At 44.2% G+C, this 57,671-nt stretch carries 50 protein-coding genes and 2 tRNA genes (2 of these 52 only partly in view); 19 read left to right on the top strand and 33 right to left on the bottom strand.

Going from position 1 to position 57,671, the window contains the following annotated elements:
* Positions 1-471: the start of a peptide chain release factor 1 gene (gene prfA / locus CW740_RS02850; RefSeq protein ID WP_106646110.1), read on the bottom strand. Its footprint begins 624 nt before the window's first position; only the first 471 of its 1,095 coding nucleotides appear in the window; its start codon is at positions 469-471; its stop codon lies beyond the left edge, outside the window.
* A gap of 70 nt (positions 472-541) precedes the next feature.
* Positions 542-1,798, bottom strand: a complete 1,257-nt coding sequence (gene hemA, locus CW740_RS02845; RefSeq protein ID WP_106646109.1) for a glutamyl-tRNA reductase — start codon at positions 1,796-1,798, stop codon at positions 542-544.
* A gap of 192 nt (positions 1,799-1,990) precedes the next feature.
* Here hemA and CW740_RS02840 point away from each other — a divergent pair, with 192 nt between their 5' ends.
* The 5 genes from CW740_RS02840 to CW740_RS02820 all read left to right on the top strand — a co-directional run bounded on the left by CW740_RS02840 (position 1,991) and on the right by CW740_RS02820 (position 6,896).
* Positions 1,991-3,961: a tetratricopeptide repeat protein gene (locus CW740_RS02840; protein WP_106646108.1), complete on the top strand. Its 1,971-nt coding sequence runs from the start codon at positions 1,991-1,993 to the stop codon at positions 3,959-3,961.
* Positions 3,962-4,297: 336 nt separating this feature from the next.
* Positions 4,298-4,924, top strand: a complete 627-nt coding sequence (gene lolB, locus CW740_RS02835) for a lipoprotein insertase outer membrane protein LolB (RefSeq protein WP_106646107.1) — start codon at positions 4,298-4,300, stop codon at positions 4,922-4,924.
* Positions 4,921-5,796: a 4-(cytidine 5'-diphospho)-2-C-methyl-D-erythritol kinase gene (ispE, locus tag CW740_RS02830; RefSeq protein ID WP_106646106.1), complete on the top strand. Its 876-nt coding sequence runs from the start codon at positions 4,921-4,923 to the stop codon at positions 5,794-5,796. Before lolB ends, ispE begins: the two co-directional genes overlap by 4 nt.
* Positions 5,797-5,803: 7 nt before the next feature.
* Positions 5,804-5,878, top strand: a tRNA-Gln gene (locus CW740_RS02825).
* A gap of 67 nt (positions 5,879-5,945) precedes the next feature.
* Entirely contained in the window at positions 5,946-6,896 is a 951-nt protein-coding gene (locus CW740_RS02820; RefSeq protein ID WP_106646105.1) for a ribose-phosphate pyrophosphokinase, read from the top strand.
* Between the two features lie 78 nt (positions 6,897-6,974).
* Here the strand turns inward: CW740_RS02820 and CW740_RS02815 are convergent, their stop codons facing one another.
* The gene (locus CW740_RS02815) at positions 6,975-8,453 is read right to left on the bottom strand and encodes a S41 family peptidase (RefSeq protein WP_106646104.1); all 1,479 of its coding nucleotides are present in this window, start codon (positions 8,451-8,453) and stop codon (positions 6,975-6,977) included.
* A gap of 153 nt (positions 8,454-8,606) precedes the next feature.
* Here CW740_RS02815 and CW740_RS02810 point away from each other — a divergent pair, with 153 nt between their 5' ends.
* From CW740_RS02810 to CW740_RS02790, 5 genes are all read left to right on the top strand, one after another.
* The gene (locus CW740_RS02810) at positions 8,607-9,866 is read left to right on the top strand and encodes a winged helix-turn-helix domain-containing protein (protein WP_106646103.1); all 1,260 of its coding nucleotides are present in this window, start codon (positions 8,607-8,609) and stop codon (positions 9,864-9,866) included.
* 553 nt (positions 9,867-10,419) lie between these two features.
* On the top strand, positions 10,420-11,103 hold the full coding sequence (locus tag CW740_RS02805; protein WP_106646102.1) for a 50S ribosomal protein L25/general stress protein Ctc: 684 nt from the start codon (positions 10,420-10,422) through the stop codon (positions 11,101-11,103).
* A 142-nt stretch (positions 11,104-11,245) separates the two neighbouring features.
* Complete coding sequence (gene pth, locus CW740_RS02800; RefSeq protein WP_106646101.1) at positions 11,246-11,839, top strand: aminoacyl-tRNA hydrolase; 594 nt, start codon at positions 11,246-11,248, stop codon at positions 11,837-11,839.
* A 29-nt stretch (positions 11,840-11,868) separates the two neighbouring features.
* A complete protein-coding gene (gene ychF / locus CW740_RS02795) occupies positions 11,869-12,960 on the top strand; it encodes a redox-regulated ATPase YchF (RefSeq protein ID WP_106646100.1) in 1,092 nt (363 codons plus the stop codon).
* 98 nt (positions 12,961-13,058) lie between these two features.
* Positions 13,059-13,135, top strand: a tRNA-Met gene (locus tag CW740_RS02790).
* 125 nt (positions 13,136-13,260) lie between these two features.
* Here CW740_RS02790 and CW740_RS02785 read toward each other — a convergent pair.
* The 5 genes from CW740_RS02785 to CW740_RS02765 form a co-directional block, all read right to left on the bottom strand.
* The gene (locus CW740_RS02785) at positions 13,261-16,398 is read right to left on the bottom strand and encodes an SIR2 family NAD-dependent protein deacylase (RefSeq protein WP_106646099.1); all 3,138 of its coding nucleotides are present in this window, start codon (positions 16,396-16,398) and stop codon (positions 13,261-13,263) included.
* A gap of 211 nt (positions 16,399-16,609) precedes the next feature.
* Positions 16,610-17,293 carry an SOS response-associated peptidase family protein gene (locus CW740_RS02780; RefSeq protein WP_157826392.1) on the bottom strand — a complete coding sequence of 228 codons (684 nt, stop codon included), beginning with the start codon at positions 17,291-17,293 and terminating at the stop codon, positions 16,610-16,612.
* 195 nt (positions 17,294-17,488) lie between these two features.
* Entirely contained in the window at positions 17,489-18,871 is a 1,383-nt protein-coding gene (gene dbpA, locus CW740_RS02775; protein WP_106646097.1) for an ATP-dependent RNA helicase DbpA, read from the bottom strand.
* A gap of 461 nt (positions 18,872-19,332) precedes the next feature.
* Entirely contained in the window at positions 19,333-20,379 is a 1,047-nt protein-coding gene (locus CW740_RS02770; protein WP_106646096.1) for an NAD(P)-dependent alcohol dehydrogenase, read from the bottom strand.
* Between the two features lie 160 nt (positions 20,380-20,539).
* Complete coding sequence (locus CW740_RS02765; RefSeq protein WP_106646095.1) at positions 20,540-21,040, bottom strand: helix-turn-helix domain-containing protein; 501 nt, start codon at positions 21,038-21,040, stop codon at positions 20,540-20,542.
* A gap of 163 nt (positions 21,041-21,203) precedes the next feature.
* On the opposite strand from CW740_RS02765, the gene CW740_RS02760 reads away from it, so the two are divergent.
* The gene (locus CW740_RS02760) at positions 21,204-23,123 is read left to right on the top strand and encodes an LTA synthase family protein (protein ID WP_106646094.1); all 1,920 of its coding nucleotides are present in this window, start codon (positions 21,204-21,206) and stop codon (positions 23,121-23,123) included.
* Positions 23,124-23,185: 62 nt separating this feature from the next.
* Here the strand turns inward: CW740_RS02760 and CW740_RS02755 are convergent, their stop codons facing one another.
* Positions 23,186-24,985 carry a DUF3592 domain-containing protein gene (locus tag CW740_RS02755; protein WP_106646093.1) on the bottom strand — a complete coding sequence of 600 codons (1,800 nt, stop codon included), beginning with the start codon at positions 24,983-24,985 and terminating at the stop codon, positions 23,186-23,188.
* Between the two features lie 179 nt (positions 24,986-25,164).
* Here CW740_RS02755 and fabV point away from each other — a divergent pair, with 179 nt between their 5' ends.
* A complete protein-coding gene (gene fabV, locus CW740_RS02750; RefSeq protein WP_106646092.1) occupies positions 25,165-26,346 on the top strand; it encodes an enoyl-ACP reductase FabV in 1,182 nt (393 codons plus the stop codon).
* Positions 26,347-26,589: 243 nt separating this feature from the next.
* A complete protein-coding gene (locus CW740_RS02745) occupies positions 26,590-27,105 on the top strand; it encodes a hypothetical protein (RefSeq protein ID WP_106646091.1) in 516 nt (171 codons plus the stop codon).
* A 337-nt stretch (positions 27,106-27,442) separates the two neighbouring features.
* Here the strand turns inward: CW740_RS02745 and CW740_RS02740 are convergent, their stop codons facing one another.
* The 6 genes from CW740_RS02740 to mpl all read right to left on the bottom strand — a co-directional run bounded on the left by CW740_RS02740 (position 27,443) and on the right by mpl (position 32,437).
* Positions 27,443-27,991 carry a hypothetical protein gene (locus tag CW740_RS02740; RefSeq protein WP_106646090.1) on the bottom strand — a complete coding sequence of 183 codons (549 nt, stop codon included), beginning with the start codon at positions 27,989-27,991 and terminating at the stop codon, positions 27,443-27,445.
* Between the two features lie 80 nt (positions 27,992-28,071).
* The gene (locus CW740_RS02735; RefSeq protein WP_106646089.1) at positions 28,072-28,665 is read right to left on the bottom strand and encodes an LON peptidase substrate-binding domain-containing protein; all 594 of its coding nucleotides are present in this window, start codon (positions 28,663-28,665) and stop codon (positions 28,072-28,074) included.
* On the bottom strand, positions 28,658-29,419 hold the full coding sequence (locus CW740_RS02730) for an ABC transporter permease (protein WP_106646088.1): 762 nt from the start codon (positions 29,417-29,419) through the stop codon (positions 28,658-28,660). The genes CW740_RS02735 and CW740_RS02730 overlap by 8 nt, the downstream gene beginning before the upstream one ends.
* The gene (locus CW740_RS02725) at positions 29,416-30,348 is read right to left on the bottom strand and encodes an ABC transporter ATP-binding protein (protein WP_106648000.1); all 933 of its coding nucleotides are present in this window, start codon (positions 30,346-30,348) and stop codon (positions 29,416-29,418) included. Before CW740_RS02725 ends, CW740_RS02730 begins: the two co-directional genes overlap by 4 nt.
* A 101-nt stretch (positions 30,349-30,449) precedes the next feature.
* A complete protein-coding gene (locus CW740_RS02720; protein ID WP_106646087.1) occupies positions 30,450-31,085 on the bottom strand; it encodes a flavin prenyltransferase UbiX in 636 nt (211 codons plus the stop codon).
* Entirely contained in the window at positions 31,085-32,437 is a 1,353-nt protein-coding gene (mpl, locus tag CW740_RS02715; RefSeq protein ID WP_106646086.1) for a UDP-N-acetylmuramate:L-alanyl-gamma-D-glutamyl-meso-diaminopimelate ligase, read from the bottom strand. The genes CW740_RS02720 and mpl overlap by 1 nt, the downstream gene beginning before the upstream one ends.
* A 347-nt stretch (positions 32,438-32,784) precedes the next feature.
* On the opposite strand from mpl, the gene CW740_RS02710 reads away from it, so the two are divergent.
* The gene (locus CW740_RS02710; RefSeq protein ID WP_106646085.1) at positions 32,785-34,050 is read left to right on the top strand and encodes a 6-phosphofructokinase; all 1,266 of its coding nucleotides are present in this window, start codon (positions 32,785-32,787) and stop codon (positions 34,048-34,050) included.
* A gap of 71 nt (positions 34,051-34,121) precedes the next feature.
* Here the strand turns inward: CW740_RS02710 and CW740_RS02705 are convergent, their stop codons facing one another.
* Positions 34,122-34,733 carry an energy transducer TonB gene (locus CW740_RS02705; protein WP_106646084.1) on the bottom strand — a complete coding sequence of 204 codons (612 nt, stop codon included), beginning with the start codon at positions 34,731-34,733 and terminating at the stop codon, positions 34,122-34,124.
* 192 nt (positions 34,734-34,925) lie between these two features.
* Here CW740_RS02705 and CW740_RS02700 point away from each other — a divergent pair, with 192 nt between their 5' ends.
* On the top strand, positions 34,926-36,347 hold the full coding sequence (locus tag CW740_RS02700) for a rhomboid family intramembrane serine protease (protein WP_227523884.1): 1,422 nt from the start codon (positions 34,926-34,928) through the stop codon (positions 36,345-36,347).
* 35 nt (positions 36,348-36,382) lie between these two features.
* Here the strand turns inward: CW740_RS02700 and CW740_RS02695 are convergent, their stop codons facing one another.
* Both CW740_RS02695 and CW740_RS02690 read right to left on the bottom strand, forming a co-directional pair.
* Positions 36,383-37,696, bottom strand: a complete 1,314-nt coding sequence (locus tag CW740_RS02695; RefSeq protein WP_106647998.1) for a tetratricopeptide repeat protein — start codon at positions 37,694-37,696, stop codon at positions 36,383-36,385.
* 562 nt (positions 37,697-38,258) lie between these two features.
* On the bottom strand, positions 38,259-40,262 hold the full coding sequence (locus CW740_RS02690; RefSeq protein ID WP_106646082.1) for a sodium-translocating pyrophosphatase: 2,004 nt from the start codon (positions 40,260-40,262) through the stop codon (positions 38,259-38,261).
* Between the two features lie 268 nt (positions 40,263-40,530).
* Here CW740_RS02690 and ppa point away from each other — a divergent pair, with 268 nt between their 5' ends.
* Complete coding sequence (gene ppa, locus CW740_RS02685; protein WP_018625263.1) at positions 40,531-41,061, top strand: inorganic diphosphatase; 531 nt, start codon at positions 40,531-40,533, stop codon at positions 41,059-41,061.
* Positions 41,062-41,121: 60 nt separating this feature from the next.
* On the opposite strand, the gene CW740_RS02680 is transcribed toward ppa, so the two are convergent.
* The 4 genes from CW740_RS02680 to CW740_RS02665 form a co-directional block, all read right to left on the bottom strand.
* Positions 41,122-41,694, bottom strand: a complete 573-nt coding sequence (locus CW740_RS02680) for a hypothetical protein (protein ID WP_106646081.1) — start codon at positions 41,692-41,694, stop codon at positions 41,122-41,124.
* Between the two features lie 39 nt (positions 41,695-41,733).
* A complete protein-coding gene (locus tag CW740_RS02675) occupies positions 41,734-42,258 on the bottom strand; it encodes an RNA polymerase sigma factor (RefSeq protein WP_106646080.1) in 525 nt (174 codons plus the stop codon).
* A gap of 394 nt (positions 42,259-42,652) precedes the next feature.
* The gene (locus tag CW740_RS02670) at positions 42,653-43,675 is read right to left on the bottom strand and encodes a DUF2333 family protein (RefSeq protein ID WP_106646079.1); all 1,023 of its coding nucleotides are present in this window, start codon (positions 43,673-43,675) and stop codon (positions 42,653-42,655) included.
* Positions 43,676-43,717: 42 nt separating this feature from the next.
* Complete coding sequence (locus CW740_RS02665) at positions 43,718-44,152, bottom strand: copper chaperone PCu(A)C (RefSeq protein WP_106646078.1); 435 nt, start codon at positions 44,150-44,152, stop codon at positions 43,718-43,720.
* Between the two features lie 77 nt (positions 44,153-44,229).
* On the opposite strand from CW740_RS02665, the gene CW740_RS02660 reads away from it, so the two are divergent.
* Positions 44,230-44,964 carry a fumarylacetoacetate hydrolase family protein gene (locus CW740_RS02660; RefSeq protein WP_106646077.1) on the top strand — a complete coding sequence of 245 codons (735 nt, stop codon included), beginning with the start codon at positions 44,230-44,232 and terminating at the stop codon, positions 44,962-44,964.
* Between the two features lie 436 nt (positions 44,965-45,400).
* Here the strand turns inward: CW740_RS02660 and CW740_RS02655 are convergent, their stop codons facing one another.
* Positions 45,401-46,324, bottom strand: coding sequence for an MBL fold metallo-hydrolase (locus CW740_RS02655; RefSeq protein WP_106646076.1), 924 nt, complete (start codon positions 46,322-46,324; stop codon positions 45,401-45,403).
* Positions 46,325-46,422: 98 nt separating this feature from the next.
* Between CW740_RS02655 and CW740_RS02650 the strand changes: the two genes are divergently transcribed.
* Positions 46,423-47,850 (top strand): M20 family metallopeptidase, encoded by a 1,428-nt coding sequence (locus CW740_RS02650; RefSeq protein WP_106646075.1) that lies wholly within the window; start codon positions 46,423-46,425, stop codon positions 47,848-47,850.
* Between the two features lie 48 nt (positions 47,851-47,898).
* Here the strand turns inward: CW740_RS02650 and CW740_RS02645 are convergent, their stop codons facing one another.
* The 5 genes from CW740_RS02645 to dusA form a co-directional block, all read right to left on the bottom strand.
* The gene (locus tag CW740_RS02645; protein ID WP_106646074.1) at positions 47,899-49,062 is read right to left on the bottom strand and encodes a phospholipase A; all 1,164 of its coding nucleotides are present in this window, start codon (positions 49,060-49,062) and stop codon (positions 47,899-47,901) included.
* A 144-nt stretch (positions 49,063-49,206) separates the two neighbouring features.
* Entirely contained in the window at positions 49,207-49,746 is a 540-nt protein-coding gene (locus CW740_RS02640; RefSeq protein ID WP_106646073.1) for an SRPBCC family protein, read from the bottom strand.
* Positions 49,747-49,855: 109 nt separating this feature from the next.
* Positions 49,856-50,836: a hypothetical protein gene (locus CW740_RS02635; protein ID WP_106646072.1), complete on the bottom strand. Its 981-nt coding sequence runs from the start codon at positions 50,834-50,836 to the stop codon at positions 49,856-49,858.
* 35 nt (positions 50,837-50,871) lie between these two features.
* Positions 50,872-51,858: a hypothetical protein gene (locus tag CW740_RS02630; RefSeq protein WP_106646071.1), complete on the bottom strand. Its 987-nt coding sequence runs from the start codon at positions 51,856-51,858 to the stop codon at positions 50,872-50,874.
* Positions 51,830-52,783, bottom strand: a complete 954-nt coding sequence (dusA, locus tag CW740_RS02625; protein WP_373286464.1) for a tRNA dihydrouridine(20/20a) synthase DusA — start codon at positions 52,781-52,783, stop codon at positions 51,830-51,832. Before dusA ends, CW740_RS02630 begins: the two co-directional genes overlap by 29 nt.
* Positions 52,784-52,976: 193 nt before the next feature.
* Between dusA and CW740_RS02620 the strand changes: the two genes are divergently transcribed.
* Positions 52,977-53,519 (top strand): DUF2799 domain-containing protein, encoded by a 543-nt coding sequence (locus CW740_RS02620; protein WP_106646069.1) that lies wholly within the window; start codon positions 52,977-52,979, stop codon positions 53,517-53,519.
* 373 nt (positions 53,520-53,892) lie between these two features.
* Here the strand turns inward: CW740_RS02620 and htpX are convergent, their stop codons facing one another.
* The 5 genes from htpX to dnaB all read right to left on the bottom strand — a co-directional run.
* The gene (htpX, locus tag CW740_RS02615; protein WP_106646068.1) at positions 53,893-54,792 is read right to left on the bottom strand and encodes a protease HtpX; all 900 of its coding nucleotides are present in this window, start codon (positions 54,790-54,792) and stop codon (positions 53,893-53,895) included.
* A gap of 236 nt (positions 54,793-55,028) precedes the next feature.
* Positions 55,029-55,742: a PepSY domain-containing protein gene (locus tag CW740_RS02610; protein ID WP_106646067.1), complete on the bottom strand. Its 714-nt coding sequence runs from the start codon at positions 55,740-55,742 to the stop codon at positions 55,029-55,031.
* A gap of 28 nt (positions 55,743-55,770) precedes the next feature.
* Positions 55,771-56,184, bottom strand: coding sequence for a secondary thiamine-phosphate synthase enzyme YjbQ (locus tag CW740_RS02605; RefSeq protein WP_106646066.1), 414 nt, complete (start codon positions 56,182-56,184; stop codon positions 55,771-55,773).
* A 1-nt stretch (position 56,185) separates the two neighbouring features.
* Complete coding sequence (gene alr, locus CW740_RS02600) at positions 56,186-57,280, bottom strand: alanine racemase (protein WP_106646065.1); 1,095 nt, start codon at positions 57,278-57,280, stop codon at positions 56,186-56,188.
* 14 nt (positions 57,281-57,294) lie between these two features.
* On the bottom strand, positions 57,295-57,671 hold the end of the coding sequence (gene dnaB, locus CW740_RS02595; protein WP_106646064.1) for a replicative DNA helicase. It continues 1,009 nt past the right edge of the window; only the last 377 of its 1,386 coding nucleotides appear in the window; its start codon lies off the right edge, out of view; its stop codon occupies positions 57,295-57,297.

Here is a 57,671-nt window from a genome sequence, read left to right as displayed (position 1 = left end):
ACCTTCGCTTTGACTGATGACTTCAACCTGCCAGCGTTTTTTCTCTGCATATTTGCTGTACATGCGGAACAAATCGCCAGCGAAAATGGCAGCTTCATCACCACCGGTTCCAGCACGGATTTCTAGGAAAGTATTTTTGTCATCATTGGGATCGCGAGGCAGCAGCAACTTTTGCATCTCGACTTCAAGTGTCTCAATCTGCGCCTTGGCATCTTTCAACTCTTCCTGCGCCATTTCTCGCATATCCGGATCTTCGTCCTTCAGCATTTCTTCAGCAGTTTGCAAGCTTTCTTCTGCTTCCTGATAACGCTGAAAGGTATTTACAACCTGTTCCAGCTGAGAATATTCTTTAGACAGATCACGAAACTTATTCTGGTCACTGATAACATCAGGATCGCCCAACAAAGCACTAATCTCTTCGTGGCGATCTACCAGACCTTGTAATTTTTCGATAATTGAATCTTGTAACATAGTAACCTTGTTATCGTATGCTGCTGCTTAATACACCAGGGTATGAGGCTGACAGACTATCGGAAATAAACTATTCATCCAGGTCGAATAACTTGCGGATTACCTCATGGGCATCCACTTTGTCATCGTCCTTGCGTAACCAGACCAGAGGCTGATGCAAAAACTTTTTCGTCAGGCGATGAGTCAATTGCTCCAACACCTGTTCAGGGTCGCCTTCATTGGCTAACTGAGCTTTAGCGCGTTGCAGTTCGTTATTGGCAATATCCGAATACTTTTGCTGCAACTCACGAACCGTATCATGCTTTTGGCGGCCCTGTTGCCATTGACGGAATTCTTCACTGAAGTCACGAAGAATATGCTCGGCTTCTTCAGCAGCTTGCTGGCGCGCCTGCATATTTTCCTGAATCACGCCTTCCAGATCATCAACGGTATACAGGTAAACGTCATCCAGCTTACCTACCGAGCTTTCAATATCGCGGGGCACCGCAAGATCAACCATAAACATGCTTCTTCGGCGACGTTCTTTAACTGCCTGCTCAACCATACCTTTACCGATAATCGGCAACATACTACCCGTTGAGGAAATCACAATATCGGCCTGCGATAGATAGTGAGGAATAGCCTCCAGACCAATCGCTTTGCCCTCAAATTCTTTAGCCAGTTTCTGCGCATTAGCTAAAGTCCGGTTGGCCATAATCATTTTACCGACGCCTTGCTGCTGCAAATGGCGCGCTGCAAGCTCAATGGTCTCACCCGCTCCCACGTACATCACCGTCAGCTTTGAAAAGTCAGCAAACACGTGCTTAGCTAAGCTTACCGCGGCATAAGCTACCGAAACCGGATTGGTGCCGATATCGGTTTCATGTCGAACTCTTTTAGCTGCCGAGAATGTTTTCTGGAACAAGCGCTCCATCACCTGCTGGATGGTACCTGCTCTTCGTGCTTTCTGATAACTGGCTTTAAGCTGCCCCAAAATCTGCGGCTCGCCCAACACCATCGAATCCAGGCCACTGGCCACTCGCATCAGATGCAATACAGCCTTGTCTTCATCATGGCAATAAATAGCCGAGTGCAAATCTTCCTGTAGCTGCTTTTTGACTTGCAGCCAATGCAGCAACTGTTCTCTGAGCTGCTCTGGAGTCTGCTGGTCACTGGATACATAAAACTCAACGCGATTGCAGGTGGATAAAACCGCAACTTCACTCTGATGCAGAGCTTCTGCCAGTTCAGCCATAATTTCGCCAAGCTCATGATCAGCGAACGCAACTTTTTCGCGCACGGCTAAGGAGGCAGTTTTGTGGTTAATTCCTAATGCAATCAATGACATAGATAAGAAAATGTTGAGTTGTTGCAGCCCAGCTTAAAAATAACGAGAAATCAAAGGCTTATAATTGGCGCGAATTATAACACTGAGCAGTCATGTCCGCTAATCGAAAAAGTCAGTTATGTTGATAAGAATTTACTTAATATGACAAATTATTCCTACCTCTTGTCATAAAGAGATTGTAGGATTGCAGGGATGAACAAGCGTTTTTATATCCTCCTTACACAATGGCTCGCCGCCCTGCTTCTGTTAGCCGCCTGCTCCACCAAGCAGCCAATGACAGCCCAGATAGAGCAGCAACCGGCCCCTGATCCCGCGGTCTATCCTGACATTTCGCATATGTCAGCCGATCAGCGCAGCCAATTGTATTTCAGTATTCTGCTGGCCAATATAGCCAGTCAGCAGAACCTGGAGGAAATTGCCCAAAGTAATTTTTTAGATTCGGCAGAGCGCACTGGTAGCATCGCGCTTGCTCGTCGAGCTGCAGTAGCAGCCTTAGAAAAACATGACTATGACCAGGTCAGACAGGCTCTGTCCATCTGGTTAAAACAGGCTCCCGAAGATCCCAATGCCCACAAAGTAAAACTACTGACCTCGGTAGCGACTCAGGATTATGTGGCTGCCAATGACGAACTGTTCCAACTGTTGAAGCTATTACCGCCTTCAATGGATGAACAGCTATATCAGCTGGTTCAGGTCACCAGTTATCAGGACAACGCTGACTTTGTACATTATTTTAACCAGGAATCTACTCGACTGAACCATCCAGTATTAAAGGCATTGGAAGCTCATTTACTACTTAACAGCCATAATCCACAGTTTTATCAAAGCAGAATTCATCGCCTGCTGGATAAGGTGTTATCAGAACACAAAACCTTCCTCTCAGCGATCGAGCTCAAGGGTGAAGCCCTGGCCCTCGAATCGAGCGATAAACGCGCAAACTACCTTAATCAGATTGTCGATAGTCGAATTCTAGATGCTGAACAAACATTTGAGCTGGGCGAGCTTCTCTATACCCATAAAAATTATAGCGGTGCAGTTAAAGCCTTTGAGCAGGTTTTGCGCAAACAACCTAAGAACTATCAGGCTCAATTCCTGATGGCGGGCAGCTTGTACGCGATGGAAGAATATGCCGAAAGTTCAGATAATTTCTGGCAACTTGCGCGCAAAAACTTCAAAAAAGACATAACCAGCTATTATTGTGCTGACTCCGCACTACGCAATAATGATCCGGTTCGCGCTATCAGCTGTTATGAAATGGTGCCTCCAGGTAACTACTTTTACACTGCCCGAACTCGTCTTGCCCATCTACTCCATGAACAAGGCAACTGGCGTTATGCCATGCAAAGTCTGGAGCAGGCGCAACAGATGGTCAGCCTGCAGGAAAAACAGCGCTTATTACAATTTGAGATCAGTTTTCTGACCCAGATTCAACAATACGATCTGGCTGCCGAGCGCATAGAAAGTGCACTGCTGATCGAGCCCAATAAAACCTCACTCTATTACCAGAAACTGCAACTTCTCAACCAGACACAATCTGTCGAAGATCTGCTGGAATCGATCAGGCAGTTACAGGCCAGTGTTGAAGATGAACAACTACACAAAGAAATAACCATTATTGGCGCTCGGATGTTACAAAGTCGCCACAGCTATCTGTCTGCTTACATGTTGCTGGAAAAAGAAGTTAAGCAAATGCCTGATGATATGGACCTGCTGTATGTTAAAGCCCTAGCTGCCGAACCACTGGGTTACTTCCAGCAGATGGAGCAGGATTTGCGGACAGTCCTGAAAATTAAGCCCGATCACCACGATGCCATGAATGCACTAGGCTACACGCTAGCTGATATGAACCGATCGTTGGACGAAGCTCAGCGTCTTATCGAAGCTGCTTATCAGCACGATCCTGAAAACAGTGCCGTACTCGACTCCATGGGCTGGGTCCAATACCGTTTGGGAAATCTCCAAAAAGCGCTCGAGTACTTACAGTTGGCTTATCAAAAGCAACCTTTGCCGGAAGTGGCAGCCCATCTTGGCGAAGTACTCTGGGTCATGAGCGAGAAAGAAAAAGCCACTGAAATCTGGCAGAGAGCTTTACGCCAAAATCCTAATAACCGCTACTTGATGGAAGTTCTTCAACGTTTCCCAGAAGCCCGGGATGCTGGATAACTCCCTTTAAAGATAGCTCAAATCCCTCCATGCATGTCATCCTGAATTTAATTCAGGCGACCGAAGGAAGTGCCCTCGGGTAATCTGCTTTTTCTATAAGCATAAGGCCTATAATATGCAATTGGCGCTACCCCACCCTATAAGAGCAATAAGAGCAGATTCCAAATCTAGTTTGGAATGACAAAACTTTCGGATAGTGCAAATCTCCAACAACCTGCCCTATGCCCACCCAAAGATGCATACTGCCCCAAAAACAGGCATAATCCAGCCCATTGGGGCTGAACAGTATTACCCCAGTCCTAACTAATTCATGAATACAACAATGAGAACCTTTGGATGAGTTTATTATCGCGCGCCTTATTAATCAGTGTTGCACTATTCCTGACCGCTTGCGAAACCTTGCCGGAAAAACAGGACACCACTGTGTGGGATGACCCTAAGTGGCAACAACAATATAAAAGCCTGAAAACCATCAAAGGATTTACCGCCCAGGGCCGTATCGGTATAACTCAGCCGGAGGATAGCTTCTCGAGCAGTATCATGTGGAAGCAGGCAGCCCGCGACACTCTAAATGTCCGTATGTATGGCACATTTGGAACTACTTACGTGTTGCTCGATATCACTCCACAACTGACAACACTTAAAACTGGCGATGATCAGCACTTCGAAGGTTACAACGCCGAACAGCTTTTATACGACGTTCTGGGTTGGGATTTACCGGTACACTATTTGCAAGACTGGGTACTTGGTTTGCCAACCGGCATCAATCGTGATGATCTAAAAATTAATGCAGATGGTACCTTGCAGGAGCTCAACTATCAGGATTACCAGGTTCTCTATCAAAGATACGACAGCCACCCCTGGCATCATGATAAAACCCTGGCCCTGCCCCAGAAGATCAAAATTACTCAAGGCGACAACAAAATTATTTTGTCATTGCGTAGCTGGGATCTGACCTTATGAGTTTTACCAGAACGACCGGTAGCTTTGATGAAGAGGGTTACAGCTTTTGGCCCTCGCCGGCCAAGCTCAACCTTGAGTTAAGAGTGCTTGGACAGCGACCAGACGGTTATCATGAATTGCAAACCCTGTTTCAGCTATTAGACATCGGCGATGACATCTGGATCAAACCCAATGACTCTGGCGAACTGACACTGGACAGTGAATACAACGAAGTCCCCAGCGACCAGAACCTGATTATCAAAGCCGCCAGAATCCTACAGCCATTCTGCAAAAGTTCATCTGGCGCTGATATCAAACTAACCAAGCGGCTACCTTCCGGTGCAGGACTTGGTGGCGGTAGTTCCAATGCCGCAACCACATTAGTTGCCCTCAACCAGCTATGGAGTTTGCACCTCGATCAGCAACAATTGATTGATCTGGGAAGACAGTTAGGTGCCGACGTACCCGTTTTCGTAAATGGACATAGTGCTTGGGCAGAAGGCATTGGCGAACTTTTAACCAACACAGAAATCCCTGAAAAGTGGTATCTTGTTGTCTATCCAAACGTTCATGTGAATACCGGCAAAATTTTTTCACATTCAGCGTTGACAAGAAACGACAAACCCATTAAATTACGCGCCACTCGCGAAGGGAGTTTGCCTGAAGTTGGTTACAACGCCATGCAAACACTGGTTCTCGAACTTTATCCGGAGATAAAAGAAGCCTTTGAGCATCTGTCTCAATACGGAAAAGTGATGTTAACCGGAACCGGAAGTTGTCTCTTCTTAACCTTTGACAACGAGCGAGAAGTCCGTAAAATAGCGGCTCTGTGCAAGCAGCGCTGGCTAACTTTAGAAGCTAGAGGTATCAACACCTCCCCGCTAATAAAGTAAACAATGCAGGGGTATCGCCAAGCGGTAAGGCAGCGGCTTTTGATGCCGCCATTCGTTGGTTCAAATCCAGCTACCCCTGCCATCTTCTCTTCTTCCAGCTTTTATTCTGCTTGCTGTAACTTTTGGGGCTAATGTTACAGGGCTTTTCGATGTCTGATTTAATGCTTTTCAGTGGTAATGCCACACCTGATCTCGCCAAACGAATTTCTGATTACTTAAACGTACCACTGGGTAAAGCGCATACCGAACGCTTTAGTGATGGTGAGTGCAGCGTCGAAATTCTTGAAAATGTTCGCGGTAAAGACGTTTTCATCATTCAATCTACTTGCGCACCAACCAACGATAACCTGATGGAATTGATCATCATGGCCGACGCACTCAAGCGTGCATCAGCCAAGCGTATCACCGCAGTTATTCCTTACTATGGTTACGCTCGCCAGGATCGTCGTGTACGTTCAGCGCGTGTACCAATCAGTGCTAAAGTCGTTGCTGATATGATTAGCGGCGTAGGTTTCGACCGAGTTCTTACTGTTGACCTGCACGCCGACCAGATTCAGGGTTTCTTCAATATTCCAGTAGATAACGTCTACGCAACTCCAGTACTGCTAGAGCACATCCAATCCAATATCGCCGGTAAAAACCTGATGGTTGTATCGCCTGACGTTGGCGGTGTTGTTCGTGCTCGTGCAATTGCAAAACGCCTAAACGATGCAGACTTATCGATTATCGATAAGCGTCGTCCTCGCGCAAACGAAGTCAGCGTTATGAACATCATCGGTGATGTTTCAGGTCGCGACTGTGTGATCGTTGACGATATGGTCGATACAGCTGGTACATTGTGTCAGGCTGCTCAGGCGCTTAAAGATCACGGCGCAAATAGCGTTTATGCTTATGCAACTCACGCTGTTCTATCAGGCAAAGCCATCAGCAACATTACTGGCTCAAGCCTTGATAAACTGGTTGTGACAAATACCATACCGCTTTCAGATGAAGCGCAAGCGTGTGAACGTATTGAGATTCTTGATCTGGCACCACTATTGGGTGAGTCAATTCGTCGTGTAAATACCGAAGAGTCGATCTCAACCATGTTTCTAGATTAAGATTTAGAACCAGTGATACAAAAAAAGCAGGCCTCGGCCTGCTTTTTTTTGTTTGTGTAAAAGTACTCATGCCTGGGTTTAATTCAACCGACTTCTAACGATTGCAAACGCCTCCTGCAAAACAGGATCTGAATCAGTCTCAACCAGTGGGGTTTTAATCACGATATCCGGCGTCACACCATCACTCTTCCTATCGCCACTGGGTCTAATTATATGTGCCTTTGGAAAACCAACATTAATATCAGTATGGGTTAGCTTGAAGTTCTCCATGGCTCCATAGGTTGTTGCCAGATCAGACGTTTTCTCTCCAATAATCGTGGCAAATCCGTAATCCTGTACCTGAGCAGCCACCGTCACCGCATTAGAATAAGAGTGGCGATTAATCAGAACATACACCGGTTTGTCGAAAGGATTGCTAACCGGTTTCACTAACGGAAACTCAAGCTCAAAAATATCGCCTGGCTCCAAGCCCTGATATGCATCCTGATACTGCTGAGAAACAGAGGTTCCCGAATCATTCTCTTGCCGATGGTCCATTCGCTCTTCGTTGGCCGCAATAAATTCCTCGCTGAGTTTGACGTTAAACTCTGAAGCAAATTTAAACGGCTTATCAGCAAATTGCTTTACCATCAGATCGCTAAATGAATTATCGCCACCAGGATTGTTGCGAATATCAATCAACAGAGCCTCAATATCTTTTTCTCTAAAGTGGTTAAATGCCTCTTCAATAAACTTGGCAAACTCACTATTATCCCAAACGTTATCTGCATCCGCTGAAAAGTTAAAAAACGGCCCAGGTCTTAAATAGCCAATTCCCTCAATCACCTCAAAGTTTCTCTCCCAGCTGAGTTGCAACAACCCTTCCTGTGCTTCAATTCTGGTCAGCAACTCTTGGTGCGTTACTGCCTTAATTTCTGCTTCAACAACTTTCTGCCCTTGTCTTAATGTGACATTAAAAGTAGCTTGTGGGCCAAACTCGAACCAGAGATATAGAGGCAACTCTAGCTCCAAAAAACCATTAAAAATGTAATCGTTATCTGCGGACTTGAATCGTCTTAAGCGCTTAAAGAGCTGGTCTACAGGTTCTCCGTTAATAGCCAGCAACTCCATGCCCACAGAAACATCTGGATGATCGCTGTAGTTCTCAGCAACAAACACCTTGCCATCAATCACTTTGATATACAGTGGAAATGACCTACCACCCTGCTTTCGATACTCACGATAATCGTCAGATGGTAAATCAATTCTGGCGTGAGCGATTTCGCCAAAAGCTACGAACTCCTGAAATAACAATCGAATCTCAGACTCGGTCATCGAATCTTTGATACGACTCTTTAGCTTTTTGAACAATTGATCGTACTCAGCCTGAGTTTTATTCACATACAAATCATAGTGCGCGACTTTCAGTCGTTGGTACAACTCGTCAAAGTCCTCTTTTACCTGCGCTGCGCTATAGGCTTTATCAGCCTTTATGTCGCTCGCACCCGCTGACAGAGGAATAGCAAAGGCCAGTGATACTGCCACTAAAAAAGACTTTATTGTTCTTACTACTAACATGTTAACTTGCTCCTAATATAGGTCATCGGTCAAAACAAGCTACTATCCTGATACCGAGTGGCTATAATATCCTGAACTTTGTCTCTCATTTCTCTGACTTTTTTATCCCTAATGGATAATGGCATTTAAAATCAATGGGTTAACAATACTAAAATGGAAAACCAAGAAACATTACAAATATTGGACTGGCACTGCAACCTTTCTACTGGAGAGATCAGCAGTGGCCATGAAACACAAACTTTAGAGCCCAAAGCCATCGAGTTATTATTTTTTCTCGCCCACAATCACTCTACTGTATTACACAAAGATCGCATTATGGAAGCGGTCTGGAATAATGCCGTTGTGAGCGATGATGTGTTAGCAAAAACCATATCAAAGCTTCGCAAAGCCTTGGGGGACGATCCAAAGGACCCGACATATATAGAAACCCTGCCCAAACGCGGCTACCGCTTTAAAGTTGTACCGACCACAGCAGAAACGACAGTCCCACTCGAGGAGTCGAAGCCAAACCGCCGTAAATTCTTTCTACCGATATGGCTCTTCATTATGGTTGTCTCCCTGATAACCGTCTTCAGCCAACGCAAAGACGAAGAACAGAATAGCGCTGTTCAAGAGCAGGAGCTCAGCCCAGAATTGCAGAGTTTAAAGGAACAGGCCGATACCTATTATTTTCAGTACACTCGAACTGATAACGAAAACGCCATCAAGCTCTATGAGCGGATCATTGCTGCAGAGCCTGAGTTTGGTCCTGCTCAATCAGGCCTGGCCAATGCACTGGTGCAAAAAGTCCTGCGCTGGCCGAATGAACTTGGCACTCCGGATATTGATCACTCATCGCTGACTCAGGCGCATCAGGAACAGCGCCTATCCAACCCCGAAGCCAAACTCTATTTATCAAGAGCCGAAGCATTGGCCGAAAGAGCCGTTCGACTCAGTCCCAACGATTATTCGGTTCATCGTTCACTGGGATTAGTCTACGCTGCCCAGGAGAAATATGCAGAAGCTGAGAAGCATTACGACAAAGCCATCGAGCTCAACCCTAATGCATGGGGTGCCATGATTAACAAGGCAGAGATTGCCCAGTTAAATGGTGATGATGAGTTGTATTTGCAATTAATGGAGCAGTCCTATCGCGCCATGACCGAAGTGTATGACGAACAGATTGCCAAGGTTCGCCCCTGGTATCCGCGAATCGGCGTTGCCATCGGCGACAAATATGCAGAACTCAATGAGCTGCAAGAAGCAGAAGTCTGGTATCGAACCGTACTCAACTACTCGCCACTCGACAAAGAGGCTAATCTGGGACTCATGAACCTGATGCACGCCAATGGTCAGCGCGATTCATACCAGGAAATCTGCCAACGCATCAGGTTATCCATAGATCCTGAGAATACCTGCGATGAGGGGCTTTAATCTTAAAAGTCACTGGATCCCGCGGTCAAGCCGCGGGATGACAGAAGTATTTAAAGCTCTGCTGTAGGGAAAAGATTAGCTCTATAAGATATTCAGGATCGTCCCTGTAATCAAACAACCTTGACTAATAACCTCTAGCTCGTCATCCCGCGGCTTGAGGGTCTGCCCCATAGGGTACCGCGGGATCCAGTGCCTTTAAACAAAACAAGACAAGTACCCCTTAATGGGCAAGCACACAGGCATTGCCCCTACCACCTCAATTGCCTAAAAAACCACACAGGCTTGTCATTCCGTGCTACGACACGGAATCTGCTCTTACTCACAAAGCATACTCGATTCCGGATAAAATCCGGAATGACAGATCTAAATAAGCCCCTACCCCCAATTGGCTAATAAATCCACATTTTCCCTAGCTTCTGCGACCCTTGCTGTTGTATAATTTCGCACCATTTTTGGGCCAATCCGGTTAAATCGACCTAAAACCCAAGAATTCATGCCTGTCTTTGGTCGCGAAGCCAGGTTTATACTAACCCTCAACTTGTGGAGTAACACAATGAGCGAATATATTTTTAACGCTGAATTGCGTAGCGATATGGGGAAAGGTGCGAGCCGCCGCCTACGTCGCGAAGCAGACATGATTCCTGCTATCGTTTACGGTGGTAAGGAAGAACCTAAATCTATTTCTTTAAATCACAACCAGATCATCAATATGTTGGATGAAGAAGCTGTTTATTCTTCAATCATCAAATTGGACATCGCTGGTGAAGTTGAAGAAGTAGTGATTAAAGACATTCAGCGTCACCCTTTCAAACCTAAAGTATTGCACATGGACCTTAAGCGCATCGTTCGTGGTGAAATCATGAACGCGACTGTTCCATTGCACTTCCTTAACGAGAAATCAGCTCCTGGCGTTAAAGCTGGCGGCGTAATGTCTCACCAAATCACTAGCGTAGAAGTAGCGTGTCGTCCACGTAACCTACCTGAGTACATCGAAGTTGACCTAGGTGGCTTGGATCTTGGTGAAACTATCCACTTGTCAGATCTAGTATTGCCAGAAGGTGTTGAACTAACAGCACTTCAAGGCGAAGAGCACGACTTGTCTGTAGCGAACGTTGTTCGTCCAAGTGGCCCATCTGAAGATGAAGAAGCTGAAGCAGAAGCGGCTGATGAAGCAGCAGCAGAAGTTCCAGCATCTGAACAGAAAGGCGACGAAGAAGCAGGCGAAGACAAAGAGTAATCTTTGGCTCCTTAGCTAAGTCGGCCATTTCTGGCTATGATAAGACCTCGAAATCCTTTTTAAGGGCAACCATTTCGGGGTCTTTTCTTTAAAGCCCTTTTTTTTAAATTTTAACGTTTCTTAACTTTGGGGAAATTGCGCAGTGTCCAGCATCAAGTTAATTGTCGGTCTGGCTAACCCAGGCACACAATACGAAGGCACCCGCCACAATGCCGGAGCCTGGTATGTGGAAGAGCTCGCGCGCGCCTATTCGATTCCCCTAAAAGTTGAAAGCAAGTTTCATGGACTCTATGGCAAAGGGTTTATCGACGGTCACGAAGTGATGCTGTTGATCCCAACCACCTTCATGAATCTTAGCGGCAAAGCCATACAGGCGGTTGCCAACTTTTATAAAGTCGAGCCAGAACAGATCCTGGTCGCACACGACGAACTGGATATTCCTCCCGGTACCTTGAAGCTCAAGCGAGGCGGTGGTCACGGCGGTCATAATGGCCTGCGCGATACCATCGGCAAACTGGGAAACAATAAAGAATTCGTACGCTTACGAGTCGGCATCGGCCACCCCGGCCATAAAAGCCAGGTCACAGGCTATGTCCTCGGTAAGCCAAGTCCGGATGACCGTAACGCCATCAACATTGCGATTGATGAAGCGGTACGCGAAACCGGCACCGTATTGAGCGGAGATTGGGACAAGGCAGTACAGCGTTTACACAGCCTGACCCCACCCGCCAGTTAACCAGCAACACAACCTAAAGAGATGACGTCATGCCATTAAATTGCGGTATTGTAGGACTTCCGAACGTTGGTAAATCAACACTTTTCAACGCACTGACCGATGCGGGCATTGATGCGGCAAACTACCCGTTCTGCACCATCGAGCCGAATACCGGTGTCGTGCCGATCCCTGATCCACGTCTTGATGCGTTGGCCAATATCGTTAATCCACAGCGCGTATTACCCGCGACCATGGAATTCGTCGATATCGCCGGTCTGGTTGCTGGTGCGTCAAAAGGTGAAGGTCTGGGCAACAAGTTCCTGGCCAACATCCGCGAAACGCATGCGATTGCCCACGTAGTACGCTGCTTTGCTAACGACGACGTGGTCCACGTTGCCGGTAAGGTTGACCCTATCGCCGACATCGAAACCATCAACACTGAGTTAGCGCTGGCTGACCTTGAAGCGGTTGAAAAACGCATCCTGAAAACCGCTAAAATCGCCAAAAGCGGCGATAAAGAAGCCAAAGCTGAACTAGCGGTATTGGAAAAAGCCAAAGCCTGCCTTGATGAAGGTAATGCGCTGCGTACGCTGGATCTGGACAAAGATGAGCAGAAAATCATGCGCAAATTCCAGCTCATCACCAACAAGCCAACCATGTATATCGCCAACGTCAGCGAAGATGGTTTCGAAGACAACCCATTGCTCGATAAAGTTCGTGAATTCGCTGCCGCCGAGCATTCCGAAGTGGTTCCAATCTGCGCCGCTATCGAAGCTGAAATTGCTGCACTGGACGACGAAGACAAAGTCGAATTCCTTGCTGATTTAGGCCAGGACGAGCCAGGCCTTAACCGCGTAATTCGCGCGGGTTACAACCTACTCAACCTGCAGACCTACTTTACGGCAGGCGTTAAAGAAGTTCGCGCATGGCAGGTCAAAGTGGGCGCAACTGCACCACAGGCTGCTGGCGTAATCCACACCGACTTCGAAAAAGGCTTTATCCGCGCCGAAGTCATCGCCTACGACGACTACATCGCAGGCAACGGCGAAGCGGGCGCTAAAGAAGCCGGTAAATGGCGCTTGGAAGGTAAGGAATACATCGTCCAGGACGGCGATGTCATGCACTTCCGTTTCAACGTCTAGAGCGGGATCAATTCAAGCCAGAATTTTCGCGATACTTTTTATAGACAGGGGCTTGACAAGAAGCCCCCAAATCACGAAAATACGCGCCACTGAATTATGGCTATGTAGCTCAGCTGGTTAGAGCACAGCATTCATAATGCTGGGGTCGGTGGTTCAAGTCCACCCATAGCTACCATATAAAAAGAAAGGCTTACAGAGAAATCTGTAAGCCTTTTTTGTTGGCTGGGATTTTGTAAGTCCACCGTAAGTCCAAGATGTGAGTTTGATTTGCCCTGACCCCATTAATTTCCAATTAATTAATCAAATAAAATCAATAAACTTAGCCTTAGGACCTTTCATGGTGAAAACTAACTGAAACGAAACATTCTTATTCATAAGGTTATCATCATCAATGCAGTCATTAAAGTCGTCTTGGTGAGCAAACACTGTATCACGCAGCTCATTTGAATAAATGAAGTAAAAGTTCCCATGGTCTTGTTTTATATACCCGCTATATATTTTTGGGGCTCCGCTGGAATCAAGAACCATCCCCTTTTCATTATTCTTCACACTTGAGGATACCCTGGCAACTTTTAAATGTGAGAATATTTCATATGCTTTTGAATGATCTCCATAAAGATATTGATGCCTTGCATACCATAACTGAGCTAAGTAATTTCCGTCAAATTTAGCAAAGCTACGCTTTAAATACGTTTCGATTTGAGGCAACAATCCATCATCATTTTTTTGGATCAATATCTTTGCTATTTCGAAATTAATAGCCATATTATTAGGCTGCTTTGATAAAGTATTACTTAGAATCTTTAAGGCACTTTCAGTGTCACCTGATTTGACAAGGTTTCTTGCATGCCGAATTGCAACATACGAATTTTCAGAGTTGATGGAATACGCTTTTTCTATTAGATCTTTTGCTTTATCGAAATTCTGCAAAAACCCCTCTAATTCAGCCTCTACCTGTAAAACATGAGGATCTGACGGGAACAATTGTAAAGCCTTGCTAATGGTAGACTGAGCTTGTTTGACTGTGTCAATAATTACTTCGTCTTCAACAACACTTTCTACAATATCTTTCATGTCATCTAGTTCATTTAACAATGCTCGCAAATAACCAACATGACTCCTTGAGTCCTTAGGCTTCCCAGACATCAACTCCCTAAATATGACTTTCGCATTCTCTCTATATTTATTTTTTAAAAGAGTATTTTTCTCAATCTTTGCGATACGCCTTAAAATTGTTCCCTCAGTATGTTTTATAGCTTTATTAGTGTCTCCATACTCAGAATGGCTCTTCGCCTCAGCAATAAATTGCAATGCGCTATTTAGATTTCCATTCATATGGTGAAGTTCGAACATGGCTTTCTGATGGTTAATATGCGAAAGGTCAGCACCAATATCTTCAAAAATTTGATAGATACCCATAGCATATGATTTATCAGTGAACATGTTAGCAAGTTTCTTGCCGGCAATAATTTGCCTAAATGCTTCATTGTCTGATGTATAGTCAAGATTCATTTTACTAGCCAACCTCATTATCTGCTCGTATTTCTCTTCTTGACTTTCAATAGTGTAATTAAAAACAATTTCTGCAATATACGGATGTCTTGATGAGTAAGCATAATCCCTAGAATAATAATCCATAAACACTGTTACCACATGCTCAAGAGGAGCCAGAAAGTTTCTATTGAAATCTTCAATTTTCACTCCTGAAACTCGAGATATCAATCCAGCACGAACAGGGACATCAAGCCTATTTAAAGTACAAATATCTTTATAAATTATTTTGGCCTGAGCAGGCACGATACGTTTAAATTCGTCAACTATTATTTCTTCAAAGGTTTTTCCCGAAGTAACTTCATGCAATGCAACCAATAATAATTTATCAAGCTTTTCCTCAAAATGAGTAACTAACTCCGATTCTGTATAACTATTTAAAACACTATCTTCAAAACACTTATATTTAGTAAGTTTTTGTACTAATGTAGGGATAACTTTTACTGATAACTTTCCAAGTTCAAATGTATTATCAATTAACTCATCACACTCATTTACGTCTTGATTCCATTCGTTATTTCTGGCCGATACTATTATCAGAACATTCAAGTTTGTGGATTTAATGGCATTCATCAACTCAACAAACTCAGATGAAGAGTGCAAAACATCATCAATTACAAGTATTACTCTCCTATTAAACGCCCCCAAAATTTCCATAATTAAATCAACTCGAAGAACCCCCCCTTTGTTTAAATAAAAAACAGGCTCATCAAAATCAAAAGCCATACTCCAAGAATAACGTTTAAGAACTATTGTTTTCCCACTTCCGGCAAAACCCTTAAGCAATATTACTGTTGGCTTTTTTTCATCTATCAAATCTATAGATGCTGATATAATTCTATTACAAACCTTTCTTTCTACATCTAAGCCTTGATGTATCCCCCCCCAGCCTTTGTCTAACCCCCTGTAAAAGTCCTTTGGAGAGACACCAGTAACTTTCATTTCACTATGTATAAATTTAAATTCTGTATTTATATATTCAATTGCATCATTGGTTATTTTTATATCCTGAGGTATGTATTTGTAAACAGCATGTTCTCGTTCATCATATGCCGTTAGTAAGTCATACTTCCTAGTATCTATTTCACTTTCTAAAAACTCAACAAACTCTTCAAGTGTAGCTTTAATAGGATGTATCCTATGCGAAGACCACATTCTCATATCATAGATATTAAGACCTGGGTCAACTGTCACATACATCTGTCGTTCAATATTGCTATCAGTTAAATCAAACAAGATAGAATTTATATTGGGGTCGCTTATTGAATAGCCTATGAATATTATCGGTCTGTCTCGAGCACTTTCACGTAAATGCCTAAATAACTTTATTCGATTTTTTTCATATTTGGCATATTCTTCAGTGGTTAATATTAATGGATTCTGTGAGTTAATATCTGTAATACATCCGTGCAATTTAAAGTATGGAACATTCTCTTTATCTTTTATTATTTCACTAAAGCTTTGTTCGTCGGATAAGATTGGAGATAACTGCTGCTGTCTTTGTTGATTTCCAGAGTATGCATTTTCTAAAACTAAATCATAATTTGTAGTGAATATAGAGTGCCATTTGAAGTTTGAAATTGCACAATGATAAGATTGTGGAACTAGATGTATTAGCCGGTCTTTGATGAACTGCTCTACAACCCTTCGACTACTTTCATTCTTTGCATAATTTGCAACTGTTGTTAACGGCTTATCCTTCATCTCCCCATCTAGATATTCATCACATAACTCATCCCTTAGCTGTTCTCCTGATGGGGGCGTATTTCCATTCGGACACATAGCTCCAAAACTAAAGCCAGAGCCGAGAAATAAAATCGCATTACCTTTTTCAATTTGTTGCTTTATATAGGCAGGAAACTCTTCTTTATTTATACTCTTTGTCATGATTGTCCTATTAGTTTATATCTATTCCATATAATCACATTAAATGCATTGGTTTATTCTCTCTTCAATTTAGCTAAATGAACTCACCTAAATTCGCACAAAACAATGTATACCACGTCACATTTTTTTACAACTGTACATTTAATGCACAAATGCATTGCAACATATTGAATACAGAAGGGAATTAATGCGGTTTGAGTAGATTTTCTTTCTAATCGGCCTTAATTTCAAAGCCATCATCGATTGGTTCTACCTGACTCCAGCCTTTTATTTTCACCACCTCAAAGTCTGTCTTTAGTTGCGGCTGCATTAAGTCAGTAAAAGCATCGGTATTGTGAAACTCTGGATCAAGCCACATGTCGAGATCGTTTTCAGGGATCATGAGCGGCATGGCTTTGTTATGGATGCCTTCGAGTTTGGGGTGTGGAGGAATGGTGATCATGGACGCGGAGTTGACAGGATTGTCTTCGTCGCCCCAGTTTTTGAAGAGTCCACCGAAATAGATGGGGCTGCCGTCGGCGGGTTTTAACAAGTGGTAGACTTTATTCATGCCTTCGACAAAGGCGCTTGCTGGGATAATGCAACGACTTTCGCGATATGCGCTGGTGAAGGATTTTTTAAAGCCCTGCCCTTCGTACCAGCGGCTGTTAAAGGAGGTGTATTTACTCGCTTTCCATTGACCGTCTTTTTGTTCGAGCAGGAATTGCCAGAGGGCTTTATTGACCTGATTGTCTTGTCCATTGTTATGAATAATCTGAACCGGGTGGTAACAGCGAAAGGTTCCCAGCTCGAGAGGAACCTGCAAGTCGAGGGTCTTTTCGATTTTTTTCGCTGGCTTTTTATAAAGCTCTACCAGTCCGCACATGATTAACACTCCCTGATTTTTTTCCATCATAGCGAAAACTGGTTTAAAACTCATTATGGGAGAAAAGATGTGTTAAGTGCCCTTGCATAGGATGACATAGCTTTTGGATTTGGAGTTATTAATTAAAGAACCAAAGGCACTGGATCCCGCTATTACCTAAAGGTATTTCCTACGGTCACAGTAGCGGGATAACAGGAATATTTTGCAGATTACGCGTTTAGAGCTCTAGATCTTTCTTGCTCTGAACTTCTTGCCTTTCATTTTACCGTTGTTGAGCAATTGCACTGCGGTTTCCAGCAATGGCGTTTTAACGGCAACATAGGCCCAACTGTTGGCGACCTGGATCTTGCCGACATCGCTACCTTCGATTCGGTAGTCAGCGGTTAGCGCACCGAGGATATCGCCGGGACGAAGTTTCTGTTTTTTTCCGCCATCGATCTGGATGGTCGACATCGGCGGTCTGAAAGTGGGTTCTTTCAACAGCTGTCGATCAGGCAATGGTTGTGTGGTGATTTCCTGTCCAAGATAGTCAGCCAGTCGAGCGAGCTTGTGACTTTCTTTATTGATGACAATAGAGCAGGCATGGCCTTTATTTCCGGCACGGCCAGTTCTTCCGATGCGATGCACATGTACTTCGGGATCGCTGGCGATGTGGTAGTTGATGACCAGATCTAGTGAGTCGATATCCAGTCCGCGCGCGGCAACGTCGGTCGCGACCATGATCGACACGCTGTTGTTAGAGAATCGGACTAACGCCTGATCCCGTTCTTTCTGTTCCAGATCACCATGCAGAGCGAGCACACTGAAACCGTAGTTTTTCAGTTCCTGCGTCAGCTCTTTAACATGATTTTTGGTATTACAGAAAATCACGGTAGAGTCTGGGCGATGTTTCAATAATAACAATCGGACGGCAACCCCGCGTTCGCCTTCGTCACTGATTTTATAGAAATCCTGCGCGATGCTGGCGTGGGTATGTTTGTCTATCGACTGCACCAGCACCGGCTGTTTCATCACGCGCTCGGCGATGGATTGAATTTGCGGTGGGTAGGTCGCACTGAATAATAAGTTCTGACGCTGAATCGGCAGTTCTTCGATGATGGTGTCGAGCGCTGGCTGGAATCCCATATCGAGCATACGATCGGCTTCGTCCAGCACCAAGGTTGTGATGCCTTCTAAATCCAGCGTCTGCTTTTCCAGATGGTCCACCACCCTGCCCGGAGTTCCGACCATGATATGCGCGCCATGTTTTAGTGAATCAGCCTGAGGTCTCAACGGGGTGCCACCGCAAACGGTTAATACTTTAACGTTGGCAATGGGGCGTGCCAGACGACGAATTTCTTCCGCCACCTGTTCAGCCAGTTCACGGGTTGGACATAACACCAGCGATTGTACCGAGAAGTTTTTCGTATCAAGCTTTTCAAGAATCGCCAGACCAAAAGCTGCGGTTTTACCCGAACCGGTTTTCGCCTGAGCAATCACATCCTTGCCCTCGAGAATATACGGCAATGCTTCGGACTGGATCGGCGTCATCCGTTCGAATCCAAGATCCGCCAGATTGGCAATTAATTCAGGTTGTAAGGCAAGGGTCGAAAAAGCAGCGTGGCTCATGGTGTTATCCTGGTTTTCTACAATGGGTCATGGTTACCGTAATGCGGTAACGGATAGAGCTGAGTGAATCTGTCGGAACTGAATTGGGATGAAGCAGTTTGGGAAAGAAGCAAGGCTCTTAAGCTGTGCGAATTATATACAGTTGGAGGTATATGATAAAGGGATATCTTGGGGGGATTGGGTTTAGTTCTGTCTAGTAATGGTAGGGGCAGTGCCTATGTGTATGTCCTAAAGATCAAAGGCAGATCCTGAATCTAGTTCAGGATGACATGCCTTAAGGAACTTGCACTCTCGTTAAGGTTTGTCATTCCGTGCTACGACACGGACAAAATCGCATGGAGCGATTTTGAACAGCGAAGCTGGCCTTTGGTGAAATACAGGGATGTATTTCATAATCTGCTCTTTTCTTTCAATTCTTTAGGGCAGGCACATAGGCACTGCCCCTCCTCTCAGTTCTTTTCCTATTGCGTCAACGACTTCATATCAATGACAAAGCGGTACTTCACATCGGATTTAATCACTCTTTCGTAGGCATCATTGATGTTCTGGATATCGATCATTTCGACATCCGAAACGATGTTGTGCTCGGCACAGAAGTCGAGCATTTCCTGCGTTTCTTTGATGCCGCCAATCAATGAGCCAGCGATGCGTTTACGCTTCATGATCAGGCCGCCACCGTGGATATCGGGTAGAGGCGCAATCGCACCGACGATGACCATGGTTGAGTCGCGTTTAAGCAGAGCAACGTATGGATTGACGTCGTGTGGTACTGGCACGGTATTCAATAAGAAGTCGAAGCTGTTGGCATGCTGCTTCATGGCTTCTTTATCTTTTGAGATCAGGACTTCATCAGCACCAAGGCGTTTAGCATCCTTACCTTTCTCTGGCGAGGTTGTGATCATAACCACTTCGGCACCCATGGCTTTGGCCAGTTTGACACCCATGTGACCAAGTCCACCCAAACCTATGACACCCACTTTATCGCCTTTCTTAACGTTCCATTGGCGAAGTGGCGAATAGGTTGTAATGCCCGCGCATAGTAACGGCGCGACAGCTTTGGTATCGAGTTTTTCAGAGACGCTTAAAACAAAGTCTTTATCGACCACAATCTTGTCGGAATAACCGCCTTGAGTGATACCACCAGAAACTGGGTCTTCACTATTATAGGTCGCGACCAGACCTTCCTCGCAGTATTGTTCCAAGCCTTCTTCACAGGAATGGCAATGGCGGCAGGAGTCGACCATGCAGCCAACACCGACTAACTGTCCGGCTTTAAAGTCTTTGACGTTACTGCCTACTTCCAGCACACGACCAATAATTTCGTGACCAGGGACAATCGGGTATTGAGTGCCATGCCAGTCATTGCGCGCGGTGTGGATGTCGCTGTGGCAGACACCACAGTATTCAATATCGATGAGGACATCATTCTCGCCAACGTCGCGGCGGTCGATGTCGTATGGAGCTAGATCTTCGGTTGCTGAGGGAGCGGCATACGCTGCTACTTTCATGTCTGTCTCCTTGTTTGTAAATTGACTCAGAGAGGATAACACTTTCGAATGAAAGGTGTGTGAAATTGATTGGTCATTTCTTGGTAGGGGCAGCGCCTGTGTGCCTGCCCGCGAACGTAGGGACAACTCATGAGTTGTCCGTACACTACCGATCTTAAAACTACCCCATAAAATCTTCGAAGAACCAGGCGGCAAAAGCATGACGTCCGGGTAAGTTTGCTTTCTGATAGATTTGCGAGGCTTGCTGACGGACGGACTTTTCTTTAATGCCACGCACTTCGGCTATTTCGTTAAAGCTTAGTCCTTTGAGTAATAGATAGGCAGTATCAATTTCACTACCTGTCAGGTTCCATTCGTCGAATTGTTTACGAATGACTTCGCTGTATTCTTTACGAGCTTCCTGCATTTGAGTTTTCTGCTCCTGCAAAAGTTGCTTACTTTCCTGCAATTCTTTTTCAAGACTGGTAACGGCAGTACGCTGGCTAACAACCTGTATGATGAGATAGATGATGACCAATGCAGTCACCAAAATCATGAAGGCTTCCACATACAAATGGTCAACTTCGGCATGTAGTGTCACATCGGTATAAAGATCCGAAATGTCAAACGCAATGATGACTGTTAAGAATGCGATTAAGAACCAAATCTTACTACTTTTCAATGGGATACCTAAATCTGTTAATTTTGAATAAGACGCACTATAGACAAATGTACCCTATTTAAGTTCCTATCTCCAATGCTCGTTTCAGTGCCCAGGTCTTTTGTCCATTGTTGTAATCTTGGCAAGCCCCATGATTGACCTATATCAATTCGAGTAATGCAACATGACTCCATTTGTTAGAAAGAACCTTGGCTTTTTGGGACAGTTTTTCCTGATAGCCTTAACAATACTTACAACCTCAAGACTGGCTATTGTTTTGTGGCAGTGGTCGCGTATTGGGAGCGTCAGTGATTTTCAAGCCATCTTTATTGGCGGTCTCAGGGTTGACCTGGCTACTTTGTCACAACTGGTATTCTTGCCTGTGGTGGCGATTATGCTTCACGCGCTTACACCATTCAAAGGAAACTGGCTTGCCCGCGGTATTAAAATTTACTGCTGGTTAGCACTGATAGTGTTGGTATTGATGGAGATAGCGACACCAACCTTTATCAGCGAATACGACACTCGCCCTAACCGTTTATTTTTCGAATACCTTAGCAGTCCGAACGAAGTGTTCGGGATGTTGTTTAATGGCTATTTACTGGAAATGGCTATGGGTACATTGCTGTTAGTCGTTACTGGCTGGCTCACTCGTCAGTGGCTGAAAAGCTATGGCGGTGATGTTGCTGTTTTCAGCCCAGCCAGCTCTTTATTAATGCTGCCTTTGCTGGCATTGCTGTTGCTGGGCGCACGCTCAGGTATCCAGCATCGCCCTATTAATCCGGCAATGGTCGCTTTTTCAAATGACCGAATGCTCAATACTTTGCCGCTCAACTCAACTTACAGCGTGATGTACGCTCTTTATCAAATGGGCAATGAGGAATCGGCGGCCAATTTTTACGGTGAAATTCCAGAAGAAACCATGCTACAGGTTATTCAACAAGATGTGTCGGAACTTGGACATCCCGTTTCTCAAGATATGCCAAGTTTGCATACCATGAAGCCCAGTCAGCCTTTTAAGAAGCGCAACCTTATCATTGTGGTTGAAGAAAGTTTGGGGGCACAGTTCGTCGGTTCTCTTGGCGGCAAGCCACTGACGCCAAATATCGACTCATGGCGCAACAAAAGCTGGTTCTTTGACAATCTCTACGCAACAGGTACTCGCTCAGCGCGCGGCCTGGAAGCCATAACCACTGGCTTTTTGCCGTCTCCTGCGCGACCAGTTCTGAAACTTCCCAAAGCCCAGAATAATTTTTTCAATCTGGCTGGCTTGCTTTCTGATTATGGTTACGAAACCAGTTTTATCTATGGCGGTGAAAGTCATTTCGATAACATGAAAGGATTCTTTCTAAATAATGGTTTTGATCTTGCTATCGATCAAAACAATTACAGTAATCCATCGTTTGTTGGTAACTGGGGTGTGAGTGATGAGGATTTGTTTGAAAAGGCGCTTAGTTATCTGCAACAAATTCCTGAACAACCAAAGTTCAGCTTAATCTTTACTTCAACAAACCATACCCCTTTTGAGTTTCCAGATAATAAGATTGAGCTTTATGAACAACCAAAGCAGACGGTAAACAATGCTGTAAAATATGCAGATTATGCGCTGGGTAAATTTCTAAATCAGCTGGAAGCGAAAGGCATTTTAGAAAACTCTGTCGTGTTGGTGGTTGCTGATCATGATGCGCGAGTCTGGGGTGATTCACTGGTACCGATAGAGCACTTTCACATTCCCGGCTTTATCATCAGTCCGGATATTGAACCTAAAGTTGAACAAACGCTGGTCAGTCAGATTGATCTGGCTCCGACACTATTATCATTACTTGGTATTGACCACCAGGTTCCAACATTAGGCAGAGATTTAACGCAACTTCCAGCCAACTACACAGGTCGAGCAATCATGCAGTATGGTGAAAACCAGGCCTACTGGGATGGCGAAGAGGTCGTTATTTTACGGCCAAATCAAGAGCCCATTACTTACCTTTATTCAGCCGGAAAATATAGCGACCAACCTTTGCATGACAAGCAGAAGGAATTGATTGCACTGGCTTATGCGCAATTTGCCAGCTGGGCTTATGATAAACAGAAATATCGATTGAATTGATCAGGGAGTCATGGGGTGAAACAAGCAGGGGCTGAACTTTAGCCCCTGCTTGTTTCACAATATTATCTAGCTGTCATACCTATTTCATATTTTATTTTCTCTATAAATGATTCCACATCACTTCGCATTAATAAGTTTTTGGCAAGGATGACCTTACTGCCGTCTTTTAACATCGCTGTTATGTGAAAGACCTGTTTGTTGCCAACACTCATATTGCTATGGCTCGTGATACTTTGGATATCATCACGATGAATAACTCTTGGTGTTGATAACTGTAAATGACCGGATGAGAGCTGCAGTTGCCCTGCTCTGACAGTCAGTTCACTTCGATATGTGAGTTGTCTTAAGCCCAATACAAATATCAGGGTACCCAGCCCCCCGAATACGATAAAGAACATGATGGGCGCATCACCAAACAAACTAATGCCAACGCCTACCGAGGCAAAAATCAAACCGAACAGGATCATACCCACAGCAAAACTTAAATGCCTGAATGCTGAGAAGTAGTAACGATTACCCTGCGAGGTAACGGAGTCTTCAATGCCAAGATTTCTCCAGCCGTCTGGGCTAACCTGCCCCCCAGAGCCACCTTCAAATGAACGCTCACTAAAGCTGGAACCAAATAGGTCTGTTTCAGACTCGGCCAGAGCAACGCGGTGTGCAACAACAAAACCTGGCAAAGTGAAATCAAGTTTCAGGTCAATGCCGGGTTGCTTACGTTCAATCTGCAATACCCACTCAACTCGATTATTGGGATTGGAATCATCGGATTGAGGCAAGTCTTCCGGCACTTTAAATTCAAATGAATAACTGGAGGTGTTGTGGCCAATGGTAGAGGACGTCACCCTTCGATCATCTTGCCAGATGATTTTCGTTTTGGTGCTGCGGCTTTTACCGCTACCTGTTGTAATTTTTCTCTGACAGCTAAGTGTTACCACTGCTGCTATAGGCTGACCAAATGTTTGGGACAATGCTTCGTCATTTGGGACATTGATAGCACCACGATTGATTCCGCCAATTGCTATCGGGGTTTGTTGCAAGACTAATTCACTCTGTCCGTATTTCTTATGCCGCATGAATGCAACAAAGGCCGCAATCAACAATCCGATGCCAACCAGTGGAAACAGCAATACAATCAGAATCTGGTGCTCAAAGGTTTTGAAATATTCAATCATCGCCATCACTGAGGCTGGTATGGCAATCAGATTCCAGAAAATTGCAAAGCCAAGCAGAACCTTGAAACCGGTGCCGGTTGTTGCCTTGAATCGATTGGTCTGCCACTCTTCTTTCCAATTCCATGGCTCATCGGGATAAAGTTGCTGCAATTCGTTTTGTTTAACCAATTTCTTTTTGGCAAATCGGCCAGCCAGCATAATCCCCAGGCCAATGCCTCCGAACACAATCAAGAAGATCGAGTGGAAACCCAACATGCCCCAACGAATCTCTTTATCGATCACGGCTTCACTGGGATTATCAGGATTGACGTAGGCTGTGACGGTTCTGTTATTTTCTTTCGCCTGCTTTAAGCGGTAATAAAAGTCCTGTTGATAACTGCCAATATTATCAGTGCCAGTGTAGAAGTTAAGCTGGCTTGAAATATAGGTTTGGCCTTCATATTGGTATTGAAAGGCACCATTGACGCCATAGGTGGTACTGTCATCACCGCGAGATATCACCTGCTCAACTCTAGTGATAGTGGCATCCACAGGCTGCCAATCGTTTGCTTGTAATGAACTATAAATGGAAGCCAGCCCAAATAGGAATATTCCCACCCCGACTATAAAAAAGATACCGCCAAAGACCGTTAAGCAACCTGCTCCCGCCTTATTACCTCGTTTCTTATTATTAACTGATAATTCCATTACTTTATAACCCCAGAACTGCTAAAAGTTTTTTGATTATGAATTCAATGAGTTATCGAAGAATACCACAGATTTGAACTTTGTCTCACATTAGGCAAGGCCGGTTCACTTTGGTAGTACCTCTTTGCCCTCAAAAAACGGTACAATACCGCCATATTTTTGTCCGGAGATTAGTTTTTATGGTTATTAAGCCTAAAGTTCGTGGTTTTGTATGTACCACAGCACACCCACATGGCTGCGTTGCCCATGTTAATGAACAGATTGAATACGTTAAAAATAATATGCCTGCTGATGCAGAAGCTGGCCCTAAAAATGTTTTAGTCATTGGCTCATCAACTGGCTATGGCCTGGCGTCACGCATCGTTTCTGCTTTCGGTTATGGTGCCAAAACATTAGGTTTGTTCTTTGAAAAAGAGCCAACTGAATCTAAGCCAGGAACCGCTGGCTGGTATAACAACCGTGGCTTTGAGATGGCTGCTGATAAAGCAGGCCTTTGGCATAAAAGCATCAATGGCGATGCTTTCTCGAATCAGGCCAAAGAAGACGCCATTAAAATCATTAAAGAAGAAATGGGTAAAATCGATACAGTCATTTACTCATTAGCGTCTCCTCGTCGTCAGGATCCTGAAACTGGTGAAGTTTACAAGTCAGTATTAAAACCTATTGGCGAAGCTGTTACTGAAAAAACTTTAAATACCGACAAAGGTGTTGTACACGATGTCAGTATTGAGCCAGCAACTGAAGACGATATTCAGAACACCATCAAAGTTATGGGCGGCGAAGACTGGGAGCTTTGGATGAAAGCTCTAGACGAAGCTGGCGTACTTGCTGATGGCGTTAAAACTGTTGCCTATACCTATATTGGTAAAAAACTGACCTGGCCTATCTATGGTCATGCGACAATCGGTAAAGCCAAAGAAGATCTAGATCGCGCTTCACATGCTATCCATGACATGTTGCAAAATAAATACAATGGCACAGCTAACGTTGCAGTTCTTAAAGCTGTTGTGACTCAGGCAAGTTCAGCTATTCCAGTTATGCCTTTGTACATTTCATTGCTGTATAAGGTCATGAAAGAAAATGGCGTGCATGAAGACCCGATTCATCAGATTAAAGGCTTAATCATGGACCAGATGTATGGCGATGATGCTATCTATGATGACACTCGTCGTTACCGTTTGGATTTGAAAGAGCTTGATGACTCGATTCAAAACAAAGTCGAAGATTTGTGGCAGATTGCAACTACTGAGAACATCAACGATATCTCAGACTACAAAGGTTATCAGCACGAATTTTTCAAGCTATTCGGCTTTGAAGTGGATGGCGTTGATTATGATGCGGATGTCGATCCTCGCATCTAACCCGTTTCAATTGGCATTGTGTAAAAAACCGGCAGTTTTGCCGGTTTTTTTATTTCTACAGCTAGTTCAGCTAAAACCGCTGTAAAGCCCGTCAGTCTTTACTTTCAACAAAAAATATCCACACCTATGAGTAAATATAAGCCTCAATCTTAAAATTTTATTTGAACTCTTAAACTTTAATCTGTCGGACAGCTTAAGGGCGTTTTATACGCATTGGTTCTGTTTAACTTTATGAGGATATTTATGACTCTTAAAACAAAACTATTCGCTATTTCACTAGTTACATTATTTGCTAGTGCCACTGCACATGCTAATCAGCCACCAGTGAGCCAACAACCTGCAAAAGTAACTGCTCAACAAAAAGCAATGCAGCTCCAGGCTAAACTGGCAAACGTACAAAAACAGGTCATTAAGGAAAAACCCGAACTGAAGAAAGAGCAAGAGAATCTTCAGGCAAGTTTTAATGAAGTTGTAACCCAGGCGGGTTTCCCAAAAGAGAAGGAAGAAAAGCTCGTTGCAATTCAAAAGAAGTTACAACAAGCCGATCCTGCTTCGGAAGAAGCTAAAGCCATGCAGGCCGAAATGCAAAAATACCAAAAGGACTTTATGAAGGCTCGTGCCGCAGTAATGAGTAATGAAGAACTACAAAAGCAGCAAGAAGATTATCAGACCAGTTTACTAACAGCCATGGTCGAAAAAGAGCCTAAAGTCAAAGTCTGGATTCAGGAGTTGAACAGTCTACGCGGACAAACTCAGTAATTTGGTTTACAAAAAAAGAGCCCACCTTTCGGTGGGCTAATGGCTTGCGCATTGATAAGCTGCTTTCTATTCAGCTTCTAGCAGAAAGCTAGGCCCAATAGAATTTAGCTGGGGATAAAACACAATTGCTGTGTTCATCTATGTAATAAGCATAAACTGTGCCAAAGTTTTTATCTATTTGATTTAGCTCAGAAATGTTAACTAGTCGATCAGTTTTTCAATGCAAACTTGCAATCTTTGTAAAAGATTTTGACAGCTTTTCTACTTCAAATGATTTTCTATGCTTAAAACAAAACAGCCTGCAATTAAGCAGGCTGTTCTTATACAAAGACAAATCTTAGTTATGAATTTTGAAATAAGTATCGATATCTTCGATTACTTCATTCAATACACGATTATCTGCACCAAAACCTGACCAGGCACTCGCATCAGCATAGAACTCTGGGTTGCCGATTGAACGGTTAACGTTAGCATCGATCATAGACACTTCCATTAATACTGCTGAACCGCCAGCCATGGCTCCTGCAAATATACGAGCAGCCGTGTTCACATATTTTATTTCTTTAATATGTGGCTTAATGATTAATGTTCTTTGATCAGAAACAGTAACCTCAGACTCATCTGTTACGATTTGTAGGTTTTTACCTTTAAAGGTAACTTGCATTAGCTTCTGCAAGTAGTCGTTCATTTTTACGCGTGCATCCTGATTTGAGTCATGTTCTGCAAACTCTGGAGAAATCGTAATTGGCGTTAAAATGATTCGCTCATAAGTTTGGATAGAAGTGCTTGGAGCTAATGCAGGACCTTGCGGTTTTGTAAGTCTGGTCGCACATGCGCTAAGTGCCAAAACAGTTAATAGTAGTAGTGCTATTCTTATTGTCTTCATAGGTTCCCTCGGTTGTTAGTCTGTAATTAAAAGAATAAAAACCAAAAGATTCTCGCAAAATCCCCTAATCTTGACAATAGCTACTTTATCCAGCCCAGCATCTGGTACAACATAGCAATTCGAGTATCGAGGTCGTTTTCTTCTAACACGGCCTGTTTCTGGCGTTCACTGATTGGCATATATTCGGTTAGGCGCTCAAGTACAAAACTCAGTTCAGTCCAGCGCTCGGGAATATCCAAGATGTCTACTTGAGGATGTTTCGATAAGTCGCTAAGCAGGTTAACCAACTCAGACTGATCATCAGTCATGGAGCGTTGCTGCACGTTATCAAGCCATGACACATTCGCTGTTATCAATTTATCCGGCATGATGGTCTGACTATTGATACGAAAGCGCTGTTTGCCAACACAGGTAATCAGTAGCAAGCCGTTATCTCGTTGATCAAAATCGACAATCTCAACGTAGGTTCCAAATTCAAAAGGAGTGGCTGGAATTCCTGCTTCATTGCCTTTTTTGATCAAGGTAACGCCAAAACCTTGTTGCTGAGAAAGCTGTCTGGCGATCATGTCCAGATAGCGTTGCTCAAATATTTGTAATCTGAGAACACTATCCGGAAAGACAACCCGCTGCAGCGGGAAGATGGGAATGACGCGATTGGCTTCTTGCTCAGGCACGCAGTCCGATACCTCGATTAAGCATATAAATCGCAAGGCTGGTCAATAGAGCAATAAAGACCAGAATCAGTGCAAAGGCTACTTCAATCGCTATATCAGAAGCCCCCAGAAAACCATAACGGAAAGCATTCACCATATAGATGATTGGGTTGGCTTTTGAGACACCTTGCCAAAATTCCGGCAGCAAACTGATTGAATAGAATACACCACCAAGATAGGTCAGCGGTGTCAGAATGAAGGTAGGAACAATTGCCACATCATCAAATTTACGTGCGAATACAGCATTGATAAAACCACCGATAGCAAATAGCACTGACGTCAAAAAGACCACACTGATGACCACGAAGTAGTTATAGATTTTCAAGTCGACGAAGAAAGATGCAATGATGGTCACGATGAGGCCGGTTAACAATCCGCGTAGCACTCCACCACCCACATAGCCAAAAAGAATCACCCAGTTAGACACAGGAGAAACCATCATTTCTTCAATCGAGCGCTGGTATTTTGCACTGAAGAATGAAGAGACGACATTGCCATAGGAGTTTGTAATCACTGACATCATGATTAAACCTGGCACGATGTATTCCATGTAGCCAAAGCCATCCATTTCGCCAACGCGCGAGCCAATCAAATTACCGAAGATTACAAAATAAAGAGTCATGGTGATTGCTGGCGGTAATAAGGTCTGGGTCCAGATGCGCGTCCAGCGGATGATCTCTTTGGTGACAATGGTTTTAAAGGCAACTAGATTCATGATGCTTGCCCTCCAGCTTTATTATCAGTCAGTCTGACAAACAACTCCTCAAGACGGTTCGCCTTGTTACGCATACTGAGCACCGTAATATCGTGTTGGCTTAGAGCAGAGAAAACACCATTAACGCCAAGCCCTTTATGAACATCTACTTCCAGAGTGGTTTCATCACGGCGACGCACATCATAGCCATCGATTGGCGGTAATTGCTCAGGAAGTCCGGTGGTATCCAACACAAAAGTCTCCATGTCTAATTTGGCAAGCAGTGATTTCATGTTGGTATTTTCGACAATCTCTCCATGATTGATAATTGCAATATTGCGGCACAGACTTTCTGCTTCTTCAAGATAGTGAGTCGTTAAAACAATCGTCGTGCCTTTATCATTCAAGTCCTGCATGAAGTCCCACATAGAACGACGTATCTCAATATCCACACCAGCTGTAGGTTCATCCAGAATTAATAATTTTGGATCATGAATCAAACCACGAGCAATCATCAAGCGACGCTTCATACCACCTGAAAGCTCTCTGGCTGGCGTGTTGCGTTTGTCCCACAACCCCAACTGTTCTAACAAAGGTTGTGCTCGCTTTCTGGCTTCCTTGCGTCCAATGCCGTAATAACCGGCCTGCTGCCAGATGATCTGTTCAACACCTTCAAAAATATTAAAGTTGAACTCCTGTGGCACCAGTCCAAGCATTTTCTTAGCTTTGGTTAGATCCGTATCAATATCATGACCAAAGACTTTAACCGAGCCACCCGTCTTATTCACTAAGGAACTGATAATACCGATGGTGGTGGATTTACCGGCCCCGTTCGGTCCAAGCAACGCGAAAAAATCACCCTGCTCAACTTCAAGGTCTATCCCCTTCAAAGCCTGGACGCCATTTTTATAGGTCTTGCTTAAATTCGAAATGGATAATGCTTTTGTCATTGAATTACCATGTTTGTGTTTGTTTTGATGTGCCCAGAAAATATCTGTCTCGTTGGCGACATCTGAAATGTAAGTGCGGAACTGAGTAACTCTCGTAAGAGTTAATTTCCAGAATAGCCCCATCTATGACCTAAGGTGTGGTCTATATCCAAATGATCAAGGATACGTGCCACCACAAAGTCCACCAGGTCGTCGATGGTCTTTGGTTCATTATAAAATCCCGGAGATGCCGGCATGATGGTCACGCCCATTTCCGACAGCTTGGTCATATTCTGTAGATGGATAGTGTTATAGGGCATTTCGCGTGGCACCAATAATAATTGGCCACGTTCTTTGAGCACCACATCGGCTGCCCGTTCTATCAAATTATCCGAAGCGCCATGAGCAATGGCACTTAAGGTTCCGGTACTACAAGGACAGATAATCATCTGCTTCGGAGCACTGGAGCCGCTGGCTACCGGTGACATCCAGTTATCGCTGGCAAAGGCCTTTATTTTTCCTTCCGCAATGCCCAGATGTCCAGTCAGTTCTTTTTCGATGACACTGGGCGCTTTGCTGACCTGCACGCCTACCTCAGTTGCAAACACGACGCGGGCTGCGCTCGATAACATTAAATAGACAGTGTCATAGTGGTGTGAAAGTTGCTCCAGTAAACGCAAGGCATAAGGAGCACCGGAAGCCCCTGTCACCGCCAGAGTTATTGCCTTACCTGCTTGTTGTTTTGAGGATTCGCTCATTAAGCCGCCAGTTGTTGCAATAGTTTCTGATGAATGGCGCCAAAACCGCCATTGCTCATCACAAGAATGTTGTCGCCCGATTGTACCATTTCCTTCAGTGAATTCAGTATCGAATCGACGTCAGGCAATATCTGTAGATTATCGAAGTCATTGACCTGCTCTATCGGAAATTGCCAATCAAACTCTGTTGGCTTATGAATAATCACCTGATCGGCGCCTTTCAGCGAGGCAAGTAAGGTATCTTTATGAATGCCTGAGCGCATGGTTGCAGAGCGCAAATCGACAATTGCAATGACCCGTTGCTGGCCGACCTTGGCACGGAATCCATCCAGTGTGGTTTTTACCGCGGTCGGATGATGCGCAAAATCGTCATAGACTTTCACCCCACCGGCTTCACCTTTCAGCTCCATACGGCGCTTAACGTTTCTAAACTCTGCCAGCGCATCACAACAGTGGCTGGCTGGTACGCCCGCATGGCGCGCTGCAGCAATCGCCGCCAATGCGTTACTCACATTGTGCAGTCCAATTAACGACCAATTAACCTCGCCCTGTTTCTGACCTGCGAAATACACTTCAAAGTGTCCGCCGTCTTGCTGTAATAACTTAAATTGCCAGCCCTTTTCATCGCCTATAAGCTCTTTGCCCGACCATAAGCCGCGATCGACTACTTCCTGCAGATTCATGTCCTCTTTCGGGTAAATCACCAGGCCATTGCCCGGGACAATCCGTAGCAAATGATGAAACTGAGTTTTAATTGCTTCAAGATTAGGGAAAATATCGGCGTGGTCATATTCGAGATTGTTCATGATCAAAGTACGCGGACGATAGTGAACAAACTTCGAACGTTTATCGAAAAAGGCGGTATCATACTCATCAGCCTCTACTACAAAGAATGGCGACTCAGTAACGCGAGCAGACAGGCCAAAATTTTCGGGTACTCCACCGATTAGGAAGCCAGGATTAAGGTTGGCGTATTCAAGAATCCAGGCCAGCATGCTAGCAGTGGTTGTCTTGCCATGGGTACCCGATGCTGCAAGTACCCATTTGTCGTGGATGATATTCTCAGCCAACCATTGTGGACCCGAGCGATAGGTCAAGCCCTGCTCGAGCACATATTCCACCGATGGATTACCACGCGACATGGCATTGCCCACCACCACACAGTCGGTATGTTCGGGAATATGTTTCGGGTCAAATCCCTGAATCAGCTCAATCCCCTGCTCTTCAAGCTGCGTGCTCATAGGCGGATAGACATTCTGATCACTGCCACTGACTGAAATCCCACGCTGCTTCGCCAGCAGAGCAATACCGCCCATGAAAGTGCCGCAAATGCCAAGAATATGAATATGCATGTTATCAATGTTGTTTCTAAGATGTGGGGATAATCATAAGCGAAGCAGAAAAATCCGTCATCTATTGAAGCGATAATTCTCGAAATAAGGTAAAATCGCGTCAATTTTGTGGGTCTTATTGCCCTGCATTAACAAAATTCGATGAGGGCTTACTCCCTCTCAATTAAAACTAAGTCAATAGAATGGCTCAATGGCGTTTCGAGCATTGCTTAGACAAGGCAGCTCTTATGACAAAAGGCGGAGTTTAGTAATCACTAAATGAGCATTTTTAGAATCAGCGCAACGCCTTATAAGCAAGCGCAGTAGTCATAGAGTCATTCTGATAAAGGGTACTATCGGGAAACATTATGGCTAAGAAAAAATACAACGCGTTTTATGCTCAGTCGGGCGGCGTAACGGCAGTAATTAATGCAACTGCGTGTGGTTTAATTGAAGCCGCTCGTGCTTCAAAGAATATCGGCAAAGTGTATGCCGGGAAGAATGGTATCATTGGTGCTTTGCGCGAAGAGCTTATTGATACCAGCAAAGAATCGAAGAAAGATATTGCGGGCCTGAAATTCACTCCGTCGGGCGCTTTCGGTTCATGCCGCCATAAATTAAAAAGCATTGAAGAAAATAAAGCCGAGTACGAACGCTTAATAGAAGTATTTAAAGCACACGATATTCGCTATTTCTTCTATAACGGTGGCGGTGACTCACAGGATACAGCACATAAAGTCTCTCAGCTCAGTGAAACTATGGGCTACCCGATCACCTGTATCGGTATTCCTAAAACGGTTGATAACGATTTACCGATAACTGACAACTGCCCAGGTTTTGGCTCAGTAGCTAAGTACGTTGCAGTATCGATTCGCGAAGCAGCTTTTGATGTTAAGTCTATGGCTGAGACCTCAACCAAAGTGTTCGTGATGGAAGTGATGGGCCGTCACGCGGGCTGGATTGCCGCAGCTGGTGGATTAGCTTGCGAAAAAGAAGGCGATGCACCTCACATTATTCTTTTCCCGGAAATCGCATTCAACAAAGAAAAATTCCTCAAGAAAGTAGACCGCACAGTTAAGAAATTCGGCTACTGCGCGATTGTCGTTTCTGAAGGCACAGCCTACAAAGACGGTACTTTCCTGGCGGATGCCGGAACCGTTGATGCTTTTGGTCATAAACAGTTAGGCGGTGTTGCTCCAGTTGTGGCGAACATGATTAAAGATGAGCTTGGCTATAAATACCACTGGGCGGTTTCTGACTACTTACAACGTGCGGCGCGCCACATTGCTTCTGCGACGGACGTCGAACAGGCTTATGCCATGGGTAAGGCAGCAGTTGAGTTTGCCGATGCAGGCAAAAATGCCGTAATGCCTACTATCGTACGTAAGAAAACTAAAAAATACAGCTGGACAGTTGGCGAAGCTAAATTAGCCGATGTTGCCAATGTTGAGAAAATGATGCCACGCAGCTATATCACGCGTGATGGTTTTGGCATTACTGAAGAATGTCGCCAATACCTGCAACCACTGATTCAGGGCGAATCATATCCGCCTTACAAAAATGGCTTGCCGCAATATGTTGAGCTGAAAAATGAATTGGTGAAAAAGAAGCTTAAAACTAAGTTTAAGATTTAGGTTAGTATTAATCTAATTTCTTCCTTGTAGGGTGCGTCGTGACGTACCCTACAACGACTTGGTTCACCTCGTCACTGCTGCTCCAAATTGAACTCTATTTTAACCGTCTGGCCCTTAACGGCGAGAGGCTGCCCATTATCCATCGCTGGTCTGAATCTCCACTTCTTCAAGGCAGCAACAGCTTCCTTATCAAAAGTTCTTCTTGGCTGTGAATCTACAACTTTAATATTGGATAGCGTGCCGCTGGTATCCACATCATATTGCAGCAGAACCCAACCTTCGATGCCCTGACTTGCTGCAGTAATCGGATAGTTAGGCTGAGCCTGAAACAGCGGCAATGCACTTCGACTGTCCAATAACTCGTGTGGCGCAGGAGCACCAATCACTTGCGCTGGGAAAGCAACATCCACAGGTTCGAAATCCACGGTAGGAATATCTGGCGTATCCAAGGTAGAAGTACGCAATGGCACTGCATCACCGGCAGATGGCGCGACCGCAGGAGGTTGCGGTTTAGGTAGCCTATTAGTTTTAGGTTCCTTTTCTGGCGGTAATGGTATATCCACCAGAGTCACAACTTCCTCTTTTTTCGGAACCTGATGATCACCGTTAATTAGTTGGCTCATCAGGAGTATTAATATGGCTGTTATGATTAAACCAATTATACTGGCGCTTATAATTTTCATACCCTTCTCCCTAGACTCTAATGAAACGTATTGTTCGCTTATATAAACGTTACCTATCCGGAAAAGGGTTAATTTATTTTTAACAAGACACTGAAAATCAGTTAGAGTAAGGCCTTTGAGGGATATACATAATTATAAACAATGCTACTGATACCAGCCGAAAACCGAATTTCAAAACAGAATCCTCCAATTTTGACAGCGTTTCTTATCATTATTAACTGCATAGTTTTCTTTGCTCTCCAGTCTGGTGATGATGAAATTTTCTATCAAGCGATAGAGTTTTATGTTGAGGAAGATCTGCTTACTCTTGAGCAAGAAGCTTTTGAGGAGTACACACTTGAAGAAAAAGGCGAGATATACGATCTACTTATAAATCCAAAGGTGCCCCAGGAAGCTTTGGTCCCCTATATACTGAGCGATGACAAGTTCGCAATTTATGTTAAGACTCGCTCAGATTATTCGATCGAATGGCGTACAAAAAGAGAAGAGTTAGAAGCAATATTAGAAAATTCCATTACTGAAAATTATAGTTTTTCTACAACCGAAAGTAGCTTACTTACAGCTTTCACCAGCATGTTTTTGCATGGAGACTACATGCACTTATTCTCTAACATGGTGTTTCTTTTCCTGTTCGGCTACAACCTCGAGCTACTCATAGGTCGACCCAAAATGTTAGCCTTGTATATCCTCTCAGGATTTGCAGCTGTAGGCTTCTTCTACATTACTTCAGGGAATAGTGCTACAGGATTACTTGGCGCTTCTGGCGCTATCGCAGGATTAATGGGCGGCTTTGCTGCCTGGTATGGCTTAAAAAGTATTCGCTACTTTTATTGGTTTCTTGTCTATTTTAATTATATTCGGCTTCCTGGTGCCTTAGCTCTGCTATTCTTTTTAGCTAAAGAAGTCATTTATGATATTAGTAGCGAAGACAATGTCGCCTATATGGCACACTTTGGCGGCCTTATTGGTGGAGCTATCTGTGTTTGGTTATTTAAACTCATGAGCTTAAATCGTGAACAATCAGTAACCGAGGTTACAGAGTCGATTGATATTCCGATAGAGGATGATAGCGCCGAGCGCGTTGATGAGCATTATCGCCAAGGACTTACCGCAACTCAAAACCTGGACTTCGAACAGGCTAAGACACATTTCTATGCCATTCTGAACGAGCAGCCACACAACAAAGACGTGTTAAACCGACTCTATAACCTGGAAAAAACCTCTCCCGAATCGACAAGTTATGCACGGTTATGTGCCGATATTTTACAAGTTTCAATTCACAATGATTCGTTAGCACCACTCGCTGAGCAGTGTCTGGATGATCTGAAACACAATGGTGTAGGCTTTAAACCTATCCCCGCGAATATATTGTTGGATTTTGCCCGTAAGCAGGTTCGCCATAAAAAAACCGAACCCATTAAGCCCATCATCAGCTTACTTGTTCAGCACTACAGTCATTTAGATAAGTTACCGGATTTGTTACTGCACTTTGCTTTTGCGGCCGGCCAGAATGGCGACTGGCAAGGTAAACAGAAAGTTTTAGGATTCGTCAGCAAAAAGTATCCTGATACCTTTGCTGGCCAGGAAGCAAAAAAAGCGCTACAGGAAGCTTAAACCTGTAGCGCTTTCAATAGCTCATTAAAGATGATTTATGGATTAGGACTAAGGGTTTGTTTCATATTCATGCAGACTCCTAATAACTTTTCAGCTTCTATTTTATGACTGCCATGCGGAAACTTGTCTAATAACTGTTTCAGCAAATCGATAGCCTTGTCATCGTCATTCATGACCTCTGCATAAAATTTAGCTTCTGCAGATAAAGCTTTTGCTAAATCCGGATCCTGCTCTAACTTCTCTTGCATATCAGTTGCCAATTTTTCAACAACCGGCAATAGCTTGGGATTGCGGACTGCACCAATCAATACAGCACGAGCATTCGCGTTCATTGGCTTAAATCGCGGTTCAAAGGAATCAATTTCCTGATAAAGTGCCAAAGCCTTTGGTGCGTGTTTAAACAGATCTTTTTGCTCGTAATAGGCGCGTGCAGCTTTAACGGTCGCTACTGGATTCTTACGCGCCATATTTAGCTTAATAAGTCTCTCTAGTGCCTGTGAACTGTATTGAGGATTCTTAGCGGCTTCATATAAGGCTGACTCAGCATCATCAAAACGTCCTTCCTGAATATACACATCAGCATGCGCCAGTTTTCGTATCTCATGAACCTGCTGAACATTTTCGTTATTCATAATTTGCTCAGCGTCGATACCATATCCCAGCTCTGCGTGGTATTGGTAAACGGCATATCCAAGCATGCTATGAATATAAAGAAGTGCCCAGGATGCCAAAGCAAAAATTAATAGGAAGGCGATCGGACCAGGAAACCAAAAATAGATAGTAATACTCGCCTTAAATAACCCCGCGCCTAACAAAAATATAAAAAATTTAAGGAGTAAGTATGGGAAACCAATGGCAATGATTGTTCTTAGTAACTCATTTGGCATCAAGGCGCTAGATAAGTGCCTGGTCATTGCCAAGTTAATTATCATTGCAGAGTACAGTAAAGCAAAGGCTAATGCCGAAATTAATACAGCTTCATACATCTGAAACCAGAAAAGAAACACGAAATACAAGGATATAAAAAGGTCTAATCCCAGACCGGCTTTTCCTATTTCATCATCATTAAATGTAATGGCTTCATCGTAAGTTGGAGCTTCGAAATCCCCCCTCGCAACCTTTGTAACCACCTTCAGAGAATAGCTGATCAATATGAAATAAAGAGCTAGATAAGTAAGCCATGTCAAAATGGAAATGGACAAGAACGAAGTTATAAAACCTGCAACTACACATATCGCTAAGAAAGTTGCTACAAATCTAATTGCATTTTTATGTAGTGCATACTTAGCAAAATCATTTAGCTTATTCCAGAAAGGCTCAACCTGATCGCTGATTCCATAAGAATCCATGTGATTGCGACATAACAAACAGCGTGGTGAATGCATTCCGGGTTCAACATCGCAGCAGTCAATACAGAAAGGAGCATCGCAGTGATTACAATGCCACAAAGCTTTTTTATGTAGATGATATTTGCAGTTCATACTTAATCCTTGAACATCAATTTATAGGAATAATTGGTTTTTTTATTATTATTTTGAGACGCAACCGTCACTTTATCAGAGGTACGGGGAAATATGAACTTTCTGCGTGTATCGGATTGTAGTTTGCAAGGGCAAAGCCCCTACCGTCCTTCACACATAGTGAGTGCTGAAAGTTTTAATACTTTAATTACAGCAATAGGCATGAGAAGCGAAAAAAATTTACCCTCTGGCGCGGCAAATGGGCTGGTTAATTGAGGAGTTCACAAGTAGTGAATGACGAAAATTAACCAGCAAAGCATTTACCCTAAAATGAGGAAAATAGCTCAAGTACGAGGCAAAACCTGGGGCGAGATTGGGAGTTTAGAGATACTAAATGACCAAGCTCGCTTAGGGTTTTAATAAAGTAATTGGGCTATTTAACCATTTTAGTTTATAGCAATGGGGCGATGACTAGAGACACAATCGCCATAACATTAATCAAAATGTTCATCGATGGCCCTGAAGTATCCTTGAAGGGATCACCCACGGTATCACCAACCACCGTTGCAGCATGGACATCGGAGCCTTTACCGCCAAAGTTGCCTTTCTCAACATGCTTCTTGGCGTTGTCCCACGCACCACCTGCATTGGCCATCATAAGCGCCAATAACACAGCACTAACCAGCGCGCCACCGAGCATACCACCCAGTGCTTCAGCACCCAGCAGGAAGCCAACTAATGGTGGAGCTGCTACCGCAATCACACCTGGCAGTATCATTTTCTTCAATGCCGCATCGGTTGCGATGGCGACGCATTTAGCGGTGTCTGGCTCAGCTTTACCCTCGAGCAAGCCAGTTATTTCTCTAAACTGGCGACGGATTTCATGAATCATCGCAAAAGCGGCATCACCAACGGCGGTCATGGTGATTGAAGCAATCAGGAATGGAATCAGACCTCCGATAAATAACCCCATCAATACTTGCGGATCGCCAATATGCAGCACAAAGTCATCAGCTCCATGTTTTGCATTCAAGGTTTCAACAAAAGCAGCAATAATTGCTAGTGCAGCCAGTGCAGCAGCACCAATAGCGAAGCCTTTACCAATTGCTGCAGTGGTGTTGCCAAGCTCATCCAGCGAATCAGTAATTTCGCGGGTTTCTTTACCCAGGCCGCCCATTTCCGCAATACCGCCTGCGTTGTCAGCTACTGGTCCGTATGCATCAATGGCCATGGTAATACCAACTGTCGCCAACATGCCTACCGCAGCGATACCAACACCGTATAGGCCAGCAAGCTCGGTCGAGATAAAGATGATTGCTGCTAAAGTCAATACTGGAACGACTACCGACTGCATGCCGACTGCCAAACCAGAAATCATAACGGTTGCAGGACCTGTTTCACCCGACTTGGCGATATGACGGATTGGTGCGCCTGAAGTGTAATACTCAGTGACCAGACCAATGATGATCCCACCGACAGCACCACAGACCACTGCGAACCAGACATTGTTGGACACATCCATATTCTGCAGTAAGAAGTAGGCTGCGATCACAAACAGTACTGCTGCACCAATGGTGCCAACACGCAAAGCCACTTCTGGCTTGTTGCTGGACATCATTTTGACAATCATGATACCTAAGATTGAGCAGATTAGACCTACCGAAGCTAGCGCCAGCGGCGTTGCCATCAGAACATTCTGCGCTCCAAGATCGGACGAGCTCATGGTTGCTGCAATCGCGATTGAGGCGATCATGGCGCCACAATAGGATTCGAAAATATCCGAACCCATACCGGCCACATCACCCACGTTATCACCGACGTTGTCAGCAATTACCCCTGGGTTTCGTGGATCATCTTCTGGTATACCAGCTTCGATTTTACCGACCAAATCAGCACCTACATCCGCTGACTTGGTAAAGATACCGCCGCCCACACGACTGAATAACGCTACAGAGGAGGCTCCCATACCGAAACCATGGATGTAATGAGCAGACTCCGGATCACCACCGAAGTACCAATAAAGAGAACCTAAACCAATCAGACCCAACGATGCGACGCAAAGTCCCATGATTGAGCCACCGAAGAAAGCTACGCTTAAAGCTTCCGCAGCACCTTTGGTATGAGCTGCAGTGGTCGTTCTAACGTTAGCCTTGGTTGCAGTATACATACCGATATAGCCAGCCAGGGCAGATGACACTGCGCCAACAGCAAATGCTAATGCGGTATAGCCTCCGAGTGGAGAAAGCCAGAGTATAATAAGTAAAATGCCCGCAAACATGGCGAGCATTCTGTATTCTCTATTCATGAAAACCATGGCGCCTGAATGAATGGCGTCACCAATTTTCTTAACTTTGTCTTCGCCTTCCGGGTATTTTTTTACGACGAAATAGATGATAAACGCGAAAGCCATACCTATTAAACCTAATAGTGGTGGCAATATCATGTTGTCTGTCATACATCCCCCATTGTTGTTTCGATTGTTGTATTGAATGCTGTATTGATATTTATATGTTTGATTGTTATCGGTTTTTTACAAACCTCGGATTCAGTCTATAGCAGTTTTTCGCTTTGTACAATTTTTATGCAGAATGTTCACCGATTATTCAATTTATTTTGTGAACAAAGGCCGTTATAATACGCGCCCTTCAAAGACTGAACGGTTTTCATGCTCCAAAAGAGCGCTGTTCATCGGGTTAACTCTCCTAACACTGAAAGGTAAAACAATGAGCTTGGACAATGTAGGTGCGGGTAAAAACGTACCGGAAGAAATCAACGTAATCATCGAAATTCCTGCACACAGCGATCCGATCAAATACGAAGTAGATAAAGAAACTGGTGCTTTGTTTGTGGACCGTTTTATGGCGACCTGTATGCACTACCCGACTAACTATGGTTATGTGAACAAGACCTTGTCAAAAGATGGCGACCCAGTAGACGTATTGGTTCCAACACCTTTCCCATTACTTCCTGGCTGTGTGATTCCTTGTCGTCCAATTGGCGTTTTGAAAATGACCGACGAGTCAGGTGAAGATGCCAAAGTAGTTGCAATCCCAACTGGCAAACTAAGCTCAATGTATCAGGGCATTCATGAAATTGAAGAGCTGCCTGAGTTACTTCGTAATCAGATAGAGCACTTCTTCGAGCATTACAAAGATCTTGAGCCAGGCAAGTGGGTTAAAATTGCTGGCTGGGAAGGCGCTGAAGCAGCTAAGAAAGAAATCCTAGAGAGTATGGAAGCGTATAATAATAATTAATACGCATTATCCTTATTCAATAAAAAAGCCTGCTCATTGCAGGCTTTTTTATATAAATCATTAAGCAATAATTTTCTGCAATAGATGCCTTTCTTTTTGATACATCTCAATTAATTGCTGTTGTAAATACAGGTCGTCTGGTTTCTTCTCAAGAGCAGCGGTGTATTGCTGCTGTGCATTTCGCAAGTCTTTCAGTGATTGTCTTATGGATGGATCAAGTCCTGCCTGAGACTGCTCTAACTGATAACCTAGCTTTGCATAATACTGACTACTTGCTAATTCTAGGCTGGCAACTGTTAACTTGAAGCTTGTCTGATCGGTTTGAGTGTTTGTAGTTTCAGTCTGTGCCAGTGCACCACTTTCCGCTTCCTTATTCTGCCAAGGCGAAATGGTATAGAAAGTTACTGCTAACACCAATGCTGCAGCAGCGGCCATTGGCTGCCAGAATTTGCGGTGCGTCTGAACGGTTTGCTCAGTGCTTTTTACTGATGTTTCGAGTTCAGCTGTTGACTGCTGTTCCAGCTTAGCCTGAATTTGCTGCCAACGATCAGGCGCATCTATGGCATCAGGCAATTGCTGCAAACGCTCAAGTAGCGCTTCAGTTTCCTGCTCTGTTAATTGCTTATCTGTCATACCATTACCTACTCAGATTACTGATTACACCAGTTTCGTTTATCTTTCCAACTGCTCTTTGAGCAACACTCTTGCTCGACTCAGGTGAGCCTTGCAGGTACCACTGGCGATACCTAATGTGTCGCCAATTTCTTCGTGGGTCATGCCCATAATATCATGTAGCAATAATACATTTCGGGCTTGGGCTGGCAATTTAACGATGGCTTTTTCCAGGTCAATCTGCTGAGGATGATGGGTTGCCGAAAGCTCATCTTCAAATGCCTGCTGCCAGTCCTGATCCGCATGTATTTCTATGTGGTTCTTACGCTGCTCGTTCAGAACCACATTGACTGCAATACGATAGACCCAGGTGCTAAACTTGCTATTCCCTTCAAAATTGCCCAATGCCTGCCACGCTTTAATAAATGCATCCTGCATGTGTTCTTCGGCCAATGCAGGACGTCCAGTCATTCGCAAACACAGTAAATAAATCTTGTTGCTGAACTGCCTATACAGTTGCTCAAACGCCTGCATATCACCCTGCTTCGCTTGTGCGACCAGCTGGTTTTCGTCGTCTAAATCCATTTGTTTATGAGGCTGTAGTTGCAAGGCTGTATTTATCGCTGTGTTTAATCTTTAGATGCTCAGTCTATCAAAATGGTTTAGTGACAGCCTATTAATCTTTTTGCACCAATTAGAACACAGTATAAAGGAAATCTAAGTGCTCAAAAAAAAGGCCCTTGGGGAAGGGCCTAAATGGGGATGTCATACTCTCTCATAGAGAAGTAATAAGAGAGTGACTTCGCTTTCTACAGGGGGTAGAACTGTTGAGCGGGTGCATGACTGGGAGGTAACTCCTGAAACAGTCATTACCAGCTCGTTTCAGGAGTAATTATGATGTGTGTTTAGTAATTAATAAAATTGATTATCTTTATAACTTTAATAGCTAGCAGCTATCTTTAATATGTTAACTCTATTATTAACCACCTTTTAATAAATCAATCAAATCAATGGTGGCTGCATTGGCGCGTGAAATATAGGATGACATGACCAGCGAATGGTTGGAGAAAAAACCAAATTCATCACCATTAAGGATCATGGGACTCCATATAGTTTCCTGCGTAGCTTCCAGTTCCATGATGATTTGCTGAAAACTGGTACGCGCGTTTTTATCTTCAAGCACGTGAGCAAAATCTTTTTCAATCGCTTTCAGTAACTGTATCTGCGCCCAGGTTGCACCGCGGGCTTCCCAGAATACATCATCAATCTGCATCCATGGCGTTTTTACTGTGACAATCTGACTAGCTGGTGTTGATTGCTCGGCTGCAGCATCGTTGGAAAGATCTGTGTTGATCCGCGAACGTCCAACGCTGGCACTTAATCGCTGCGATAATCCACCTAAACGTTTACTGACAAGATACAGCCATGAGCGCAGATTGTCAGAGCGCGCAAAGAACTGGGTATTTGAATCCTGCGGATCGGCAAGACGATCTCGATATTCCCTAAGTAGCTTTACTCCTTTGCGGTACTCACGCTCTGCACGGGGAAACATCCACTTTCTGTGGTCAATGTTAAATGCCGGCTCGGCGAATTTTAGTGCCTCATCTTCCAATGATTGTGACTGAGAACGACTCATGTCATTACGCAGAACCTGTGCCATGTCACGAATCTGCACTAATGCCCCAAACTCAAAAGCTGGCATATTATCCATAAAGATGCTGGGCGGCATGATGTCGTTACTGAGAAAACCACCACTTTTATTCAGCAGCTTTTCCACTATCTGCGCTGTTGTTTCTACTGTTACATAGCCCCGAGGGATCTCGCCAACGTAAGTTTGCTGAATGGAATCTACATCTACCGGATCAGGCTCAGAGCTCCAGATAAAAACAAAAACCAGCATTAAAACCAGCAGGACGATGATGCCCGCAAAAATGGCCGTCCATTTGTTACGGCTTTTTCCGTTACCGTTTATTGCATCAAATTCAATATCAGATTCACTCATGCGTTGCGTATCCCTATGATTAGCCTAACTTAAGCATTGTTTCTATCTAGCTTGACGAACTTTAAAGGCAACCTCAATAGGTTCCCTGTCCTTAAAATGTAAACGGATATTATAGCTCTGGCCTTCTACCAGAGGCTCTTTCACACCCATGATCATAATGTGTTTTGCGCCTGGCTGAAAAACCAGTTCCTCGTCAATAACCAGTTCATCAAGGTGTTCCATCTTTGCCATACCATCGACAACTTTAGATTCATGCATCATGGCATGATTTGCCCAGTCCAAAGACACATCCTCTAACACAATAGAAGTGTCTGTATTGTTTTTTATGGTCATAAAGCCCGCAGTGCTGCTAACCCCTTCCGGCATTAATCTTAACCAGGGATCGATGACCTCAATTTCAGATTTAGGTTGTGAACAGGCAGACAGCACCACCAATGTCACAATGGTAAGAAGCGAAAATCTAGATAAAAAGTTCATAGTTCAGCTTAAATTGGAAAAATGGATGTGATGCGAGTATTGTACTGACAAACTCATGTTAACTCTATGACCAACTTATGAAGACCATTATCGATCCAGCTCCGACGCCAACCATTCCCGTTATCAATGTCATTGACTCTGAAAGCGATGAAGGTTTTTCCACTGGCTCAGAGCCGATTTATGAGAGCGAATTCCCGGTCAGACGAATCTATTGTGTTGGCAGAAACTATGCTGCCCATGCCCGAGAAATGGGCCACGATGAGCGCGAGGCGCCATTTTTCTTCAGCAAGCCTGCTGACGCCATTGTTGTTAACCCTAAAAGACTTCCCTACCCGAAAATGACCAATGACTTGCACCACGAGGTTGAATTGGTAGTAGCGATTGGGGAACCTGCTGAATCGGTTTCAGTTGAGCAGGCAGAAAAGAGTATTTTAGGATACGCACTAGGAGTAGATCTGACCAAGCGCGACCTGCAGGCCGAAGCCAAAAGTAAGGGCCGCCCGTGGGATCTAGCAAAAGGTTTTGATCAGTCCGCACCTATCAGTTCGATTATCCTGAAAGAAGAATTAGGCTTGGTAAACTCTGGAAAGATTTCCTTATCAGTTGATAACGAGGTAAAGCAGTCAGCAGATATCAGCGATATGATCTGGTCGATTCCAGAAATTATCAGCGAACTGTCTAAACACATTTCGCTACAGCCGGGTGATCTTATTTTTACTGGAACTCCCGAAGGTGTTGGCCCTATTCAAAAAGGTCAACTTGTTCAGGCGGAAGTGCTAAACCGATTGAAACTTGCGTTTACGGTTGTTTAGCCTTTAATTGTTTCTCTAAAATGTAACCTCAATAACTCATAGGTACGTCATCCCCGCGAAGGCGGGGATCCATAGTATCTATAAAACACTCCTTGAGCTACTTTTCGCTACTCAGCGAGACCCTTTTCTTTGCTTGTCCAAAGAAAAGGGTCGAAAAGAAAGGACACCCCGTAATTGAGGTTTCGCTACGCTCAACTCCCTTCGCATCCGCCAAGCCACTTAACGCAGGGTCTGCCCCTTAGGGTACCGTAAAATACGTTCCATCTCCCTAAGGGATTTCCTTCGGTCACCTGCCCGAATTTTACTATTCAAAACGTCCTGTTTTGAATTGCTATGTCTTGTCTACTACTCAGCTCAATCAAAGGGGCCTATAGGAGCAAGCCTGAAGAGTATTAGTTTAAACTAACATCTAAGATCATAAGACCTATTAACCGACTCACAACGTCTGATAAATAAAGGTTACTATCTGATCCGGTTTGATAAAGTTTTTACCGTTTTCTTCATCATATTTAGCGCTTGGCTTAGCTGCTAAAACCTCTTCCAGGCTCATGCCTTTGTCTTTCAATGCAGCCACTGCATTACGTAAATCTTTGAGCATGGCTACAAACTCGGAAAGCTCTTTTTTATTAGACATTGGGCCGTGGCCAGGAATGATTTGGGTCTCATCATTAGCTAACGATAAACCTTTTTCTACCGCTGCAATATATCCATCAACTGTACCACCGCTACTGACATCTATGAATGGATAACCAATATTGAAATAGGTGTCACCCATGTGCAGCACATTGTCCTTAGCAAAGAAAATGATCGCATCACCATCGGTGTGAGCCTTAGCAACATGATACACGCGCATTTCATCACCATTGAGATGCAAACTTAATTCGCTATCAAAGGTAATGACAGGCAAGGCACCTTCAGGAGACGGTTCGACTTTACGACCAAGCGATGACATCTCAAGACCTGTGCTCATACGTTGTCTTACGTTGTCATGAGCCACGATAACAGTGCCGCTTTTGGCAAAGTTTTCGTTGCCGCCAATGTGGTCGCCATGCCAATGCGTATTGATTAAGTAGCTAACAGGCTGCTCTGTGATTTCCGCTACAGTGGCTTTGATTTTGTCTGACAGCGGTGCAAACTGATCGTCAATCATATAGACGCCATCGTCACCTACTGACAAGCCAATGTTGCCACCCTGGCCAAACAATACATAAATGCCATCTGTTAATTTCTGTGCCTTGATTTCGACCTCTGGTCGACCTTCAGCATGAGCAAAAGCCTGCCCACTGAAAATTAGTGCCAGGCTAAGTGCCGGGACTATTTTTAATAACCTGGTTTGCTTTAACTTTGATCCTATAAACATAGTCTTACCCCATATTTGTTTACATTCGCGCTCTACAGTTTAACCGAAACTTATGTAAAATAATTGTGAATAGACCCAACAAACACTAAGAGACTTTTATGGATACCCAGAAGGCACAAGCGTTTATCGATAAAAAGTGGGACGATGAAATTGTTCCCGAGTTGATTGAATACATTAAAATTCCTAATAAATCGCCACATTTTGACCCTAAGTGGGATGAGCACGGCTACATGGAACAGGCCGTTCAACAAATTGCCAACTGGTGTGAAGCGCAGGATATACCAAATAAGACTTTGGAAATTGTAAGAATTCCAGGTAGAACTCCACTTATTTTCATGGAAATTGCTGCAAGCGATGGTACCAATAATCCTAGTGATGACACCATTTTGATGTATGGTCATTTGGACAAGCAGCCTGAGATGTCTGGATGGGAAGATGGTCTTGGGCCATGGATTCCGGTTATGCGAGACAACAAGCTTTATGGCCGTGGAGGCGCAGATGACGGTTATGCTGCCTACGCTTCTCTTACCGCTTTAATGGCGATCCAAAAACAAGGACTTCCACACGCTCGAACCGTTGTAATCATCGAGGCTTGCGAAGAGTCTGGTAGTTATGACCTGCCCTACTATATTGATCAGTTGCGCGACCGTATTGGCGAGCCATCATTGGTTATCTGTCTGGATTCCGGTGCAGGGAATTACGAACAACTCTGGTGCACCATGAGTTTGCGCGGCATGGCCAGCGGCACACTAAAAGTTGATGTACTTAGAGAAGGTATCCACTCCGGTATGGGCAGTGGCGTTGTCCCTTCCTCATTCCGTGTCATTCGCCAATTACTAAACCGACTTGAGGATGACAAAAGCGGACGTCTATTGCCGAAAGAGTTTTATGCAGACATACCACATCAACGTTTAGAGCAGACACTAAAAGTAGCCGAAGTGCTTGGTGATGGCATCGTCGAAGCATACCCGTTCGTCGAAGGCGTGGAGCCGATGGCAGAAAACAATTTTGAACGTTTACTCAATCGTAACTGGAGACCAGCGCTTTCCTACACCGGTGCATCTGGTATGCCTGAGATTGAAAATGCCGGTAACGTCTTGCGACCAACCACCTCTTTGAAGCTATCATTGCGTTTGCCGCCAACAGCCGATAGTGAAAAAGCAACCGAAGCACTCAAGCGGATCTTAACTGAAAACCCACCGAGCAACGCTAAAGTAAGCTTCGAACCGGATCAGGCGGGTGATGGCTGGAATGCTCCGGATGTTGCACCTTGGCTAGCAGAATCCTTGGAGCGAGGCTCGCAAAATGTCTATGGCAAACCAGCCATGTACATGGGTGAAGGTGGCACGATTCCATTTATGGGCATGCTTGGGGAAAAATTCCCAGAAGCGCAATTTATGATTACTGGTGTATTAGGACCAAACTCCAATGCCCATGGGCCTAATGAGTTTTTACATATTCCATTTGCCAAGAAACTCACTACCTGTGTGTCTCAGGTGATCGTTGATCACTTTAACCGCAAATAGAAAGCAAAAAAAAGGCGCTCAATGCGCCTTTTTTTTAACAACCAACACTTACAACCAATCCGTCAAGACAAAGCCAACTCCAAGGCGGTTCACATGACGGTTATAATCAATCAAGCTTTCTCCATAGCCGTTAAAATATTGAACATAGCCACGCAACTTCCCATCGTCATCAAGTGGGAAAGTCCAATCCAGCTGTACTGCACCTTTGTTATCACTGCGTAAGTTATTTCTGATCATAACTCCGAAGTTTTGCTCGTCCCATTTGTATGCAGTGTATAGTTCGAAATAACCCATGTAATCATCAATATCGGGATTGTCATCCCCATCAGGCTGTGCAGGATCTTCTTTGCGTTCTTCCGGAATGCGCCACCAGGGATTAAACAATACCACCCAACGGTCTTTCTCAAAGGCCATTCGCGCATACAGTCGATTCCAGCTTCTGGACTTTAGGCCGCTCTGTCCATTGGATTGATGTGAAATCCCCGCTGAGAAGACCGGTACCTGCCAACCACCAATTTTCCAATCGGTAGCCCAACCAGCATAAATTTCTGGCTCATGATTGGTTTCGCGGAATGGGCTGGAAACATCGGAGTTATAGGCCTGCCAGTAAGATTGTCCTGTATAAGCAAAAAATAAGGCGCTATTTTCGCCAAAAGGCTCTTCCCAAATAGGCGTCTTAAAACTTACCTGGAATTTCACCTCAACATTGTCAATCTCACGCTCTTCCCCTACCGCATCCAAACTTGCCTGATTTGGTCGGTTATTAAACGTAATCGGTAAAAGATAATTAGGTTTATGCGGTAAAATCGCAAAACGATTGTCGCTAGCCCGATACTCGAGTCTTAACCGCTTTTTCAAAACATCAGAATCCTCCTGTGCGGTTTCGCCTGAAGCTTCCCCCGACTCATCGGTAAAGCTGTCATCAGTCAACAACTCTTTACTTGGGCGATATATTGCTAAGTTACTGTCTTTAGAGCAATAAGCCTGAATTTCTGAAATTGGAGTATCTTTGTCGCGCTTATCAAACTCCTGCAAAACACAACGATCATAATCTTCCTTAAAACTCTGCAGAGTCTCTTTGGAATGATCAAAAATGTCCTTTTTCTCTTCTGAATCAGATGCAGCCTCAGCACCCTCTTCAGCAGTAAAACCCACATTAGAATTTAACAGTAGTAAGGTCGCACCAAACCAAAGCAAGGCTTTAGATGTCATAGGATTACTATTTAATTGAAGTAAGATTGGCGAAAATTGTAGCAGATAAAAATGAAGAGAACATGAATAGTTATGATAAGTGGGAACAAGGACAATAAGCTAAACAGGTAACCTCCAGCAGAGGCTACCTGTCTAACTCATCGACTACCCCTCCACAATTTGCTTGAGGTTTTGCAGACCTTTTTCATACTGAGGTCCTACGGCTCCTTCCATTAGAAAGTAGCCTACGTAACGGCCCATCAGGTCGTTGCCAAAATCGACATCGAAGGTCCAGGTTACCCGAGTCTCCTCATATGAAATCTCATCAAGCAGAAAAGAGCTTTCGGCAGGCATCTGTTCCTGACCAAACTTCATCTCGAACTTAACCGCATTAGGATAATTACTTTCAATAATTTTATAGGTTCCTGAACCCACTTCAGGCATTTGACTATCCCAAGCCATAGTTGCACCTACACCACTGTTTGGCCCAGTAAAGGTATAAGTCGCGTTAGGATCAATTTCCGCCCATGGAGACCAGTTATTAAAATTCTGTAGATTGTTTACTTGATTGAAAACTGTGTCTTTAGTGGCATTCACCGTAATGGAACGCTCGACATGACGGGTTTGCGGCAGGAGGAAACCAACCACAACCAAAATAACGGCAAGAACCGCGATAATGATTAGTAACCATTTTAGGAACTTCATAGAACCTCCAACATTCAGGGAGAAATTCTACTTTAGCGTAAACTAATGCAAATTTGCAAATTTAGTGACAGAGTTCACGTTTTGGCTAACAGCTGTGCGCTGATTAATGTTAGCGCAGGTGGCACTCCAGATAGGCATTTCCATAGTCTTCTAACTCACCCTGAAGATAATCCGGATATATATCAAAGCCATAATATTCCCTTTCATGTTCCCAGCGTCGCACGAGTTCTTTGTATAAAATTTCTGAACCCGTCTCTATCCGTATTTTAATATCCTCGAAATCTTCATGATCAGCGTAAAGTCTTTGTATGTTTTTAAATGGATCATTTGAAGATAAAAAGACACCTTTTAGAGCTTCGTCATTCTTAAAAATATTAGTTAATAATTTTTTATACGCATGACTTTTTATGAGCACATCCTCAATCAAATTATCCTTATACTCTTTTCTATCCATTTGTCTTGCGGCCAAATCTAATAGCATTGAAAGCTCAAAGACTGAACCAACTTTCCCGAAAACAGCAGCTCTGAAGAGATAATCCTCTCCCTCACTAATACCAACCAAATCAATTTGATGATTTTTAATAATCTCTTGCGTCTGCTCCTGAGTTCGATATTGACTATCGCTTCTTGAAATCCTAATGCCTGTCGCTGAATGCCAAATTTTATCCGAGCCATAAACCATCATAGCGTTTGGATCATTACTATCTGCCAATGGCTTAAGTGCCTCGAACGACATATTCTGGTAAACACCATCACCCATCATTTGCTCATCATTTAGATAAAACTCTTCAATAATCTGGTGATACTGACGGTCAAGATCCGGATATTGTTCGGCTAACTGCTCTTTGCAAACATTAGATGGGAGTTGCTCTTTTATTTCTTCTTGGACTTCATTTTCAAGAGGAGTGGAATCATCGGCCTGTTTCTGCACTGTGGGAGTTTCTAGTTCTATGGAAGAGGTAGAATTAGCTGTTTTATTAGACTCAGCAAGATCCTTTATCTGAGTCTCAGAGTCCTCATCTTGAAGCAAGATGAATAGCAATATCGCTGTGATTGCCAGGCTAACTAACAGAATTAAGATCTTCTTCATAGCAATCTGTGCCTTTTATTTACTTACTAATTACTTTAGTCAGCTTTTTTATAACAAGCTTCCATTTCTTCACTGTAATCCGTAAGCTCATCAGTAATGATTTTAGGATGAACAGGGAGACCATAATAGTTACGTCGCTCTTTCCAGCGCTGATAAAGAAGCTCAAATTCAGAGTCAGCTATCTTCTGAATGTCTTGCTTGAATGACTCAAAGTCCTCAAGTTCAACAAAAGGTTGTAACACTCTTCTCTCTATAGATTCTAACTGACCTCCCATTATTTCCTGGAGATAACCGTCTTCACGGTGAATTTCACGAGTCAGATCGGAGTAAGCCATTACTTTTGCAATCAACTTTTTAACTCTTTCATCCTCAGCATCACTCTTGCTTAGTCGTGTGAATCCCATACTAGTTAAAGACGAGAACTCACCTAAGCCACCAAGCTTTCCAAGGACTGCAGCTCGGAATAAATACTCTTCTCCCTCTTCGAGCAGCTCAAAATCAAGCTCATGATTTTTCAAGATTGCACTTTTTTCTTCGCTACTCAGCTTTGGAACATCGCTATGCTCATTAATCATTAACCCAGTCGTCGCTAACCACATGGTTTCCTGACCAAGCACAAATAAAGCATCAACATCGTCAGCCGCAGCTAGGGATTTTAGGCTTGCTGTTGGCATGGTTTGGTAAGGACTTCGCCCAGCAGCTATTTCTCCATCTGCGTAAACCTTACTCGTAACTATATATAACTCTATACTCTTACCAGGATACTTTTTATCGACACTCTCAATACACCGTCTTAAAGAAAATGGTTTGCTTGCCACTTTGTTATCTTTCGGTAACGGTTGTTCAACCTCACTGTCAGTATTTATGTCAGAAACTGACTCATCAGGAATACCTTGTGTCGATTGACTAGGTTCCAGAAGAACCTCATTGCTATTTTGAGTTATCGTTTGCTCTTGTAGAGCAAAATATACAATTGAAATTACAAGTAAAAGACTAACTAACAGTATTAAGATCTTCTTCATAAATCGCTAAAGCTCCTTCAAGCACTTCAAGTCCTGCGCCTTTTTTGTAGGCGTTTTCACTAAGATATCGGCGCCATAATTTGCCTTTAGGCTGGGCAAAAAACAGGCCGAGTATATGACGGGTCATATGTCCTAAATAAATATCCTGATCGAGCTGACTTTGAACATAGTCCATATATTCGCGGGCAATCTCGATACGCGATGGGATTGGATAACTTTTACCATAAAAACGATTGTCCGCTTCGGCCAGAAAATACGGATTATGGTATGCCTCACGGCCAATCATGACACCATCGCTATGTTGCATGTGATCTTCGGCCTGCTCCAGAGTGTTTACTCCACCATTAACGATTATCTCCAGGTCAGGAAAATCTTTTTTAACCTGATAAGCAATATCGTATCTAAGCGGTGGAATTTCTCGATTTTCTTTAGGGCTAAGTCCACTAAGCCAGGCTTTTCTGGCGTGAATAATAAAGGTTTTAACGCCAGCAGATTGAACCGTATTGATAAAGTGATGCAGGTGTTCATACGAATCAAGATCGTCAATCCCTATTCGACTTTTTACTGTGACCGGCACATCTACTGCATTGCCCATGGCAGACATGCACTCTGCCACCAAATCAGGTTCTGCCATAAGGCAAGCGCCAAAACGTCCATTCTGGACACGGTCACTAGGACAACCGACATTGAGATTGATTTCGTCATAGCCGTAGTCTTCGCAAATTTTGGCACAATGAGCTAAATCTTTAGGATCGCTGCCACCGAGCTGCACAGCAACCGGATGCTCTTCCTGATTATATTTCAGGTGACGTTCAGCTCCGCCATGAATAATGGCACCTGTAGTAATCATTTCAGTGTATAGCACGGCATGTTTGGTAATTAGGCGCATGAATCGTCGTTGATGACGATCAGTCCAGTCCAACATGGGGGCAATACAGATTTTGCGGTCTAAGGCTATACTCACGTTTCGATTACTATTAGGCGTTTGTGCTTTGGGGCGCTATTATATGATCCTTTGCGATAAGACCCCAGTGTTCTATGCTACTTTAGGTCTTATTGGATTGGGGGTTAACTAGAGAGAGAAGGCGCTCAGAAAGTTGAGTGCGGGAGAAAAGACGATGACAACAATACGATTATTATTACTGGGTACCTTAGCCATCGCTCTAAGCGGGTGTGCCACATTATCAGAAACCGAATGCGCATCAGGCAACTGGTACCAAATTGGCTACCAGGACGGCAAATTCGGTCGTGACTCAGATTATGTACTGAATCATGAATCGGCCTGTATCGAATATGGCGTACGCATAGATCGCAATCAATATGAACAAGGTCGCCAGAAAGGCCTTGAAGTTTATTGCACGCCACACAACGGCTTCCAGCATGGTGTTAATGGCAACTACTCCAATCAAAACTGTGTTGCTGGCTTCCCTGAATATTCAGGCAGTTACAAAGATGGTTTGTTCTCACGCCACGAAAATCTGCAGGTTCAATTAGACGAGCTAATGCGTGAACATGAAATCTTACGTCAGGCCATTCGCCGCATCGAAGACGAGAAAGAAAAAGAACGCCTGAGCCTTGAGCTGGATGATATTGATAAACAGATTCAGAATACAAAGAATCAGATTAGTCGAGTGAATTACCTGTTGGATATGTATCGATGATTTGAGCTTTTACAAACAAATGTTTTGTTAGTATTTTATGATTAGCAACTCATTTATAAGCTTGCTCCAATTCCCCCTTTGATTGAGCTGAGTAGAAGCCAAGACATAGCAATTCAAAACAGGATGTTTTGAATAGTAAAATTCGGGCCAGGGATGGAACGTATTTTACGGTGCGTAAAGTGGCTTGGCGGATACGAAGGAAGTTTCACAAAGTGAGGCCTCAATCACGGGGTGTCCTTTCTTTTGGTCCCTTTTCTTTAGACAAGTAAAGAAAAGGGGCTCGCCGAGAGGGCGAAAGGCAAAAAGCAGGAATGGTATTAATAAGAGCATGGATTCCCGCTTTCGCGGGAATGACATGACTAGAGAACATAACTTAAAAACGATTTCGTAACGCCTCAATACGCTGATCCAACGGCGGATGCGACAAGAACAAACTACCGAACTTCTCCTGAAACGAACCCGTACGACCATTCTTCAAGCCGAAGGCGGTAAATGTCTCGCCCATATCAGAAGGCATATCGTATTCAACTTTCAATTTCTCAAGTGCTGAAATCATGGCGCCTGTGCCAGCTAACTGCGCACCGGCTTCATCAGCACGGAACTCACGACGACGCGAGAACCACATAACGACGATACTGGCCAGAATGGTCAGAATAATCTGCGCGACCATTACCGAAATAAAGTAGCCAATACCATAACCACGCTCATTCTTGAGAATCACACGATCAACAAAGTGACCAATCACACGCGAGAAGAACAGCACAAAGGTGTTCACAATACCCTGAATCAGGGTTAGCGTAATCATATCGCCATTGGCCACGTGGCCAATTTCATGGGCCAATACCGCACGTACTTCATCGCGATTCATGCGCTGCAATAATCCCTGGCTGACAGCGACTAACGCTTTGTTTTTGTTCCAACCTGTTGCAAATGCATTCGATTGAGGTGATGGGAAAATACCCACTTCAGGCATACCGACATTGGCATCACGCGCCAAATCCGCCACAGTATTCACCAACCACTGCTCGGTTTCATTGCTTGGGTTTTCAATGATATGAACATGCATAGAACGCTTGGCCATCCACTTTGACATCAACAAAGAGATGAATGAGCCAGCGAAACCGAAAATACCACAGAAAATAAGTAAGGCATTGAGATTCAGATCAACGCCGTTTTCAGCCATGATGCCGTTAAAGCCAATAAGGTTGAGCACCGTGCCCGCTAGCAGCAAAATGGCAAAGTTGGTCAACAGAAATAAACCAATTCGTAACATGTGTTTCTCCGTAAAATAAAACTGCTCAAGTTGAGCACACACTAACAACTACTATATTGGGGTTTTATACCAATACACAAGTCAATTTCAGGTCAATCAATCTGTTAAGTTGTAAACAAGTTTTAACTTAGAGTAAATAGTTAAAAATCAATAACTTGATTACCCAATAAAGGGCCAGGGCTCCCACAAGAATGAGAATAATGATTTTGCTGTTCTTATTCAGTTTTGCCATAGCTTTAGGCTTTGACCGCACGAGACCTCTTCGGTTTCAGGAATACCATCTTGATAACGAGATAGAGACCGCTCAAGGACATAAACAGCGCTAAGAATGCAGCAAAGACCACTAACGGGTGATTGAAATCGGTACGGTTTTTATAATCCATGATGTGCAGCATCCAGAAGAAGTCGAATACACGCCAGGTATCATTGCGTCTGGCAACCACTTCCCCACTGTCTGGCGAAATATAGACTCGGGTATTATCGCTGTCATTAAACTGAGCCTGCCAAATGGGTAGTCCTCTGCCGCGAACTTCACCAACTTCTTCGGACAGTAATGTGATTTCAGCAAGCTCGCCCTCACCACTAAAGTCAGCTACCGCAACTTGACGGGCCAGCGTTTCATCTAGAGGCGACAATTTCGCTCCAGTCATTGCATCGACTACGGCCTGTTTACCCTGCCCCTGTGCTATCCATACAGGCTTTCCAAGCAAGCCTTTTAAGGTCATACTTTCTGGCTCAAAATCAATCTGCTGCAACGCCTGATTGGCAGTGATAGCAACATCGCCATTCAAGGTAAATGCTGCGGGTTGCGCCGTGGTATGCTCACCGCGCACTTTTTCGATATCGAAGAAGGTCATGACAAAGCCACCGGCCGCCCAGAACAACACCTGAATACCAATAATCAAGCCAAGCCATTTGTGGAATTTACGGAAAAAAACAACCGGTTTCATAAAGAATCACTACTACTTATTAATGTATTTAATCGCTGATATGGATAACCAGCTGACGATTATGACTACCGTGTCTGTGTTCCCAAAGATAAGTACCCTGCCAGGTTCCAAGTGCTAACCTTCCATCCACAATCGGGATACTCAAAGTCGTTGCAGTCAGTGCTGCCTTAATGTGCGCAGGCATATCATCTGCGCCTTCATAAATATGGGTATAAAGAGGATCATTTTCAGGCACCAAGCGATTGAGCCAATTCTCGAGATCGCGCTTGGCGCTGGGATCTGCATTTTCCTGAATAATCAGGCTACAGGAAGTGTGACGCACGAAGATATGACAGATACCAATAGTCTTGTCAGCCTTTCTGACCACCGCCTCCAGCTCAGGTGTAAATTCATGCAGACGTTGCCCATTGGTTTTGACAGTTAGTGTTTCAGAAAAACTCATGTCACATCTCGTTGGATTTGTCTTTGTAATAGAACCTGACTCGCTTGGTCACGCCACAGAACAAAGTATAGGGAATGGTATCCGCATGAGGAGCAACTCGCTCAGCAGGTAACTCTTTACCCCAAAGAACCACTCGGTCGCCAACTGCATCCTGACAGTCTGGACCTAAGTCCACTGCCAACATATCCATCGATACTCGGCCAACCAATGGCACTGTACGACCATTAACCCAAATCGGCGTGCCGTTCTTTGCATGTCTTGGATAACCGTCGCCATAACCAATCGCAACCAACCCCAAGTTGGTATCACGATCAGCAAACCAATGACGACCATAGCCGGTAGACTCACCTTTTTTAATTGGTTTAATGGCTAGTATTTGAGATTCCAGTGACATCACAGGTTTTAAATCATACTCCGAAGCTTCGCTACCAATCAGTGGCGAACATCCATAGAGCAACAACCCAGGACGCACCCAATCATAATGTGCATTTTTCTGAGTCAGGATCCCGGCAGAGTTGGCCATCGATTTTTCAGTAGTGATGTGCTTGGTTGCCTGATCAAAAGCTTCCAGCTGTGTGGCCGAGAAATCATCTTCCGGATCATCAGCTGACGCGAAGTGAGACATCAATCGAATCGGATTAGCGAGGCAGGAAATATCAGCTAGAGTCGACTCAATCAGCGCCAGATCCTGCAATGCAAAGCCTAAACGGTGCATACCCGAATCCAGTTTGACCCAGACTTTAATCTGTTTATCGGTTTTGAAATTTTGCAGTGCTTCGATTTGTGGCCAATGATGGAGCACCACTTCAAGATCATGCTCGACCACCAGCTCTAAGTCTTTGGCATTGAATATGCCTTCGAGCAAAAGGATAGGCGTTTTGATCTCAGCTTTGCGCAGTGACAGCGCTTCTTGCACGGTCGCCACAGCGAACATGTCCGCGTCATTTGTCAGTGCCTTGGCAATCTGGACCAGACCATGCCCATAGGCATTGGCCTTGACCACCGCCATGACTTTGCTACCGCTGGCAATAGACTTAATGGTTCTGAGGTTATGGCGTAGTGCCGCCAGATCAATGACCGCTTTGGTTGAGCGCATAGCAATACCCGTTATTAATAGCCTTGCGCTTCGTAATCTTGATGCGCGAGATTATCAAATCGACAGAACTGGCCCTGGAAGCTTAGTTCGACGCTACCAATAGGACCGTTACGCTGCTTACCAATTTTGATTTCGGCGATACCTTTGCGTTCCGTTTCAGGGTGATACACCTCATCGCGGTAAATGAATAGAATCAAATCCGCGTCCTGCTCAATCGCACCCGACTCACGCAAATCAGACATCACCGGACGACGGTCACTTCGTTGCTCCAGGGAACGGTTAAGCTGCGACAACGCAATCACTGGAACTTCCAGCTCTTTCGCCAGCGCTTTCAACGAGCGCGAAATCTCACTGACCTCAAGAGTACGGTTGTCGCTCATGCCGGGAACCT

The sequence above is a fragment of the Kangiella profundi genome, from assembly GCF_002838765.1.
Classification (GTDB): Bacteria; Pseudomonadota; Gammaproteobacteria; order Enterobacterales; family Kangiellaceae; genus Kangiella; species Kangiella profundi.
The sequence above is the reverse complement of the archived record's forward strand: the minus strand, read 5'-3'. Positions and strand labels throughout refer to the sequence as shown.

Bases quoted from the DNA above. Each gene is read 5' to 3' on its own strand.
- hemA (WP_106646109.1), bottom strand. From the start codon at position 1,798: ATGTCATTGATTGCATTAGGAATTAACCACAAAACTGCCTCCTTAGCC.
- CW740_RS02840 (WP_106646108.1), top strand. From the start codon at position 1,991: ATGAACAAGCGTTTTTATATCCTCCTTACACAATGGCTCGCCGCCCTG.
- lolB (WP_106646107.1), top strand. From the start codon at position 4,298: ATGAGTTTATTATCGCGCGCCTTATTAATCAGTGTTGCACTATTCCTG.
- ispE (WP_106646106.1), top strand. From the start codon at position 4,921: ATGAGTTTTACCAGAACGACCGGTAGCTTTGATGAAGAGGGTTACAGC.
- CW740_RS02820 (WP_106646105.1), top strand. From the start codon at position 5,946: ATGTCTGATTTAATGCTTTTCAGTGGTAATGCCACACCTGATCTCGCC.
- CW740_RS02815 (WP_106646104.1), bottom strand. From the start codon at position 8,453: ATGTTAGTAGTAAGAACAATAAAGTCTTTTTTAGTGGCAGTATCACTG.
- CW740_RS02810 (WP_106646103.1), top strand. From the start codon at position 8,607: ATGGAAAACCAAGAAACATTACAAATATTGGACTGGCACTGCAACCTT.
- CW740_RS02805 (WP_106646102.1), top strand. From the start codon at position 10,420: ATGAGCGAATATATTTTTAACGCTGAATTGCGTAGCGATATGGGGAAA.
- ychF (WP_106646100.1), top strand. From the start codon at position 11,869: ATGCCATTAAATTGCGGTATTGTAGGACTTCCGAACGTTGGTAAATCA.
- CW740_RS02785 (WP_106646099.1), bottom strand. From the start codon at position 16,398: ATGACAAAGAGTATAAATAAAGAAGAGTTTCCTGCCTATATAAAGCAA.
- CW740_RS02780 (WP_157826392.1), bottom strand. From the start codon at position 17,293: ATGATGGAAAAAAATCAGGGAGTGTTAATCATGTGCGGACTGGTAGAG.
- dbpA (WP_106646097.1), bottom strand. From the start codon at position 18,871: ATGAGCCACGCTGCTTTTTCGACCCTTGCCTTACAACCTGAATTAATT.
- CW740_RS02770 (WP_106646096.1), bottom strand. From the start codon at position 20,379: ATGAAAGTAGCAGCGTATGCCGCTCCCTCAGCAACCGAAGATCTAGCT.
- CW740_RS02760 (WP_106646094.1), top strand. From the start codon at position 21,204: ATGACTCCATTTGTTAGAAAGAACCTTGGCTTTTTGGGACAGTTTTTC.
- CW740_RS02755 (WP_106646093.1), bottom strand. From the start codon at position 24,985: ATGGAATTATCAGTTAATAATAAGAAACGAGGTAATAAGGCGGGAGCA.
- fabV (WP_106646092.1), top strand. From the start codon at position 25,165: ATGGTTATTAAGCCTAAAGTTCGTGGTTTTGTATGTACCACAGCACAC.
- CW740_RS02745 (WP_106646091.1), top strand. From the start codon at position 26,590: ATGACTCTTAAAACAAAACTATTCGCTATTTCACTAGTTACATTATTT.
- CW740_RS02740 (WP_106646090.1), bottom strand. From the start codon at position 27,991: ATGAAGACAATAAGAATAGCACTACTACTATTAACTGTTTTGGCACTT.
- CW740_RS02730 (WP_106646088.1), bottom strand. From the start codon at position 29,419: ATGAATCTAGTTGCCTTTAAAACCATTGTCACCAAAGAGATCATCCGC.
- CW740_RS02725 (WP_106648000.1), bottom strand. From the start codon at position 30,348: ATGACAAAAGCATTATCCATTTCGAATTTAAGCAAGACCTATAAAAAT.
- CW740_RS02720 (WP_106646087.1), bottom strand. From the start codon at position 31,085: ATGAGCGAATCCTCAAAACAACAAGCAGGTAAGGCAATAACTCTGGCG.
- mpl (WP_106646086.1), bottom strand. From the start codon at position 32,437: ATGCATATTCATATTCTTGGCATTTGCGGCACTTTCATGGGCGGTATT.
- CW740_RS02710 (WP_106646085.1), top strand. From the start codon at position 32,785: ATGGCTAAGAAAAAATACAACGCGTTTTATGCTCAGTCGGGCGGCGTA.
- CW740_RS02705 (WP_106646084.1), bottom strand. From the start codon at position 34,733: ATGAAAATTATAAGCGCCAGTATAATTGGTTTAATCATAACAGCCATA.
- CW740_RS02695 (WP_106647998.1), bottom strand. From the start codon at position 37,696: ATGGATTCTTATGGAATCAGCGATCAGGTTGAGCCTTTCTGGAATAAG.
- CW740_RS02690 (WP_106646082.1), bottom strand. From the start codon at position 40,262: ATGACAGACAACATGATATTGCCACCACTATTAGGTTTAATAGGTATG.
- ppa (WP_018625263.1), top strand. From the start codon at position 40,531: ATGAGCTTGGACAATGTAGGTGCGGGTAAAAACGTACCGGAAGAAATC.
- CW740_RS02680 (WP_106646081.1), bottom strand. From the start codon at position 41,694: ATGACAGATAAGCAATTAACAGAGCAGGAAACTGAAGCGCTACTTGAG.
- CW740_RS02675 (WP_106646080.1), bottom strand. From the start codon at position 42,258: ATGGATTTAGACGACGAAAACCAGCTGGTCGCACAAGCGAAGCAGGGT.
- CW740_RS02670 (WP_106646079.1), bottom strand. From the start codon at position 43,675: ATGAGTGAATCTGATATTGAATTTGATGCAATAAACGGTAACGGAAAA.
- CW740_RS02665 (WP_106646078.1), bottom strand. From the start codon at position 44,152: ATGAACTTTTTATCTAGATTTTCGCTTCTTACCATTGTGACATTGGTG.
- CW740_RS02660 (WP_106646077.1), top strand. From the start codon at position 44,230: ATGAAGACCATTATCGATCCAGCTCCGACGCCAACCATTCCCGTTATC.
- CW740_RS02655 (WP_106646076.1), bottom strand. From the start codon at position 46,324: ATGTTTATAGGATCAAAGTTAAAGCAAACCAGGTTATTAAAAATAGTC.
- CW740_RS02650 (WP_106646075.1), top strand. From the start codon at position 46,423: ATGGATACCCAGAAGGCACAAGCGTTTATCGATAAAAAGTGGGACGAT.
- CW740_RS02645 (WP_106646074.1), bottom strand. From the start codon at position 49,062: ATGACATCTAAAGCCTTGCTTTGGTTTGGTGCGACCTTACTACTGTTA.
- CW740_RS02640 (WP_106646073.1), bottom strand. From the start codon at position 49,746: ATGAAGTTCCTAAAATGGTTACTAATCATTATCGCGGTTCTTGCCGTT.
- CW740_RS02635 (WP_106646072.1), bottom strand. From the start codon at position 50,836: ATGAAGAAGATCTTAATTCTGTTAGTTAGCCTGGCAATCACAGCGATA.
- CW740_RS02630 (WP_106646071.1), bottom strand. From the start codon at position 51,858: ATGAAGAAGATCTTAATACTGTTAGTTAGTCTTTTACTTGTAATTTCA.
- dusA (WP_373286464.1), bottom strand. From the start codon at position 52,783: ATGTTGGACTGGACTGATCGTCATCAACGACGATTCATGCGCCTAATT.
- CW740_RS02620 (WP_106646069.1), top strand. From the start codon at position 52,977: ATGACAACAATACGATTATTATTACTGGGTACCTTAGCCATCGCTCTA.
- htpX (WP_106646068.1), bottom strand. From the start codon at position 54,792: ATGTTACGAATTGGTTTATTTCTGTTGACCAACTTTGCCATTTTGCTG.
- CW740_RS02610 (WP_106646067.1), bottom strand. From the start codon at position 55,742: ATGAAACCGGTTGTTTTTTTCCGTAAATTCCACAAATGGCTTGGCTTG.
- CW740_RS02605 (WP_106646066.1), bottom strand. From the start codon at position 56,184: ATGAGTTTTTCTGAAACACTAACTGTCAAAACCAATGGGCAACGTCTG.
- alr (WP_106646065.1), bottom strand. From the start codon at position 57,280: ATGCGCTCAACCAAAGCGGTCATTGATCTGGCGGCACTACGCCATAAC.